The organism is Kumtagia sp. (genome assembly GCF_059502445.1).
The window spans coordinates 215,601-271,712 of sequence record NZ_JCACER010000083.1 but is presented as its reverse complement, the minus strand read 5'-3'; the positions used below and the strand labels follow the sequence as shown (position 1 = coordinate 271,712).

52 protein-coding genes (2 of these 52 running past the window's edge) are annotated in these 56,112 nt (G+C 65.7%); 26 read left to right on the top strand and 26 right to left on the bottom strand.

The window, feature by feature from the left end; genetic code table 11:
- Positions 1-253 carry the beginning of an S-(hydroxymethyl)glutathione dehydrogenase/class III alcohol dehydrogenase gene (locus AC5JDC_RS23225; RefSeq protein WP_495844982.1) on the bottom strand. It extends 875 nt beyond the left edge of the window, so 253 of the gene's 1,128 nt are visible here — the first part of the coding sequence; the start codon lies at positions 251-253; its stop codon lies beyond the left edge, outside the window.
- Positions 254-747: 494 nt separating this feature from the next.
- Between AC5JDC_RS23225 and AC5JDC_RS23220 the strand changes: the two genes are divergently transcribed.
- The 10 genes from AC5JDC_RS23220 to AC5JDC_RS23175 all read left to right on the top strand — a co-directional run bounded on the left by AC5JDC_RS23220 (position 748) and on the right by AC5JDC_RS23175 (position 12,022).
- Complete coding sequence (locus AC5JDC_RS23220; RefSeq protein ID WP_495844980.1) at positions 748-1,917, top strand: porin; 1,170 nt, start codon at positions 748-750, stop codon at positions 1,915-1,917.
- Positions 1,918-2,411: 494 nt separating this feature from the next.
- Positions 2,412-3,512 (top strand): porin, encoded by a 1,101-nt coding sequence (locus AC5JDC_RS23215; protein WP_495844978.1) that lies wholly within the window; start codon positions 2,412-2,414, stop codon positions 3,510-3,512.
- Positions 3,513-3,674: 162 nt separating this feature from the next.
- Positions 3,675-5,687, top strand: a complete 2,013-nt coding sequence (locus AC5JDC_RS23210; protein WP_495844976.1) for an acetyl-CoA carboxylase biotin carboxylase subunit — start codon at positions 3,675-3,677, stop codon at positions 5,685-5,687.
- Positions 5,688-5,820: 133 nt separating this feature from the next.
- The gene (locus tag AC5JDC_RS23205) at positions 5,821-7,194 is read left to right on the top strand and encodes a class II 3-deoxy-7-phosphoheptulonate synthase (RefSeq protein WP_495844974.1); all 1,374 of its coding nucleotides are present in this window, start codon (positions 5,821-5,823) and stop codon (positions 7,192-7,194) included.
- A 183-nt stretch (positions 7,195-7,377) separates the two neighbouring features.
- Complete coding sequence (locus AC5JDC_RS23200) at positions 7,378-8,226, top strand: protein-L-isoaspartate O-methyltransferase family protein (RefSeq protein WP_495844972.1); 849 nt, start codon at positions 7,378-7,380, stop codon at positions 8,224-8,226.
- A 10-nt stretch (positions 8,227-8,236) separates the two neighbouring features.
- A complete protein-coding gene (gene crcB / locus AC5JDC_RS23195; RefSeq protein ID WP_495844970.1) occupies positions 8,237-8,632 on the top strand; it encodes a fluoride efflux transporter CrcB in 396 nt (131 codons plus the stop codon).
- Positions 8,633-8,668: 36 nt separating this feature from the next.
- On the top strand, positions 8,669-9,655 hold the full coding sequence (locus AC5JDC_RS23190; protein WP_495844968.1) for an RluA family pseudouridine synthase: 987 nt from the start codon (positions 8,669-8,671) through the stop codon (positions 9,653-9,655).
- Positions 9,652-10,566 carry a DMT family transporter gene (locus tag AC5JDC_RS23185; RefSeq protein ID WP_495844966.1) on the top strand — a complete coding sequence of 305 codons (915 nt, stop codon included), beginning with the start codon at positions 9,652-9,654 and terminating at the stop codon, positions 10,564-10,566. Before AC5JDC_RS23190 ends, AC5JDC_RS23185 begins: the two co-directional genes overlap by 4 nt.
- Positions 10,563-11,216, top strand: a complete 654-nt coding sequence (locus AC5JDC_RS23180; RefSeq protein ID WP_495844964.1) for an HAD-IA family hydrolase — start codon at positions 10,563-10,565, stop codon at positions 11,214-11,216. The genes AC5JDC_RS23185 and AC5JDC_RS23180 overlap by 4 nt, the downstream gene beginning before the upstream one ends.
- A gap of 14 nt (positions 11,217-11,230) precedes the next feature.
- The gene (locus tag AC5JDC_RS23175; RefSeq protein ID WP_495844962.1) at positions 11,231-12,022 is read left to right on the top strand and encodes an ATP12 family chaperone protein; all 792 of its coding nucleotides are present in this window, start codon (positions 11,231-11,233) and stop codon (positions 12,020-12,022) included.
- Between the two features lie 120 nt (positions 12,023-12,142).
- On the opposite strand, the gene AC5JDC_RS23170 is transcribed toward AC5JDC_RS23175, so the two are convergent.
- The gene (locus AC5JDC_RS23170; protein WP_495844960.1) at positions 12,143-12,340 is read right to left on the bottom strand and encodes a DUF2735 domain-containing protein; all 198 of its coding nucleotides are present in this window, start codon (positions 12,338-12,340) and stop codon (positions 12,143-12,145) included.
- A gap of 301 nt (positions 12,341-12,641) precedes the next feature.
- Here AC5JDC_RS23170 and AC5JDC_RS23165 point away from each other — a divergent pair, with 301 nt between their 5' ends.
- A complete protein-coding gene (locus AC5JDC_RS23165; protein WP_106770380.1) occupies positions 12,642-13,682 on the top strand; it encodes a glutamine synthetase beta-grasp domain-containing protein in 1,041 nt (346 codons plus the stop codon).
- A gap of 109 nt (positions 13,683-13,791) precedes the next feature.
- On the opposite strand, the gene AC5JDC_RS23160 is transcribed toward AC5JDC_RS23165, so the two are convergent.
- From AC5JDC_RS23160 to AC5JDC_RS23145, 4 genes are all read right to left on the bottom strand, one after another.
- On the bottom strand, positions 13,792-14,505 hold the full coding sequence (locus AC5JDC_RS23160) for a DNA helicase (protein WP_495844958.1): 714 nt from the start codon (positions 14,503-14,505) through the stop codon (positions 13,792-13,794).
- Between the two features lie 201 nt (positions 14,506-14,706).
- Complete coding sequence (locus AC5JDC_RS23155; RefSeq protein ID WP_245428276.1) at positions 14,707-15,078, bottom strand: hypothetical protein; 372 nt, start codon at positions 15,076-15,078, stop codon at positions 14,707-14,709.
- A 110-nt stretch (positions 15,079-15,188) separates the two neighbouring features.
- Entirely contained in the window at positions 15,189-17,012 is a 1,824-nt protein-coding gene (locus AC5JDC_RS23150; RefSeq protein ID WP_495844956.1) for a sodium:solute symporter family protein, read from the bottom strand.
- A 10-nt stretch (positions 17,013-17,022) separates the two neighbouring features.
- Positions 17,023-17,283, bottom strand: a complete 261-nt coding sequence (locus AC5JDC_RS23145) for a DUF4212 domain-containing protein (RefSeq protein WP_106770377.1) — start codon at positions 17,281-17,283, stop codon at positions 17,023-17,025.
- A 158-nt stretch (positions 17,284-17,441) separates the two neighbouring features.
- Between AC5JDC_RS23145 and AC5JDC_RS23140 the strand changes: the two genes are divergently transcribed.
- Positions 17,442-18,125 carry a hypothetical protein gene (locus AC5JDC_RS23140; RefSeq protein ID WP_495844954.1) on the top strand — a complete coding sequence of 228 codons (684 nt, stop codon included), beginning with the start codon at positions 17,442-17,444 and terminating at the stop codon, positions 18,123-18,125.
- A 16-nt stretch (positions 18,126-18,141) separates the two neighbouring features.
- On the opposite strand, the gene AC5JDC_RS23135 is transcribed toward AC5JDC_RS23140, so the two are convergent.
- The 3 genes from AC5JDC_RS23135 to AC5JDC_RS23125 all read right to left on the bottom strand — a co-directional run bounded on the left by AC5JDC_RS23135 (position 18,142) and on the right by AC5JDC_RS23125 (position 21,179).
- Positions 18,142-19,269 carry a hypothetical protein gene (locus AC5JDC_RS23135; RefSeq protein WP_495844952.1) on the bottom strand — a complete coding sequence of 376 codons (1,128 nt, stop codon included), beginning with the start codon at positions 19,267-19,269 and terminating at the stop codon, positions 18,142-18,144.
- A 96-nt stretch (positions 19,270-19,365) separates the two neighbouring features.
- Complete coding sequence (gene glnA, locus AC5JDC_RS23130; protein WP_106770375.1) at positions 19,366-20,775, bottom strand: type I glutamate--ammonia ligase; 1,410 nt, start codon at positions 20,773-20,775, stop codon at positions 19,366-19,368.
- Positions 20,776-20,840: 65 nt separating this feature from the next.
- Entirely contained in the window at positions 20,841-21,179 is a 339-nt protein-coding gene (locus AC5JDC_RS23125; RefSeq protein ID WP_106770374.1) for a P-II family nitrogen regulator, read from the bottom strand.
- Positions 21,180-21,512: 333 nt separating this feature from the next.
- Between AC5JDC_RS23125 and AC5JDC_RS23120 the strand changes: the two genes are divergently transcribed.
- Complete coding sequence (locus AC5JDC_RS23120; RefSeq protein WP_495844949.1) at positions 21,513-23,000, top strand: NAD(P)H-hydrate dehydratase; 1,488 nt, start codon at positions 21,513-21,515, stop codon at positions 22,998-23,000.
- A gap of 14 nt (positions 23,001-23,014) precedes the next feature.
- On the opposite strand, the gene AC5JDC_RS23115 is transcribed toward AC5JDC_RS23120, so the two are convergent.
- From AC5JDC_RS23115 to AC5JDC_RS23105, 3 genes are all read right to left on the bottom strand, one after another.
- Positions 23,015-24,166, bottom strand: a complete 1,152-nt coding sequence (locus tag AC5JDC_RS23115) for a GGDEF domain-containing protein (protein ID WP_495844947.1) — start codon at positions 24,164-24,166, stop codon at positions 23,015-23,017.
- A 156-nt stretch (positions 24,167-24,322) separates the two neighbouring features.
- Positions 24,323-25,129, bottom strand: a complete 807-nt coding sequence (locus AC5JDC_RS23110) for a DUF72 domain-containing protein (RefSeq protein ID WP_495844944.1) — start codon at positions 25,127-25,129, stop codon at positions 24,323-24,325.
- A gap of 205 nt (positions 25,130-25,334) precedes the next feature.
- Positions 25,335-25,556, bottom strand: a complete 222-nt coding sequence (locus AC5JDC_RS23105; protein WP_495844943.1) for a hypothetical protein — start codon at positions 25,554-25,556, stop codon at positions 25,335-25,337.
- A gap of 128 nt (positions 25,557-25,684) precedes the next feature.
- On the opposite strand from AC5JDC_RS23105, the gene AC5JDC_RS23100 reads away from it, so the two are divergent.
- Positions 25,685-25,957, top strand: coding sequence for a type II toxin-antitoxin system VapC family toxin (locus AC5JDC_RS23100; protein WP_495844941.1), 273 nt, complete (start codon positions 25,685-25,687; stop codon positions 25,955-25,957).
- A gap of 25 nt (positions 25,958-25,982) precedes the next feature.
- Here the strand turns inward: AC5JDC_RS23100 and AC5JDC_RS23095 are convergent, their stop codons facing one another.
- The 6 genes from AC5JDC_RS23095 to uvrA form a co-directional block, all read right to left on the bottom strand.
- A complete protein-coding gene (locus tag AC5JDC_RS23095) occupies positions 25,983-26,921 on the bottom strand; it encodes a DUF930 domain-containing protein (protein ID WP_495844939.1) in 939 nt (312 codons plus the stop codon).
- A 260-nt stretch (positions 26,922-27,181) separates the two neighbouring features.
- Positions 27,182-28,456, bottom strand: a complete 1,275-nt coding sequence (locus AC5JDC_RS23090) for a hypothetical protein (protein WP_495844938.1) — start codon at positions 28,454-28,456, stop codon at positions 27,182-27,184.
- 17 nt (positions 28,457-28,473) lie between these two features.
- Positions 28,474-28,611, bottom strand: a complete 138-nt coding sequence (locus AC5JDC_RS23085; RefSeq protein WP_495844937.1) for a hypothetical protein — start codon at positions 28,609-28,611, stop codon at positions 28,474-28,476.
- On the bottom strand, positions 28,608-28,820 hold the full coding sequence (locus AC5JDC_RS23080; RefSeq protein ID WP_495844935.1) for a hypothetical protein: 213 nt from the start codon (positions 28,818-28,820) through the stop codon (positions 28,608-28,610). Before AC5JDC_RS23080 ends, AC5JDC_RS23085 begins: the two co-directional genes overlap by 4 nt.
- Positions 28,817-29,137 carry a DUF4258 domain-containing protein gene (locus AC5JDC_RS23075; RefSeq protein WP_495844934.1) on the bottom strand — a complete coding sequence of 107 codons (321 nt, stop codon included), beginning with the start codon at positions 29,135-29,137 and terminating at the stop codon, positions 28,817-28,819. The genes AC5JDC_RS23080 and AC5JDC_RS23075 overlap by 4 nt, the downstream gene beginning before the upstream one ends.
- A complete protein-coding gene (gene uvrA, locus AC5JDC_RS23070) occupies positions 29,134-32,058 on the bottom strand; it encodes an excinuclease ABC subunit UvrA (RefSeq protein WP_495844932.1) in 2,925 nt (974 codons plus the stop codon). Before uvrA ends, AC5JDC_RS23075 begins: the two co-directional genes overlap by 4 nt.
- Before the next feature lie 740 nt (positions 32,059-32,798).
- On the opposite strand from uvrA, the gene AC5JDC_RS23065 reads away from it, so the two are divergent.
- A complete protein-coding gene (locus tag AC5JDC_RS23065; RefSeq protein ID WP_495844930.1) occupies positions 32,799-33,926 on the top strand; it encodes a DUF7986 domain-containing protein in 1,128 nt (375 codons plus the stop codon).
- A gap of 9 nt (positions 33,927-33,935) precedes the next feature.
- Here AC5JDC_RS23065 and AC5JDC_RS23060 read toward each other — a convergent pair whose 3' ends face one another.
- The gene (locus AC5JDC_RS23060; RefSeq protein WP_495844928.1) at positions 33,936-34,202 is read right to left on the bottom strand and encodes a hypothetical protein; all 267 of its coding nucleotides are present in this window, start codon (positions 34,200-34,202) and stop codon (positions 33,936-33,938) included.
- Between the two features lie 213 nt (positions 34,203-34,415).
- Between AC5JDC_RS23060 and ssb the strand changes: the two genes are divergently transcribed.
- From ssb to AC5JDC_RS23045, 3 genes are all read left to right on the top strand, one after another.
- The gene (gene ssb / locus AC5JDC_RS23055) at positions 34,416-34,922 is read left to right on the top strand and encodes a single-stranded DNA-binding protein (RefSeq protein WP_106770364.1); all 507 of its coding nucleotides are present in this window, start codon (positions 34,416-34,418) and stop codon (positions 34,920-34,922) included.
- Positions 34,923-35,003: 81 nt separating this feature from the next.
- Positions 35,004-35,924, top strand: coding sequence for a 5'-methylthioadenosine/S-adenosylhomocysteine nucleosidase (locus AC5JDC_RS23050; RefSeq protein ID WP_495844926.1), 921 nt, complete (start codon positions 35,004-35,006; stop codon positions 35,922-35,924).
- A 226-nt stretch (positions 35,925-36,150) separates the two neighbouring features.
- Complete coding sequence (locus tag AC5JDC_RS23045) at positions 36,151-36,549, top strand: DUF2306 domain-containing protein (RefSeq protein ID WP_495844924.1); 399 nt, start codon at positions 36,151-36,153, stop codon at positions 36,547-36,549.
- 14 nt (positions 36,550-36,563) lie between these two features.
- On the opposite strand, the gene AC5JDC_RS23040 is transcribed toward AC5JDC_RS23045, so the two are convergent.
- The 3 genes from AC5JDC_RS23040 to AC5JDC_RS23030 form a co-directional block, all read right to left on the bottom strand.
- Positions 36,564-37,094 carry a GreA/GreB family elongation factor gene (locus AC5JDC_RS23040; RefSeq protein ID WP_495844922.1) on the bottom strand — a complete coding sequence of 177 codons (531 nt, stop codon included), beginning with the start codon at positions 37,092-37,094 and terminating at the stop codon, positions 36,564-36,566.
- 159 nt (positions 37,095-37,253) lie between these two features.
- Positions 37,254-37,691 (bottom strand): nucleoside diphosphate kinase regulator, encoded by a 438-nt coding sequence (rnk, locus tag AC5JDC_RS23035; RefSeq protein WP_495844920.1) that lies wholly within the window; start codon positions 37,689-37,691, stop codon positions 37,254-37,256.
- A 312-nt stretch (positions 37,692-38,003) separates the two neighbouring features.
- Positions 38,004-38,633, bottom strand: a complete 630-nt coding sequence (locus AC5JDC_RS23030) for a MarC family protein (RefSeq protein ID WP_106770359.1) — start codon at positions 38,631-38,633, stop codon at positions 38,004-38,006.
- 270 nt (positions 38,634-38,903) lie between these two features.
- Between AC5JDC_RS23030 and gyrA the strand changes: the two genes are divergently transcribed.
- The 8 genes from gyrA (at position 38,904) to AC5JDC_RS22990 (ending at position 51,440) form a co-directional block, all read left to right on the top strand.
- On the top strand, positions 38,904-41,687 hold the full coding sequence (gene gyrA / locus AC5JDC_RS23025) for a DNA gyrase subunit A (protein WP_495844918.1): 2,784 nt from the start codon (positions 38,904-38,906) through the stop codon (positions 41,685-41,687).
- A 379-nt stretch (positions 41,688-42,066) separates the two neighbouring features.
- Entirely contained in the window at positions 42,067-43,410 is a 1,344-nt protein-coding gene (locus AC5JDC_RS23020; protein WP_495844916.1) for a tetratricopeptide repeat protein, read from the top strand.
- 376 nt (positions 43,411-43,786) lie between these two features.
- Positions 43,787-44,275, top strand: a complete 489-nt coding sequence (locus AC5JDC_RS23015; RefSeq protein WP_495844914.1) for a DUF992 domain-containing protein — start codon at positions 43,787-43,789, stop codon at positions 44,273-44,275.
- A gap of 749 nt (positions 44,276-45,024) precedes the next feature.
- Positions 45,025-46,272, top strand: coding sequence for an ABC transporter substrate-binding protein (locus AC5JDC_RS23010; protein ID WP_106770354.1), 1,248 nt, complete (start codon positions 45,025-45,027; stop codon positions 46,270-46,272).
- Between the two features lie 102 nt (positions 46,273-46,374).
- Positions 46,375-47,250 carry a carbohydrate ABC transporter permease gene (locus AC5JDC_RS23005; protein WP_495844911.1) on the top strand — a complete coding sequence of 292 codons (876 nt, stop codon included), beginning with the start codon at positions 46,375-46,377 and terminating at the stop codon, positions 47,248-47,250.
- The gene (locus tag AC5JDC_RS23000; protein ID WP_495844908.1) at positions 47,247-48,167 is read left to right on the top strand and encodes a carbohydrate ABC transporter permease; all 921 of its coding nucleotides are present in this window, start codon (positions 47,247-47,249) and stop codon (positions 48,165-48,167) included. The genes AC5JDC_RS23005 and AC5JDC_RS23000 overlap by 4 nt, the downstream gene beginning before the upstream one ends.
- Position 48,168: 1 nt before the next feature.
- Positions 48,169-49,236, top strand: coding sequence for a LacI family DNA-binding transcriptional regulator (locus tag AC5JDC_RS22995; RefSeq protein WP_495844906.1), 1,068 nt, complete (start codon positions 48,169-48,171; stop codon positions 49,234-49,236).
- A gap of 299 nt (positions 49,237-49,535) precedes the next feature.
- The gene (locus AC5JDC_RS22990) at positions 49,536-51,440 is read left to right on the top strand and encodes a glycoside hydrolase family 127 protein (RefSeq protein WP_495844905.1); all 1,905 of its coding nucleotides are present in this window, start codon (positions 49,536-49,538) and stop codon (positions 51,438-51,440) included.
- 140 nt (positions 51,441-51,580) lie between these two features.
- Here the strand turns inward: AC5JDC_RS22990 and AC5JDC_RS22985 are convergent, their stop codons facing one another.
- The 4 genes from AC5JDC_RS22985 to AC5JDC_RS22970 all read right to left on the bottom strand — a co-directional run.
- Complete coding sequence (locus AC5JDC_RS22985; protein ID WP_495844903.1) at positions 51,581-52,012, bottom strand: DUF6841 family protein; 432 nt, start codon at positions 52,010-52,012, stop codon at positions 51,581-51,583.
- A 298-nt stretch (positions 52,013-52,310) separates the two neighbouring features.
- Positions 52,311-54,731, bottom strand: a complete 2,421-nt coding sequence (locus AC5JDC_RS22980) for a GcvT family protein (RefSeq protein WP_495844901.1) — start codon at positions 54,729-54,731, stop codon at positions 52,311-52,313.
- A 204-nt stretch (positions 54,732-54,935) separates the two neighbouring features.
- Positions 54,936-55,814, bottom strand: a complete 879-nt coding sequence (locus AC5JDC_RS22975; RefSeq protein WP_495844899.1) for a LysR substrate-binding domain-containing protein — start codon at positions 55,812-55,814, stop codon at positions 54,936-54,938.
- A gap of 31 nt (positions 55,815-55,845) precedes the next feature.
- A protein-coding gene (locus AC5JDC_RS22970) for a lysylphosphatidylglycerol synthase domain-containing protein (RefSeq protein WP_245428282.1) crosses the window boundary here: on the bottom strand, positions 55,846-56,112 show its final stretch. It continues 633 nt past the right edge of the window; 267 of the gene's 900 nt are visible here — the last part of the coding sequence; the start codon falls outside the window, past its right edge — the gene reads right to left on this strand; the stop codon is at positions 55,846-55,848.

Below are 56,112 nucleotides of genomic sequence, written 5' to 3'. Positions count from 1 at the left end.
TGACGTGATCGCCCTTCCTGAGGCTGGTCACGCCCTTGCCGACGTCGACCACGACGCCGGCGCCTTCATGGCCGAGAATCGCCGGGAAGATGCCTTCCGGATCGGCGCCCGACAGCGTGAACTCGTCGGTGTGACAGATGCCGGTCGCCTTCACCTCGACCAGCACCTCGCCCTCGCGCGGCCCTTCGAGGTCCACCTCCATGATCTCCAGGGGCTTTCCGGCGGCAACGGCGACGGCGGCGCGGGTTTTCATGGCGGAACCTCCGATTTCGATTTCGGCCCTTGGTGTCAGGATTTCTCGGACTGTTCAAGCGCCGACGGCGGTCCATGTCGCGCAGCAGCGCGAATCCGGGGTCCCGACCGCTCGCCGACAGCCCCATTGCGGGATGGGCCTCGCTCGATCGACACGATCCGTCCGGGCCGCGAACGCCGTACAGCGGCTTGGTCAGGCGCTTGGCACGATTTGCAGGAGTTCCGGCCAAGACGTTGGCATATCCGCCTTTTTTTTACCCGGCAAACGGCCGCCTAACGGAGTGTTGCAATCCTGCCGCACGGGCTCGTCGGCTGTGCGGCTGCGGTCGGATTTCAGCAATCTGTCACATCGGCGCAGTCGGTCGCGGCTAGCGTCGCCGGCGAAAAGGGGTGGGGTCTACCGCATCATTTTTCAGTCACGGGACCGGCAGGGGGCGCCATCCCGCGGGCTTCACGTCCGGCCCTTTCATTAACGATATCCACTGGAGAAACGAAATGAACATCAAGAGCCTGCTTATCGGCTCTGTCGCGGCGCTTGCCGTGACCTCGGGCGCGCGCGCCGCCGACGCGGTCGTCGTCGCCGAGCCCGAGCCCATGGAATATGTGCGCATCTGCGACGTGTACGGCTCCGGCTTCTTCTACATGCCCGGCACCGAGACCTGCCTGAAGATCAGCGGTTATCTCCGCGTCGATATTCGCGGCGGCGACTATTTTGCCCGCGTCAGCAATGCCGGCGAGGAAACCTACCGCAATCGCGTCCGCTTCCAGCTGCGTACCGATGCCCGCACCGAGACCGAGCTCGGCACCCTGCGCTCCTATGCGGCGATCAACTTCCAGTACCAGGCCAGCGGTTCGGCCAGGTTCGATGGTGACGGCCGTCGGCTCTCGGATTACGACAACGAAGACTACCTCGACATCGAGCACGCCTATATCGAGCTGGGCGGCTTCCGCATCGGCAAGACGGACTCCTACTTCTCGACGTTCACCGACTATTCGTCGGGCGTGATGAACGACGGCATCGTGCCCTACGGTCCCTTCGATACGTTGCAGATGGCTTACACCTACACCGGCGCGAACGGGTTCTCCGCCGGTATCGCTCTCGAGCAGGGGGACGAGGACGAGGCCGTCAACTACACGCTGCCTGGCTTTCCGGCAGCGCCGGGCGTCGGCGCCGGCATCACCGAAGACTACGCGCCGTATGTGGTCGGCGGCGTCTCGCTGAAGCAGGGCTGGGGCAAGATCGGCGTGGTCGCCGGCTATGACAGCTGGGAAGACGAAGTTGCCGTCAAGGGCCGCCTGGATGTCAACATCACCGAGACCGCATCGGTCTTCGTGATGGGCGCATGGGATTCCGCTGGCGACGAGATATCCGTCAACGGCGCTGGCGTCATCGTTGACAATGGAAGCAACTTCTACGCTCCTTGGGGTGGCGACTGGGCCATCTGGGGCGGCACGCAGGTCAAGTTCAACGAAAAGACGACCTTCAACGCCGAAGTCGGCTATGACGACTTCGAGAACTTCTCGGTCGCGGCCAACGTCCGCTACGAACTGGTGCCGGGTTTCCAGATCACGCCGGAAATCGTCTACGTGGACAATTTCCGTGACGACGCTCCTGACGATTCCGACAAATGGGGCGTGAACGTCCGCTTCCAGCGCACGTTCTGATCCATCCACGACTTCTTGAGGTTGTATGAGGGAGCCCGGCGGGTGATCGCCGGGCTCCCTTTTTTGCGTTGGCTGCCTCGGGACGGGCCTCGCCATCTCGCGACGGTGCCGGCGTCGCCTTGCTGGGGTCCCCCCTTGCGGGGGCTTATCACCGCACCCCGGCTGGTCTTCTTCATCGACAATCATGCTGCTCCGCGCGGCTTGGCGCTCGAACGGGAGCGGGCGCATGCTGGGGGCGGGGCACATTATTGACCTGCCCATATAACCTATGTAGATGAAGGTAAGCTTTATTATTTTTAGCTTACTTAAGAATCGGGCATGGCGAGGAGAGGGCCATAGCACTGTCCGATATTTGATGCCGCGACAGAGGTGGCCTCAGGGAGGAGGCGGAGGGGGAAATCATTCCGGCTTGAACGGCGGAACGGCGCGGGGCGGCGCTGTGCCGCGTCGATATTGCTCGCCCTGATTTTACTTGTTTTTCAATGGAGATGGGAATGAATGCTAAGAGTCTACTCTTGGGCTCGGCCGCGGCCCTTGTCGCGGTCTCCGGTGCCCGCGCGGCCGATGCCGTGGTCGTCGCCGAGCCGGAGCCGATGGAATATGTGCGCGTCTGCGACGTGTACGGCACCGGCTTCTTCTACATGCCCGGCACCGAGACCTGCCTGAAGGTCAGCGGCTATATTCGTGTCGACATCCGCGGCGGCGACGCGTTCGAGTTCATCTCGAATGCCGGCGAGGAGACCTACAACAACCGCGCCCGCTTCCAGCTGCGCGTCGATGCCCGGACGGAAACCGAGCTCGGCACGCTGCGGTCCTACGCGCAGATCAACTTCAACTATCAGGCGCTTTATACGACCACGGTCGTCGGTTTCGATCCCGACACCGGCGAGGCGATCACCAGCACCTCCTACGACAACAACGACTTCTTTGCCATCGAGCATGCCTATATCGAGCTCGGCGGCTTCCGCGTCGGCAAGACGGACTCCTACTTCTCGACGTTCACGGACTACGCGTCGGGCGTGCTGAACGACGGCCTGGTCCCCTATGGTCCGTTGCAGACGTTGCAGATCGCCTACACCTACACGGGTGCCAATGGCTTCTCGGCCGGCATCGCCCTCGAGCAGGGCGACGAAGGCGGAGTCGGCGGCGGCATCACGGAAGACTACGCACCCTATGTCGTCGGCGGCGTGTCGCTGAAGCAGGGCTGGGGCAAGATCGGCGTCGTCGCCGGCTACGACAGCTGGGAGGACGCGGTGGCGGTCAAGGGTCGCCTCGACCTCACCATCACCGAGACCGCCTCGGTCTTCGTGATGGGCGCCTGGGACTCGGCCGACGAGGGCGGCCGCAATTTCTACGCCCCCTGGGGCGGCAAATGGGCCATCTGGGGCGGCACGGCGGTCAAGTTCACCGACAAGGCGACCTTCAACGCCGAAGTCGGCTATGACGACTTCGAGAACCTCTCGGTGGCGGCGAACGTCCGCTACGAACTGGTCCCCGGTTTGGCCGTGACGCCCGAGATCATCTACAGGGACAATTTCGACCTGGACGACGCCGACGCGTGGGGCGCGCACCTGCGCTTCCAGCGCAACTTCTGATCTCCCGGCGGCGGCTGCACGAAACGACCCGGCGAGAAATCGCCGGGTCACTGTCGCCTGGTGTGTGCCGGACCGCGGGCAAGAGGGCGCAAAAACAAGGCGCTTGAGCCGGTTGCGCCATACCCATAAGAAGGATGGAAAGCCGCCGGGGAGAAGCCGCCTTTGTTCAAGAAGATCCTGATCGCCAACCGCGGCGAGATCGCCTGCCGGGTCATCAGGACGGCGAAAAGGATGGGCATCGCCACGGTCGCCGTCTATTCGGATGCCGATCGCGACGCGCTGCATGTCGAGATGGCCGACGAGGCCGTGCACATCGGCCCGGCGCCGGCGGCGCAGAGCTATCTGCTCGCGGGCAATATCGTTGAAGCGTGCAAGGCCACGGGGGCAGAGGCCGTGCATCCCGGCTACGGCTTCTTGTCGGAACGCGCCTCCTTCTGCGCCGCGCTCGAGACGCAGGGCATCGTCTTCATAGGTCCGAAGCCAAAAGCCATCGAGGCGATGGGCGACAAGATCGAATCGAAGAAATTCGCCAACGCGGCGAAGGTCTCCACGGTCCCCGGATTCCTCGGCATCATCGAGGATGCAGACCACGCCGAAAAGATCGCCGGCGAGATCGGCTATCCCGTGATGATCAAGGCGTCGGCCGGCGGCGGCGGCAAGGGCATGCGCATTGCCTGGTCGAAGGACGAGGTGCGCGACGGTTTCGAGCGCGCCCGCTCTGAGGCGAAGAGCTCCTTCGGCGACGACCGGGTCTTCATCGAGAAATTCGTCGTCGAGCCCCGTCACGTCGAGATCCAGGTACTGGCAGACGGCCACGGCAACGCCATCTATCTCGGCGAGCGCGAATGCTCGATCCAGCGGCGCAACCAGAAGGTCGTGGAGGAGGCGCCGTCGCCCTTCCTCGACGAGAAGACGCGCAAGGCGATGGGCGAGCAGGCGGTGGCGCTGGCGAAGGCCGTCGAATACCAGAGCGCCGGCACGGTCGAGTTCATCGTCGACCGCGACAAGAATTTCTTCTTCCTCGAGATGAACACGCGCCTGCAGGTCGAGCATCCGGTGACCGAACTCGTCACCGGCATCGACCTGGTCGAGCAGATGATCCGCGTCGCCGCCGGAGAGAAGCTTTCGATCCGCCAGCAGGACGTGAAGCTGAGGGGCTGGGCGGTGGAGAGCAGGCTCTATGCCGAGGACCCCTATCGCAATTTTCTTCCCTCGATCGGTCGGCTTACGCGCTACCGGCCGCCGGCGGAAGGCCGGACCGGCGACATCGTCGTGCGCAACGACACCGGGGTCACGGAAGGCTCCGAGATCTCGATGTTCTACGATCCGATGATCGCAAAACTGTGCACCTGGGCGCCGGATCGCTTGGCCGCGATCGATGCCATGTCGGCGGCGCTGGACGAGTTCGTCGTCGACGGCATCGAGCACAACATCCCGTTCCTGGCCGCGCTGATGCGCCATCTGCGCTGGCGGGAAGGGCGGCTGTCCACCGGCTTCATCGCGGAGGAATATCCGGACGGCTTTGCTCCGGTGTCGCCGAGCGCGGAGGAGAAGGCGGTGCTCGCAGCGATCGCGACCGCAGTGGAACTGCTGCGCCGCGACCGCCTAGACAGGCTTGGCGGCCGGCTCGCGCCGCATTCCGGTGCGCTGAAGCCGGACTGGGTGGTGAAGCTGGGCGCCGACTATCTGCCGGTGCATCTGGGCGAAGGCATGGTGTCCGTGCCGATGGAGCTCGACGTGGCGGTCGCGGAGGGCAAGCCGATGACGGTGGCGTCGGACTGGCGGCCCGGCGAGCCGGTCTGGCGCGGCACTGTCGGCGGCCGCGCGGTTGCCGCGCAGCTCCGCCCGGTCGACAACGGCGTGCGCATCGCCTGGCAGGGCATGTCGGTCGCCGCAAGGGTGATGCTGCCGCGCACGGCCGAGCTCGAGCGGCTGATGCCGGTGAAACTGCCGCCGGACACCTCGAAATTCCTGCTCTGCCCGATGCCCGGGCTGGTCGTGTCGCTCGCCGTCGGCGAGGGCCAGGAGGTCAAGGCCGGCGAGACGCTGGCCGTGGTCGAGGCGATGAAGATGGAGAACGTGCTGCGCGCCGAGCGCGATGTTACCGTCTCGAAGATCAACGCCAGGCCGGGCGACAGCCTTGCCGTCGACGCGGTGATCATGGAGTTCGCGTGAGCGGCATCGGCAGGCTCGCGCCGCGGCCAACTGCGGTCTAGAATAGCCGGCATCATTCCTGTATAGAGCCGCCTTCCCGACAAGGCGGGAGCGCCGGGCATTCCCGCCCTGTGCGCGACGATTGGGTGCGACGATGACGAAATGGTCCCCGAACTCCTGGCGCGGCAAGCCCATCAGCCAGGTGCCGGCCTTTCCGGACGCCGCGGCGCTCGCCGAGACCGAGGCCCGTCTCGCCACCTTTCCGCCGCTGGTTTTTGCAGGCGAGGCGCGCAAGCTGAAGAAGCAGCTTGCGACCGTCGCTGCCGGTGACGCATTCCTCCTCCAGGGCGGCGACTGCGCCGAAAGCTTCGCCGAGCATGGCGCGGACAACATCCGCGACTTCTTCCGCGTGTTCCTGCAGATGGCGGTGGTGCTCACCTTCGCCGGCGCCCAGCCGGTGGTGAAGATCGGCCGCATCGCCGGCCAGTTCGCCAAGCCGCGCTCCTCCGACAACGAGACGATCGGCGGGATCACGCTGCCCAGCTACCGCGGCGACATCATCAACGGCACCGGCTTCGACGAGAAGTCGCGCCTGCCCGATCCGGCGCGCCAGGAGATGGCCTACCGCCAGTCGGCGGCGACGCTGAACCTGCTGCGCGCCTTCGCCCAGGGCGGCTATGCCAGCCTGGAGAACGTGCACCGCTGGATGCTCGGCTTCGTCTCCGACAGTCCGCAGGGCGAGCGCTACGAGGCGCTGGCCAACCGCATCACCGAGACCATGGATTTCATGCGGGCGGTCGGCATCACCTCGGAGACGAATTTCGCGCTGCGCGAGACCGACTTCTACACCAGCCACGAGGCGCTGCTGCTCGGCTACGAGGAGGCGCTGACGCGCGTCGATTCGACCTCGGGCGACTGGTACGCCACCTCCGGCCACATGATCTGGATCGGCGACCGCACCCGCCAGCCGGACCATGCCCATATCGAGTACTGCCGCGGCGTGAAGAACCCGCTCGGGCTGAAATGCGGGCCGTCTTTGACCCCGGACGGGCTGCTGCAACTCATCGACCTGCTCAACCCGGAGAACGAGCCGGGCCGGCTGACACTGATCGCCCGCTTCGGCGCCGACAAGGTGGGCGAGCACCTGCCGAAGCTGCTGCGCGCCGTGAAGCGGGAAGGGCGCAGTGTGGTGTGGTCGTCCGACCCCATGCACGGCAACACCATCACCGCCGCCGGCTACAAGACCCGGCCGTTCGACCGCATCCTCAAGGAGGTGCAGACCTTCTTCGACGTGCACCGCGCCGAGGGCACGCATCCCGGCGGCATCCATGTCGAGATGACCGGCAAGAACGTCACCGAATGCACCGGCGGCGCCCGCGCCATCACGGCCGAGGACCTGCAGGACCGCTACCACACGCATTGCGATCCGCGCCTCAACGCCGACCAGGCGATCGAGCTGGCCTTCCTCGTCTCCGAACTGCTCAAGAAGAGCGCCGGCGAGACCGAGCGCAAGGTCGTCAACGGCTGACGCCAGGAACGGGCGGCACGCCGCCCGGTCCAATCTCTCCACGTCTTCGGCATGGAACCGATCGTCGGCTTGTTCTACAAGAGCGGGAGACGATTGACGGCGGTTCGCGCCGCGATTGGCCGGCAGCGGCCGTTCGTTGCGTTGCCGGCATGCCGGCGCGGACGAAGTCGCCGGCCCTGGAGCGTGGAACGGGTGAGAGGCACCGGAAAATCGCTGGAGGAAGCACGCGGCTTCTACGCCAAGCAGATGGCGGCCGCCAGCCGTTCCGCCGATCCGCGGCTGGAGCGCGTGTTCGCCATGGTGCCGCGCGAGGCCTTCCTGCCGCCGCCGCCCTGGCACGTCCTGATCAACGACCACATCGTCGAGACCCCCGGCTCCGATCCGTCCTATCTCTACCAGAATTCGCTGATCGTGCTCGACGCCCGAAAAGGCATCAACAATGGCGAGCCGTTCCTGCACGCCGGATGGATCGGCGCGGTGGCGCCGCAGCCGGGCGAGCACGTCGTTCATATCGGCACCGGCATGGGATATTACACCGCGATCCTGTCGATGCTGGTCCTCGATGGCGGCTCCGTTACGGCTTATGAGATCGATGTGTGGCTGGCCGCTGCCGCGGCCCGCAATCTCGAGCCTTTCGACAATGTGACGGTGGTGAATGCCGACGCGGTCGCGGCCAGGCTACCGGCAGCCGACGTCATCTATGTGAATGCCGGCGTGGTGGCGCCGCCGGCCTCCTGGCTGCAGGCGCTGAAACCCGGTGGACGGCTCGTCTTTCCCTGGCGCCCCGCCCGCGACATCGGCATCGCCATGCTGGTTACCCGCCTGGCGGCGGGTTTTTCCGCGCAGCCGCTGTCGCGCGCCTGGTTCATTCCCTGCGTCGGCGCCTCGGAGGATGCCCGCACCATCCGCCGGCCCGGCTACAGGTCGGCCTGGAAGACGCGGGCGATCGTGCTGGATGGGGAGCGCGAGCCGGACGACAGCGCCGTCGCCGTCTATCACGGCCTATGGTTTTCCTCGCAGCCTCCCGCCTGATCGCAGCGCCATGACCCCGAGCCTTGTTCCCCTGGACATTCTCCTTGTCGCGATCGGCGGCTCCATCGGCGCCTCGGCGCGGCATGTCGTCAACATCGTTTCCGCAAAGCTGTTCGGCATCGGCTTTCCTTGGGGCACGCTTGCGGTCAATGTGGTCGGCTGCTTCGCCATGGGCGTGCTCATCGAGGTGCTGGCGCGCCGCTTCAACGCCTCTAACGAACTGCGCCTGTTCATCGCCACCGGCATCCTCGGCGGCTTCACCACCTTCTCCGCCTTCTCGCTGGATTTCGCCGTGCTGTGGGAGCGCGGTGCGGCCGCGGCCGCGGTCGGCTACGTGCTGGCGAGCGTCATCGGGTCGCTGGCCAGCGTGTTTCTCGGCCTGTGGCTCGCAAGAAGCATCGCATGATGCTATGGCGCCCGTTCGCAAGGAACGGTGGCCGGCATGGCAGGCGTGGAACAGATCAAGGTCGAGGCGGGCGAGGCGGGCATGCGGCTCGACCGCTGGTTCAAGGCGCATTTTCCCGGGCTCGGTTTCGGCCACCTGCAGAAACTGCTGCGCTCGGGCCAGGTGCGCGTCGACGGGGCCCGCGCCAAGTCTGACACCCGCGTCGAGCCCGGCCAGACGGTGCGCGTGCCGCCGCTCGCCGTCGACCGCAAGGGCGGCGCGCCGCTGACGCAGCGCGGCCTGCGCGGCATCGACGACGCCGAGGCGCTCGCCCGCATGACCCTCTACGAGGACGAGAAAGTGTTCGTCTTCGACAAGCCGTCCGGGCTTGCCGTGCAGGGCGGCTCGGGCGTCACCCGCAGCGTCGATTCCATGCTCGAGGCCTTGCGCAACAAGAAGGGCGAGAAGCCGCGGCTGGTGCACAGGCTCGACCGCGACACGTCCGGCGCGCTGGTCGTCGCCCGCACCAGGCTGGCGGCCATGAAGCTGGCGGAAGCGTTTCGCGGCCGCGACGCCCAGAAGACCTACTGGGCGCTGGTGAAGGGCGTGCCGAAGAATCGCGAGGACAAGATCTCGACCTGGATCGTCAGGGAGCAGACGCCGGACGGCGACCGCATGCGCGTGGCCCGGCACGGCGAGGACGGCGCCGACCACGCCGTCTCCTACTACCGCGTCGTCGAGCAGGCCGGCCAGACCCTGGCCTGGCTGGAGATGGAGCCGCATACCGGGCGCACGCACCAGCTGCGCGTGCACGCCGCCCATATCGGCCATCCGATCATCGGCGATCCCAAATATTTCGAGGCCGACACCAACTGGGACTTTCCGGGCGGCATCCAGAACCGCCTGCACCTGCACGCCCGCCGCATCGTCATCCCGCATCCGGGCGGCGGAAAGATCGACGTGACCGCGCCGCTGCCGCCGCACATGCGGCAGAGCTGGGGCCTGCTCGGCTTTGACGAGGCGAGCGCGGGGGAGGAGGCGTGACCGTGGCCGCTCCGGCGCTGGAGCGTCGCGACGCCATCGACACGGCGGCCGTGGTCATCATGATCGGCCTGACCTTTTCCTGGGGGCTGAACAGCGTCGCCGCGAAACTGGCCAATGTCGGCTACAACCCCGTGCTGGTCACGGTGCTGCGCTCGGCGATCGCCGGCGTGCTGGTGTTCGGCTGGTGCCGCTGGCGCGGCATTGCGCTCTTCCAGCGCGACGGCACGCTGCTGCCGGGCATCGTTGCCGGCATGCTGTTCGGCGGCGAATTCCTGCTGATCTTCCACAGCCTGGATTTCACCAGCGTCGCGCGCAACACGCTGATGGTCAACACCATGCCGTTCTGGGTGCTGCTCGGCGCGCATTTCCTGCTCGGCGAGCACATGTCGGTGCGGAAATGGCTCGGCCTGCTGCTGGCCTTTGCCGGCGTCGTGCTGGTGTTTTCCGACAAGCTCAGCCTGACCGGGCCGCACGCGCTGTGGGGCGACGTCATGGGCTTGGGCGCCGGGATCCTGTGGGCCGCCACGACCCTCGTCATCAAGTCGACCAGGCTCGCGCATGCCGGCGCCGAAAAGCTGCTGCTCTACCAGCTGGCCGTTTCGGCCGTGCTCATCGCGCCCCTGCTGGTCTTGGCCGGGCCATTCACGCGCGACCTTTCCGCGCTCGCCACCGGCGCGCTGCTGTTCCAGGCGATCTTCGTCGTCGCCTTCACCTATGTCGTCTGGTTCTGGGTGATGCGGCGCTATCCGGCCGCCGGCCTTTCCAGCTTCGCCTTCCTGACGCCGGTATTCGCCGTGCTGCTTGGCGGCCTGCTTCTGGGCGAGCCGCTGTCGGTCCGCATCTTCCTGGCACTCGGGCTGATCGCCGCCGGCCTCGTCATCGTCAACCGGCCGGCGCGGGGGCGGCAATGACCAGGCTCGTGCTCTTCGATTGCGACGGCACGCTCGTCGACAGTGCGGCAATCATCCATGGCTGCATGGAGCGCACCTTTGTCGAAGCCGGCCTTGCGCTGCCCGAGCTCGCCTCGACCAAGAGCGTGATCGGCCTCAGCCTGCATCTGGCGATCGCCCGCATGATCGGCCGCGAACCCGATCCGGCGACCGACGTGCTCGTCGAGCGCTACAAACATCATTTTTCCGCCATGCGCGGCGAGGCCGGATTCCACGAGCCGCTCTATCCCGGCGTCGCGGCGCTGCTTGCCGACCTCGCCGGCCGCGACGACTTGCTGGTCGGCATGGTGACCGGCAAGTCGCGGCGCGGCGTGCAGGCGGTATTCGCCACCCACGGCTTCGCCGAAACCTTCCTGGTGGTGCGCACCGCCGACGACTGCCCGTCAAAACCGCATCCGGCGATGGTGCTGGAGTGCTGCGCCTTCGCCGGCGTCGATCCGGACTCGACCTTCGTGGTCGGCGACGCCATCTATGACATGCAGATGGCCCGCGCGGCGGGCGCCCGCGCGATCGGCGTGGCCTGGGGCTACCATGACGCGCCGGCGCTTTTCGCGGCCGGCGCCGAATGCGTGCTGGCAAGCCCGGCCGAGCTGATGCCGCTGCTTGCCTGAACAGGATTTGGCTCATGCGCGATCTTCTCAACGACCTCGATGCCGGCCGGCATCTCTCCGATCCCGACCCCGTCCGCCGGGCGCAGATCCAGATGAGGACGCCGCTGCCGAAGCGCTTCTACAAGGCGGTTTCCGTGGAACCCGGCGAGAGGGGGCATGTGGTCAAGCTCGACGGCAAGCCGGCGCGCACGCCGGCCCGCACCCTGCTCGAACTGCCGAGCGAACGGGCCGCACGACTGGTCGCCGACGAGTTCGATGCCCAGGGCGAGACCATCGACCCGGTGACCATGCCGGTGATGCGGCTCGCCAATACGGCCATCGACGGCGTGGCGCACGAAGCCGATGCCGTACTTGAGGACATCCTGCGCTTCGCCTCCTCCGACCTGCTGTGCTACCGCGCCGATGCTCCGGAAGCATTGGCGACGCGGCAGAACGAGGCCTGGGACGGCGTGCTCGACTGGGCGCGCGATGCGCTCGGCGCGCGCCTGAACCTGGCGGAAGGGGTCATGCATGTCGAGCAGCCGCGCGAGGCGATTGCCGTGCTGGCGATCCATCTGAGGCAGCGGGCGGAGCCGTTCCGGCTGGCGGCCTTGCACCTGATGACCTCGCTCACCGGGTCGGCGCTGCTGGCGCTCGCCGTCGAGGCGGGCGAGCGCGATGTCGAGACGGCCTGGACGGCCGCCCATGTCGATGAGGACTGGCAGGCGGAGCACTGGGGCCAGGACGCGGAGGCCATGGCCCGGCGGGCGCACCGCAAGCGCGACATGCTGGCGGCGGCGACGCTGATCGCGGCGCTGGACGGCTGATCAAAGCCTGAGCATCCGGAACATAAATTTCGAGAAGTCGCAGACTTTTCGGATGGAGATCTTGCTTCAAGCAGGGAGATAGAGCGGAATTTCGATCGCATTCCGCTCTGGAGCCGGAGCTCAGTGCCTGCGGTCGCGGGCGGTTTCGTCTATGGCCGCCTCGTGATACCAGGCGGTTTCGCCGGCGACGTCGAGCGTGCGCAGGGAGGCAAGCTCTGCCGCAAATTTGTCCTTGTTGCTCAAAATTGCAGCAGATGCGCGTCCACGCATCGGAAACGGCAAGATCTTGGCTGTCTGTCGTTCAGGGCTCGCATTCATGACCGGGGTTCCCTTTCCTGTGGACCGGTAAGGAGTCGCCTGTCCAGCAATGTAGGTTCTGCGAGTCGTTTAGGCAATATGCCTAAATCATTATCAGAATTGACTATTTTTTAGGCTTTCTGCGGCCTTTGCTCGATCGTCCGGCATTGCTGTGCTGCGGCAATTCGGCCTTGCCCGGGTTTGCAAAGCGATCACGCCGGACGTGGCACGCGCCTTGCTTTCTGTCTTCCGGCAGATCGGCCGCTGGTGGTCGAGAACGCATCGGGAGCGCCTTGCGTTCCGCTGAACTAGAGAGGTTAGAATGACGAAGTACAAGCTCGAGTACATCTGGCTGGACGGCTACACCCCTGTTCCCAATCTGCGTGGCAAGACCCAGATCAAGGAGTTCGCGGAGTTCCCGACGCTCGAGCAGCTGCCGCTGTGGGGCTTCGACGGCTCCTCGACCATGCAGGCGGAAGGCCACAGCTCCGACTGCGTGCTGAAGCCTGTCGCGCTTTATCCCGATCCGGCCCGCACCAACGGCGTGCTGGTCATGTGCGAGGTCATGATGCCGGATGGCGTCACCCCGCACGCCTCCAACAGCCGGGCCACCATCCTCGACGACGAGGACGCATGGTTCGGCTTCGAGCAGGAGTACTTCTTCTACAAGGACGGCCGTCCGCTCGGCTTCCCCGAGCAGGGCTATCCCGCCCCGCAGGGCCCGTACTACACCGGCGTCGGCTACAAGAACGTCGGCGACGTCGCCCGCCAGCTCGTCGAGGAGCATCTCGACCTCTGCCTCGCCGCCGGCATCAACCACGAGGGCATCAACGCAGAGGTCGCCAAGGGCCAGTGGGAGTTCCAGATTTTCGGAAAGGGCTCGAAGAGGGCCGCCGACCAGATCTGGATGGCGCGCTACCTGCTGCTGCGCCTGTGCGAGAAGCACGGCATCGACATCGAGTTCCACTGCAAGCCGCTCGGCGACACCGACTGGAACGGCTCGGGCATGCACTGCAACTTCTCGACCGCCTATATGCGCGAAGTCGGCGGCAAGGCCTATTTCGAGGCGCTCATGGCAGCCTTCGACAAGAACCTGCTGGATCACATCGCCGTCTACGGCCCGGACAACGACAAGCGCCTGACCGGCAAGCACGAGACCGCACCGTGGAACAAGTTCTCCTACGGCGTGGCCGACCGCGGCGCCTCGATCCGCGTCCCGCACTCCTTCGTCAAGAACGACTACAAGGGTTACCTCGAGGATCGCCGCCCGAACTCGCAGGGCGACCCCTACCAGATCGCCAGCCAGGTGCTGAAGACGATCGCCGAGGTTCCGACCGACGCCGCCAAGAAGGCAGCGGCGTAAACCATCGTCCTTCAGGACACCCAAAAGCCCCGGCGGGAAACCGCCGGGGCTTTTTGCCGTCCGGTCGGCAATGTCCCGGCGCGTCGCGGCGATTTCGATGAGGAAAGCGTCAGTTCACCGCCTGAAAGCGGAATTCGCCATCGTTCAGGAAGCAGGCCTTGTCGAACAGTTTCAGGTCCAGCGGGTTCGGCAGCCGGACATCCCGAAGATCCGGCAACGGCCTGCTGGCCGGGTCGTACGACCGGTCGATCTGCGAGATGAAGACGATGATCAGTCCCTTGTCCCGGGCAAAGGCCTTGAGCGCGCGAACCTGAACGGCCAGGTCCGGGTTTTCGCGCCTCTGATCGAGCAGCTGCAGGTAGTCCACGACCGCCAGCGTGCCGCGCGGCGCCGTTCCGAGCCTTCCGATCATATGGTCCGCGCTGATGGCGTCGGAGCCGTCGAAAGTGAACAGGCCGTCGAACCGCGGCCATTCAACCCCGATCGCGCGGAAGCAGCCCTGGACGTCCTTCTCGGTGTATTCGAGGCTGAAGAACACGCTTCGATGGCCCGATCTCATGGCTTCCACAGCCAATTCCAGGCCCATCAGGGTCTTGCCGTGTCGCGGCCGCGCTGCGAGCAGCACGAGATCGCCCGGCGCCAGGCCGCCGAAAAGTTTCCCCGCCGGCGAAGCCGCGGCCATTTTCGCCACGAGCAGGCTCCAGGCGTCGAAACCTTCGGTTCTGGCGGTGCGGTCGAGAGCCTGGTGGAGCGGAATGTTTTCGTCGCGCGCCAGGCGCTTCGATTTTCGCTTGAGCTGGTAGACGGGACCGGAAAGCTTCATCGAAAAAGAACCTCCTATTGCGGGCAAATTTTCGCAATCCCTCCTTATGCGGCTGCCCGAACAGTCGGTTCGGCGACGGAAATGGCCCCGCATGAACTGTGCTTTCCCGGCGGAGGGGGGAGGCGTGGGCTGCGCCAGAATCGGATCATAGCGCGATTCGGCAGGCCGGACACGGCCGGTCCTCCGGGCGCCCCGTCCCGTTCAGGATCCGGCGCCGAAGGTCTGGTAGAGCCATATGGCGATGTCGCTTTCGAGTGGAAAGGACAGCATGCCCATGACCGAATAGCCGAGCAGCCATGGCATGAGGTAGAAGCGTATCATGAAGAAGAACCAGGCCACGTAGAGCGGCACCAGCGGCTCGACCAGGAAGCTTGGCGTGATCGGCCGGAAGGCTGCCAGCAGCGGGTTGGTTGCCTGGACGAAGAAGCGCATGAAGAAGAAGCTGGAATTCTCCGGCAGGAACAGGCCCATCGCCGTGCGGCCGATCAGCGTCCACATGGCCAGGCCCAGCACGTAGTCGACGACGATCACCCACAGCGGGTGCATGAAGATGAGATGTTCCGAACCCTGCACGCCTTTGCCCCCCAAGGAAAAGGGGCAGGAGAGCATCCTGCCCCTTCGCCGTCCTTCTAGAACATGATCCCGGGAAGCGGAAAGCCCGCTTCCCGGTGATGCCTTTGCAATCAGTGCCCCGCGGCGAGAATGGTCCTTCCGCTCGGCACGCGGACCTCGTCCACCATCTCCTGGATCTCCTTGCTCGGCTCGCGCGTCGCCAGGCTGACGACGACCATGCAGATCAGGCTGACCGGCATGCCGATGATACCGAAGCGGATGTCGTCGATGCCCATCCAGGGATCGATGATCTTGTTGAAGACCAGGTAGAGATAGAGCGACCCGGCGACGAAGCCGCCGATCATGCCGGCGATCGCTCCAGGGGCATTCGCGCGCTTCCACCAGACGCCCAGCACCAGCGGGAAGAACAGGCCGGAACAGGCGAAGTCGAAGGCCCAGGCCACCGCCCCCAGGATTCCGGTCAGTTGCAGCGAGGCGATGAGTGCCGCCGCCACTCCGATGAAGAGCAGCAGGATACGGGCGACGGTGAGGCGCCGCCGCGTGTCGGCCTGCGGGTCTATCATCTTGTAGTAGAGGTCATGGCTGAGCGCGTTGGCGATGGCCAGCAGCAGGCCGTCCGCCGTCGACATGGCGGCCGCCAGGCCGCCGGCGGCGACGAGACCGGAGATGACGTAGGGCAGGCCGGCGATTTCCGGCGTAGCCAGCACGACGATGTCCGGCCGCATGAAGAACTCGTTCAGCTGGACGATGCCGTCGCCGTTCTGGTCCTGCACGGCCAGCATGCCGACCGAACTCCAATGCTTCACCCATTCCAGGTTCGACACGTCGGCGAACGCCTTGCCGATGACCGAGGTCGCCAGAGTGGGATCGAGCAGTTGCAGCTTCGTCAGCGTGGCAAGCGCCGGCGCCGAGAAGTAGAGCAGGAAGATGAAGAACAGCGACCATCCGACGGAACGGCGCGCCGAACGGACAGATGGGGTGGTGAAGTACCGCATCAGGATATGCGGAAGCGAAGCCGTGCCGGCCATCATGCAGATGGCGAGCGAGACCATGGCCCAGCCCTTGCCTTCCGGCGCGTTCATCGGCGTCGTCAGCACCGATACGCCGGGAATGGCCTGCGCCGCCGGGGTGAGCCCGTACTGCACTTCCAGTTCGGCGATGCGGCTGAGGGCTTCCCCGTAGGAGAAATGCGGGATGATGCCGAAGCCCTGGCGGTTCGACATCCAGATGATCGGCACCAGATAGGCGATGATAAGCACGATGTACTGCGCCACCTGGGTCCAGGTGACGCCCCGCATGCCCCCCAGCATCGAGCAGATGAAGATGCCGATGAGTCCGAGCCAGACGCCGACCTCGAAGGGCACGCCGAGCGTCTGGGCGGCGATCGTTCCGGTGGCGTTGATCTGCGCCGTCACGTAGGTGAAGGACGCCACCACCAAAATGATCACGGCGCAGAGCCGGGCGGTGTTGCCGCCGTAGCGGGTGCCGACGAAGTCCGGCACGGTGTAGCAGCCGAACTTGCGGAGGTAGGGCGCCAGCAGCGAATTGACGAGCACATAGCCGCCCGTCCAGCCGATGATGTAGCCCAGATAGGGATAGCCGCCGAAATAGACGCCGCCGGCCATCGCCACGAAGGACGCGCCGGACATCCAGTCCGCTGCCGTCGCCATGCCGTTGTAGAGCGCCGGAACCTCGCGGCCGGCAACGTAATAGGCGTCGACCTCCGCCGTTCGCGACAGCCAGCCGATCACCGCGTAGATGGCGATGGTGAAGAGCAGAAAGCCGATGCCGATCACCTGGGCGCTGGCGCCCATGCTCTCGAGAAGAGCCATGAGGAAGAAGAAAACGACAAAGCCCAGCGTATAGAGCGCGTAGACCTTGCCCAGATTGTCGAGGAAGCGCCCTCTGCGCCCCTCCTGAGTTGTCGTCGTCATTGTCTCCCCCCTAGTCGCCGAGGCCAAATTCGTCGTCGATCTGATCCTGCCTCCAGTTCTGGCCCCAGATCAGCACGAGAAACGCAATGAGAGACCCTTGGACGCACATGTAGAAGCCCAGCGGAAAGCCCAGGAATGTGAACGCGTTGAGTGCACTTGCGAAATACGGGATGATGATCGCGAAAATCGCCCACAGGATCAGAACGATCGTGTTGAGATTGCGCGTCTTCTCCCAATGCCGTTGCCTGGCATCGGAGTCGTTGCTGGCCATTTCTTCCTCCCCTCGTCTCGTCGACGGACGGATTCGTCCGTCGGCAACGAGCGCTCCAAGACGGAATCGCCCACTTGCATGATTGCAGACCGGCGCCTATCGCGAAATAATCCGATCGTAGTATGCCCGGAGGCGGCGGTGCGGGGCGGCGGGAAGTGATGAAACGCGTTATCGAGCGGTTCTCGGAAGCATCGGGCTGGCTGGTCGAGACGGCATCAAGGCTGTCGGTCCGGCGTGATTCGGCACCTGTCGACAGTGTCGAGCGCCTGTTCGACTTCGTTGCCACCCGTTCGGCCCTGATCACCCAGAAGAAGCTCTACGGCTATCTCAAGGAGCGCATCGGTATCCGCTACCCCGAGATGTTCGAGGACGAAGTCTTCGCGCGATCGATCGACATCGCGCGGATGCAGGTGTTCGCCGCTTCGCTGGCGGACCTGACCGTCCACGCCGTCGCGCAGGTCGCGGCAGGTGGGCGACTGCCGGCCGACAGTCGCGGTGAACTGGCGATCGCGTGCTATGACCATGGGGTGGCGGTCAACGAGGGTCAGGCACCCGACCCGGAAGCGCCCGAGGCGTGGCGTGCGGCCTTCGCCGAGCGGCTGTCGCGGACCGCCTGGGAAAACATCGCAGCAGGTGCCAGCGCATTCACCGAAAGCCCGAAGGCGTTGATCCGCTGGGCGCCGATCGCCGACGAGCACAAGCGCTTCGACCGCGAGGTCGTCGAGAATTCCATCCGCTTCGCCTGGAACGAGGTGATCCAGGATTTTCGCAACCGGCTGGATGCGGCAGGTGTCGCGGCTTCGTGGCGGGAGGGGCGGGCGAGGAATCTGTCGGCCAATTGAAATTCCTCGGTGTAAGCTAGTTTTTATTAGCCTCTTCCATAAGACGCCCGCGAACATCGACTGCGATTTTGGTGAAATCTTCCCAGACTGGGTCCGCCAACAATGCTTCCAATCCTAACGACGGCCACCCATTAAGCTTATCGCTGGCCCTAGCCGACGGGATTGCTCGTAGCCGGTTAAGCAAGTTCTGCCTTTCAGTCGAATCGCGATACGCCGAGGTAGAGGCGAGATAGGCCAGAGACGTTTCCAATCGACCAGAACTGCGCCGCAGAAAAAAGGGCCAGGCGATCTTGCCGTTCGGTTGTTTGAGATTTGCATACACGGAGTCCTGACTTTCCGTTATGCCGATGCTGAAGCCATTGGACCGAAGCCATTCGATTGCCTTCGTGGTACCACGTCCGGCGTCGACGCCGTGTTTCTCTTCGAGAGCCCTCAGCCACTCGCTTTCGGACAACTGCTCCTTAACCTCAGTCACAGCCTTCGCTGACTGAGCCCGTTCTGTTTGCCCTACCAATCGCGGGACAAGCGTCCGCATACCGTTGGCACTAGTGAACTGCTCGACCTCAATGGCCAGAACTTCCGCGGGCCGCATCTGCTCGTTTAGAAACTCAACGATTCGAGCAAGCTCCTTCGGGATCCGATCCGCGACAAACAACATTCGTATGCGCCCTGATCTGAGATTGGCCTCGACCGCCCGCCAGAACGATTCAATATCGCCGTCGTCCAGGAAGGCTGAAAGCTCTGCATCTGGATCTTTGGCCGCCTTGTTGGCGGTTTCCCGGTAGACTTGAACAATGCGTTCGATAGGCCAGTATGCGACCGCATTGGCAGCGTAGTCGAGCATCTGCGCGACAACCTCACGTCGTGCTCGAGTGTCTGCGGCTTGTTTGACCTCGACCAACACGGGTACGCCTTGTCTGTCCAAAAACAGATGATCCAGGGACCAACGATCCGCACCATTGGCGGAATCGGGAACCGGATGCTCACGGCGAATAAGCAGCAGTTTGCCTTCAACTCCGCCGGCAAGCCGTAGCATAGCGGGATGATCGCCTAAGAGGCGCTGAAACAGGTCCTCCGAATCGTAGCTTGTCCGGTTCAGTTCTGTGAGTTGGTTGTCCAGCCCTACGAGAAAAATGCTGCTCATGTCGCTCCCCCCAGATAGTGGCCGAGTATTTGATACAATAAAAACCCCGGCGTCACCGCCGGGGTTTTTCGTCCAAGCCCATCGCCCCGAAAGGGCTCAGACCGAATAATACATGTCGAACTCGACCGGGTGCGGGGTCATCTCGAAGCGCATGACCTCGGCCATCTTCAATTCGATGTAGGCGTCGATCTGGTCGTCGTCGAAGACGCCGCCGGCCTTGAGGAAGCCGCGGTCCTTGTCGAGGTTCTGCAGCGCCTCGCGCAGGCTGCCGCAGACTGTCGGGATCTTCTTCAGCTCCTTCGGCGGCAGGTCGTAGAGATCCTTGTCCATCGGCTGGCCGGGATGGATCTTGTTCTTGATGCCGTCGATGCCGGCCATCAGCAGCGCGGCGAAGCCGAGATAGGGGTTGGCGCCCGGATCGGGGAAGCGGATCTCGACGCGCTTCGCCTTCGGCGACGAGCCGAACGGAATGCGGCAGGAGGCCGAGCGGTTGCGCGCCGAATAGGCGAGCAGCACCGGCGCCTCATAACCCGGCACCAGCCGCTTGTAGGAGTTGGTCAGCGGGTTGGTGAAGGCGTTGATGGCCTTGGCGTGCTTGATGATGCCGCCGATATAGTAGAGGCAGGTTTCGGACAAGCCCGCATATTCGTTGCCGGCGAAGGTCGGCTTGCCTTCCTTCCAGATCGACATGTGGACGTGCATGCCCGAGCCGTTGTCGCCGAATACCGGCTTCGGCATGAAGGTCGCCGTCTTGCCATAGGCGTTGGCGACCTGGTGCACGACGTATTTGTAGAGCAGCATCTTGTCGGCGTTGCGCACCAGCGCGTCGAACTTGACGCCGAGTTCGTGCTGGGCGGCGGCGACCTCATGGTGGTGCTTCTCGACGCGCACGCCCATCTGGGCGAGCACCGTCAGCATCTCGGAGCGCATGTCCTGGCAGCTGTCGATCGGCGGCACCGGGAAATAGCCGCCCTTGACGCGCGGCCGGTGGCCTAGGTTGCCGGTCTCGTAGTCGGTGTCGTCATTCGACGGCAGCTCGGAGGAGTCCAGCTTGAAGCCGGTGTTGTACGGGTCGGCCTTGTACTTGACGTCGTCGAAGACGAAGAACTCGGCCTCGGGACCGACATAGATGGTGTCGCCGATGCCTTCGGCCTTCATGTAGGCCTCCGCCTTCTTGGCGGTGCCGCGCGGGTCGCGGTTGTAGGCCTCGCCGGAGACCGGATCGAGGATGTCGCACAGCACAACCATCGTCGACTGGGCGAAGAACGGGTCCATGTGCACCGTGTCGGTGTCGGGCATCAGCACCATGTCGGACTCGTTGATCGCCTTCCAGCCGGCGATCGAGGAGCCGTCGAACATCACGCCGTCGGCGAACATGTCCTCGTCGACCTCCGCGACATCCATGGTCACGTGCTGAAGCTTGCCCTTCGGATCGGTGAAGCGCAGGTCGACGAATTTCACGTCGTTGTCCTTGATCTGCTTCATGATGTCTTTGGCTGTCGTCATGTGGCGTTTTCCCTGATTGACGTTTTTGTAAAGAGATTCGATTTCGAAAAAGTCCGCCGGCCTGCTCAGATCGCGTCCAGGCCGGTCTCGCCGGTGCGGATGCGTACCACTTCCTCGATGTTGGAGACGAAAATCTTGCCGTCGCCGATGCGCCCGGTCTGCGCCGCCTTGCGGATCGCCTCGATGGCGCCCTCGACCGATTCGTCGCCCAGCACCACCTCGATCTTCACCTTGGGCAGGAAGTCGACGACATATTCGGCGCCACGATAGAGCTCGGTATGGCCCTTCTGCCGGCCGAAGCCTTTTGCCTCCGTCACCGTGATGCCCTGCAGCCCCGCCTCCTGCAGCGCCTCCTTCACCTCGTCGAGCTTGAACGGCTTGATGATCGCTTCGATCTTCTTCATTTCCGGCACGGCCTCCAATCAAAGGACGGCGGGCTCGCCGGCCCGCCTTGTTGTGCCTGAACCAAAGCATGATCCGTGCCAGTTGTCAGCCACAACCCGGCCCGGTCGCAAGTCCCGTCCGTTCCCGGCCGTCGACGGTGCAACCGTGGGCCGCGACGCCTGCCGGCAGGTGGCGTGCCGGCAGGCGGGCAGAGGGTCGGGGCTGTCTATTTTTTCATCAGCCTATTTTGTGGGCGTTTTGACGAAATAATAGGCAACATGTGGTTCGTTTCGTGCGGTTCCCTGCCGTGCTATGCCAGACGAACGCTCAACCTTTCGACAGGTTCTGGCCGTATGCCGTTCGAACTGCTTCTGCCAGACGAAATGGTCGCCTGTGACCGGCGCGCCATCGCGGCCGGCCCCTTCGACGGCTACCAGCTCATGCAGCGGGCCGGTGCCGCGGTCGCCGCCATCGTGCTCGAGCGCTTTCCGGCGGCCTCCAGGGTCGACGTGCTGTGCGGGCCGGGCAACAATGGCGGCGACGGTTATGTCGTGGCCGAACTGCTGCGACGGTCGGGCGTGGACGTGGCGGTCTACGCAGAGGGCCCGCCGCGCGATGGCAGCGACGCCGCGCTGGCGGCCGCCGATTGCAAGGTGTGGCCGCAGCCGCTCGCCGCCTTCGCGCCTTCGGCCGGTGGCCTGGTGGTCGACGCCGTCTATGGCGCCGGGCTGGCGCGCGCCGTCGGCGGCGCCGCGCGCCGTGCCATGGAAAGCGTCAGGACGGCCGGCGTTCCGGTGGTCGCCGTCGATCTTCCCTCCGGTGTTTCGGGTGCGACGGGCGAAATTCTCGGCGAAACCTTTCAGGCGGCCGTCACCGTCACCTTCGTGCGCAAGAAACCCGGACACCTTCTCCAGCCCGGCCGCACCGCCTGCGGCGAGGTCGTCGTCGCCGATATCGGCATCGGCGACGACATCGTGGCGGCTGCCGGCGCCACCTGCTTCGAGGACGGCCCGGAGCTCTGGAAACCCAGGTTTCCCCGACCGGCGGTCGACGCCCACAAATATTCGCGCGGCCATGTCGCCGTATTTTCAGGCGCGGCGAGCGCCACCGGCGCGGCGCGTCTGTCGGCGCTGGCGGCGGCGCGCGCCGGGGCAGGGGCGGTGACGCTGCTGTCGCCGTCGGAGGCGCTCGCCGCCAATGCCGCGCATCTCACGTCGATCATGCTGCGCAAGGCCGACACGCTGGAGGAGGCGCTGGCCTTCTTCGCGGACCGGCGGCCGGCGGCCTTCGTCTACGGGCCGGGACTGGACGCCTCGGCCGAGACCGGGCGCCTGCTGTTCGAGCTGATCGACCGCCTGCCGCGCCCGCTGCCGGCGGTGGTCGACGCCAGCGCGCTGACCTCGCTCGCCGCCGAGCCCGGCCTGCTCGCCGGACCTTTCGGCGGGCGCGCCGCCGACCTGGTGATCACGCCGCACGAGGGCGAGTTCGGCCGGCTCTTCCCCGACCTGCGAAAAATTCCGTCGAAGCTCGAGCGTGCGCGCCGGGCGGCCGACCGCGTCGAGGCGATCGTCGTCTACAAGGGGCCCGATACGGTGATCGCAGCACCCGACGGGCGCGCCGCCATCAACTCCAACGGCACGCCATGGCTGGCGACCGCCGGTTCCGGCGACGTGCTCTCCGGCTTCGTCGCCGGCTTTTTGGCCCAGGGCATGCCGGGTTTCGAGGCGGCCTGCGCCGGGGTCTGGATCCATGCCGAGGCGGCAAGGCGCTTCGGGCCGGGGCTGATCGCCGAGGACATTCCGGGCGAGTTGCCGGCGGTGCTGCGCGACCTGCTGGATTGAGGGGACGGGCCCGGTCAGCTAACCAGGCGCAGGGTGCGCGTGACGGTGCGGTTGCGGCCGCCGCGCTTGGCCGCGTAGAGCGCCTTGTCGGCCTGGCGCAGCACCGTCTCGAAGCCCGGCGCGTCCTCCGAGCCGAAGGCGATGCCGGCGCTGACCGTGCAGGTGAGGGAGGCGCCGTCGGTGTGGATGGCGCGGGCGGCGAAGGCGGCACGGATGCGCTCCGCGACCTGTTCGGCCTGCTCCGGCAGGCAGCGCGGCAGCACCAGGGCGAACTCCTCGCCGCCGAGGCGGGCCGCCGACATGCGCCGCTGCGTCGATGCCGCCAGCTCTTCGGCGAAGGCGCGGATCACCCGGTCGCCGGCCGCGTGGCCGTGGTCGTCGTTGATCGACTTGAAGCCGTCGAGGTCGAAGACGATGACGGCGGCGAACGGGCCGAACCGCATCGCGCCGTGACGGTCGAACAGGGCACGCCGGTTGAGCAGGCCGGTGAGCGCGTCGGTCATCGCCTCCTGGCGGTGCTTGCTGGCCATGCGCCAGTGGTTGAGCGCCAGCGACAGCGCGCCGATGCCGGTCATGCCGGCGATGCTGATCGCCAGCGACACGTCCTCCGCCCAGTTCTGCGGCGCCTGGCCGAGCACCAGGCGACCGTCGCCGATCAGCACGCAGGCGCAAAGCACGAAGCCGAAGGCGGTCACCGCATAGAGCACCGTCAGCCCGACGATCGGTCCCGGCGCCTCGGCGCGGCCGGTCCAGTATTCTCCGGCCGTGGCCGAAAGCAGCAGGGCGGCGGCGACGTTGAGCGCGATGAAGCCGAGCCCGTCGAAGCCGAGCAGCATGGCGGCGGCCGGGACGATCGGGGAAAGTGCGGCAGCCGACAGCGTCGGGCGCAGCGAGCTTTGGCCGGTGCGGAACTGCCGCGCCGCGCCGACAAGGGCCGAGAGCCCCACCAGCAGCAGCACGAAGGAGATCGCGCCGAGGAGCGGATCGGGATAGTCGACATAGAATCCGTAGAGGACGACGTAGACGACGATCAGCGCGACGCCGGCGGCCCAGGTCAGCAGGAAGGTCTGCGCGCGGGCGACCGACCAACTCATCAGGAGAGTGACGGCGAGACATCCGCCGGAGATGCCCAGCGCCGTCAACAGGGAGTTGTAGTCGAGCGTCATGACCCCCGCCATGCCCGAAGGCGTTCGCCAGCAGCCACCGACTACATGAAGGAGGTGTGCAGATGGTTACGACGGAGCGTCAAATGCCGACGGACGCCCGGTTTGCCGGGCGGGGCGGAGCGGATCGGGTCTATCGGCCGGCCCCCGAGCGCACGGTCAGCCTTCGCCGACGCGTTTCATCAGCGCCATGGCGCCGAAGGGCGCGCGCACCTTGCCCTCGGTGATGAAGTAGACGAACACGTCGCGCGGCTGCACCGGCGCCGTGGTTTTCGGATCGGCCTTGGGCAGATCGTCCGGCTCCTTGCCGGCCGCCCAGGTCTTTACCCGTTCTGCCCATTCATCGAGCCGTTTTGGCTCATAGCAATCCGGGTTGTCGTCGCTGCCGGTCTGCAGCCGGACATAGGCAAAATCGCCGGTGACGTCGGCGATCGCCGGATAGGTGGCGTGGTCGGCGTAGACGATCGCGACGTCGTGCCGGCGCGCCAGCGCCACGAATTCCGGCACGGCGAAGGAGGCGTTGCGCACCTCGACGGCGTGGCGCAGTTTTATCCCGCCCTGCTTTTCCGGCAGCAGTTTCAGGAAGGCGCCGAAATCGTCCTCGTCGAATTTCTTGGTCGGCGCGAACTGCCAGAGAATCGGCCCGAGCTTTTCGCCGAGCGCGGCGATGCCCTGGGTGACGAAACGCTCGACCGATTCGCCCGCCTCGGCGAGCACGCGGCGGTTGGTGACGAAGCGGTTGCCCTTCAGCGAGAACACGAAACCGTCCGGCGCCTCGCTCGCCCATTTGACGAAGGTCGGCTCCTTGAAGCCGGAATAATAGGTGCCGTTGACCTCGATGGTCGGCACCTGGCGTGAGGCGTATTGAAGCTGCTTCGCCTTGGCGAGCTTGTCGGGATAGAAGGAGGTGTCCCACGGCTCGAAGGTCCAGCCGCCCATGCCGGCGCGGATTTTTCCGGATTGCATCCTCGTCTCCGTTCCCTGCGGCCCGTCGATGTCCAGGCCGGAGCGGCCCTGGGTCGTGCGGCGAAAAATGCGTTCGTGTCGCCCGCTTGTCCACCCGGCGTTTTCAGGCTCCTGACAGCAGGCGCCGTTGCCACGCCCGGATATTGTCCCGTCTGGCTGTCAAAATGCTTCGCTTTTTCAGAACCGCGCGTCGCGAAGGCGCACGTCATGACGTGTCGGGATAGTCCAGGGCGTAGACGGCCAGCGCATGGGCATGCGCCAGGATATCGTCGACCTCGCGCACGTTGCGGGGACGGATGGCTGTGGGATCGAAGCGCGACAGCCGGCCGCCGGGCGGACGACCGGTCCGCAGCGGCGAGAAGCGGCGGAACCGGCCGGAGCCGGGTTTTGTCCGCGCATGCGCGGCGTCGCGATTCCCGCTTTGCACGCCCGCGGCGTCGCGGTTCCTGCTTTGCGCACCCGCGGCGTCGCGGGCAGCCTGCCAGCGAGCAAAGCGTCTCGCCTGGCCCGGCAGGTCGTCGAGCGCGGCGGCAAGTGCTGCGAGGCGCGAGCGCCGTGTCGGCCTACGAGATGTCCTACAAGCATCACCAGGGGCGCTGGCCGGAGGTGGGACCGCTGGTCGGCGCATTCGACGCGGTCGTGGCGGCGGAGGGATTCGATCTGCTTCCGCTGTCCGCCATGCATGCCGTGCGGGCAGGTGCCTACGGCCCCGAACATCGCGATCCGTTCGACCGGATGCTCGCGGCCCAGGCGGTGGTCGAGGGATTGACGCTGATGTCGAAGGACAGGTGGCTGAAGGAGTTGGGCGCGGGGACGATGTGGGAGTAGCTGCGTGTGCGGCGGCGGCCGGTCGTCATTGCAACGGTAGGCCGAGCCGCGCCGCCTCCGCGCGCGGGATCGGATCGCCGACGCGGAAGGCGAACGACACCACGCCGGTCGCGTCCGCGTCGACCTGGCATTCGAAGCTCAGATCGTGCCAGACGCCGCCGGCGCGGCGGTAGGCCGAGCGCTGGATCGCCAGAACCGTGCCCTCTTCCAGCCTGTAGGACGGCAGCAGGTCGGGAAAGTGGCCGCCGTTGAGCAGTTGCAGACCCAGCTCCGTCTCGCAGAGCCGGCCGATGCGGACGCCGCGCGGGATGTTCGCCATCGCCGTTGTCGCCGCCGGGCCGCCGGTCGCGGAGCGCGAGAACAAGGTCCGCGCCTCGTGCAGTTTTGGCTCCGACGCGGCCTTCGCCTGCCCGGGCGGCGGCCCTGCCGGCACCGGTGCCTTGTCGGGAGTCGCCGCCGTGGTCGTCAGCTGCTGCTCCGCGGCGCTGCCGGTGTTGTCGTCGGCCTTGCCGGGCTCCTTGCCTTCGTCTTTTTCAGCGGCCGGCTGCTTTTCGTCCTGCTCCGGATTTTCGGCGCTGGCTGCGTCCGCGGCTTTCCGTTCGTTCGCGACGGGAGGCCGGGGCGCCGGATTGTCCTCGGCGCCCGCGCCGGCGAGCGATCGGCGCGGGCCGGCATCCTTCTCGCCGAATTTCACGACGGGATTGAGCGGCGGGATCGGGGCGGCGGCGGCCTGTTCCGGCGCCGGCTCTGGCGGCTTGGCCGGCTCGGGCGGCGGCGGCTCGGCCTTGGCCGGTTCGGGCGGTTTCGGCGGCGGTTCGAGCGTGACCGATACGACCTCTTCTTCCTGCGGCTGCGACAGGGTTTCGGGGAGCCCGAAAATGACCAGCGCGGCGACCAGCGCATGCACGGCGACGGAGGCGGGCAGGCCCCAGCCCCGACGCTCGATGTTCGCCTCGCCAGTCATGGGTAGATAATTGGGATATCGGGGGTGTGGGCGCAAGGCGGGTGGGGTGATCGTTGAGGAATCCGCAGCGCCAAAATAGCGTCGCATCACGACAAGGGGAGGGATTTTTCGCGGCGCCGCGACCGATGAGATATCTGCTCGATACTCAAGCCTTGTTCGCGTGGCCGCATACGAATCCGAATATCGCGATCTGTTTGAGCAAATGCTAGCGGCGCAAGTTCGGCCTTAGGAGGTGGCAAGGAATTCAAGGCCGGTGAGACCTAGAATACGTCTATCCGTTCATTGTCGAGCCAATCGGGTATCTCAACGTGCTGCGCCAGCGGATGTTTGGCGAAAGTCGCGCGAATATTGGACAGGCTGTTAAACACATCCCACAAGAGGCGCTCGCGACTTTTGTAGTATTCTGTCGAAAAGTTGTCGGTCGTAAAAGTGTGAGCGGGCGTCTGACGCAATCGCCGAACGTCGCGTAGCGGCTTAATCACTACTTCGCGGAAAGCACCGGGATCATCCCAGACGATTTCGGTGAGAAGCCATTCCTCCAAGAGGGCGAGGGTACCTTTCCGCGTGACCACGATCTTACCGTCAGCGCGTGTCTCTTCGGTTTCCAAAGAACATTTGCCCTGAAAGAACGACGAATCTATGCTTTCAGATAGTAATTTGTCCAATGCCATGACGAACCGGTTGAAGTTCTCGGCGGTGGGGCGCAGGAACGAGGTAAGTCCGATCGGCACGTCGCCTTCGACCGGAGTGCGAAAGAGGCTTTGACCCCAAATGGCTTCGGAAAGCGCGCGGACTAGGCGCATTTCCTCGGTGATGGCATAGCGAATAGAGCGGTTCTTCCAGAATTCGCCTTCGATGCTGGAACGGTAATACGGTTCGCTCATTCGCACATCGCCTGACGCCAGGTAGCTGTTCCAGTATTGCTGGTGCTCAGCGGACAAGCGCGCGAGATATCGCAGAAAGACGATTGTGTAAGGTATGCGCTTGGCGTCAAATCCAAGGCCGAAGGTCTGCAATGACACCTTGTCACGCTCGGGATGCTGCTCGCTTTTGAAAAAATCGTCGATGATAGACATGCGGCCCATGTAGTCGGCGAAATGAACGTCGTAGCGCGGATCGGAGACATATCGCTCCAGGGACCCCATATCGAAGGCCCGGAATGCCAGCTGCGGTTCTACCAGTAGCAAGGCTTTCGAGAACGGGCGGTCGTGCCATGCCGAGAGATCGACCCGCCGCCGCACCTCGATCTCCGTGGGGTAGACGCTAAAGGCGCTAAGTTCCTCAGAGTGAAGAAGTTCGAGCTGGCTCGGTACCGGCAAATCCGGAAAACGCTTGATGTGCATGTTCACAGAATTGCGAGCGAACACAGCCGTGATTTTGCGATCTATGATGAGTTCGGCGAAAGCGCGACGGAGGCGTTCTGGCTTCTCCTCGATACGCAATAGGGTCGAGGCTACGGCCCCATTGAAACCGTCGCGTTCCGCGCTCGCAATAAATGAGGAGGCAATTGCATTCACAAGGTGATTTTTGGACATCGCGGTGCCAAGCCCTTCTACTCCACCGCCTCACGCTTCCCCGCCTTCGGCCTCCTCTCCAGCAACTCCTTCAAAAACTGCCCGGTGTAGCTGCGCGGCTCGGCCACCACCTCCTCCCGCGCGCCCGATGCCACCAGCTCGCCGCCGCCGTTCACGCCACCTTTCTCAATTCGAAGATCTCGCCGTGGCGTGCCGCCTCCCCGACATCGCCTCGCCGCAACGCCTCGCGGACATCGTCCAGCTTGAGCATGTCCTCGTGCGAGATGTAGGGCGACCAGCCGGTTTCGTCGTGAATGAGCGTCACCGGCACCTTCGCGACGAGATTGCCCTGTTGCACCAGCTTAATCGAATTCTCGGTCTTCATCGCCTTGTCCTCAGGTCGCCATCCCATTCCGTCTTGTCCGGCCAGTAGGCGGTGACGAGCACAGCCAAATCCCGCGAATGGTTTGGCATGCCCCACACAGCGTGTGCGATGCGCCCGTCGGAGAATACATGACGGGCCAGAAAGCACGGGCCGTGCCGGTAGTCCGGGTATCGTTCCAGGACCTCGGCGTCCGCGAGCGAATTCACCAACTGCCGGTAGGATATGTCCTTTTCCTGCAGTCTGCCATAGGCGTGGTCTGACGTGCGAACGGCCCCGGACGCGACAAGGAGGCGGATTTCCTCAACGAATCCACTCACTCCGCCGCTTCCCGCTTCCCCTGCTTCGGCCTTCTCTCCAGCAGCTCCTTCAAGAACTGCCCGGTATAGCTCCTCGGCTCGGCCACCACCTCCTCCGGCGTGCCCTGCGCGACCAGCTCGCCGCCGCCGTCGCCGCCTTCGGGGCCGAGGTCGAGGATCCAGTCGGCGGTCTTGATCACCTCCAGATTGTGCTCGATGACCACCACCGTGTTGCCCTGGTCGACCAGTTCGTGCAGCACTTCCAAGAGTTTTGCCACGTCATGGAAATGCAGGCCGGTGGTCGGCTCGTCGAGGATGTAGAGGGTCTTGCCGGTCGCCTTGCGCGACAGTTCCTTGGCGAGCTTTATGCGCTGCGCCTCGCCGCCCGACAGCGTCGTCGCCTGCTGGCCGACATGGATGTAGCCGAGGCCGACCTTTGCCAGAGTCTGCAGCTTGTCGCGGACGCTCGGAACGGCGGCGAAGAACTCGGCGCCTTCCTCCACCGTCATGTCGAGCACGTCGGCGATCGACTTGCCCTTGAAGGTGACCTCCAGCGTCTCGCGGTTGTAGCGCTTGCCGTGGCAGACGTCGCAGGTGACGTAGACGTCGGGCAGGAAATGCATCTCGATCTTGATGACGCCGTCGCCCTGGCAGGCCTCGCAGCGGCCGCCCTTGACGTTGAAGGAGAAGCGGCCGGGCTGGTAGCCGCGCGCCTTGGCCTCCGGCAGGCCGGCGAACCAGTCGCGGATCGGCGTGAAGGCGCCGGTGTAGGTGGCGGGGTTCGAGCGCGGCGTGCGGCCGATGGGCGACTGGTCGATGTCGATGACCTTGTCCAAAAATTCGAGGCCCTCGATGCGGTCGTGCTCGGCCGGATGCTCGCGCGACCCCATGATGCGGCGCGAGGCTGCCTTGAACAGGGTCTCGATCAGGAAGGTGGATTTTCCGCCGCCGGACACACCGGTGACGGCGGTGAAGGTGCCGAGCGGGATTTCGGCGGTGACGTCCTTCAGGTTGTTGCCGCGCGCGCCGACCACCTTTATGCGCCGGCCCTTCTTCAGCCGGCGGCGCTCGTCGGGCAGGGCGATCTCCAACTCGCCGGTCAGATATTTGCCCGTGATCGAGGCGGGGTTGGCCATGATTTCGGCCGGCGAGCCCTGGGCGATGATGCGGCCGCCATGGATGCCGGCGGCCGGGCCGATGTCGACGACGTAGTCGGCGGTGAGGATGGCGTCCTCGTCGTGCTCGACCACGATCACCGTGTTGCCGAGGTCGCGCAGGTGCTTCAGCGTGTCGAGCAGGCGGGCGTTGTCGCGCTGGTGCAGGCCGATCGACGGCTCGTCGAGCACGTAGAGCACGCCGGTGAGGCCGGAGCCGATCTGGCTGGCGAGGCGGATGCGCTGGCTCTCGCCGCCCGACAGCGTACCGGAATTGCGCGCCATGGTGAGGTAGTCGAGGCCGACGTCGTTCAAGAAGCGCAGGCGCTCGCGGATTTCCTTCAGGATGCGGACCGCGATCTCGTTCTGCTTGGCGTTGAGCTTTGCGGGCAGCTCGGTGAACCAGGCATCGGCCTTGCGGATCGACATGTTGGACACCTCGCCGATATGCAGGCCGGCGATCTTCACCGCCAGCGATTCCGGCTTGAGGCGAAAGCCGTTGCAGGCGGGGCAGGGGGTGGCCGACATGAAGCGCTCGATCTCCTCGCGCATCCACGCCGATTCCGTCTCCTTCCAGCGCCGCTCCAGATTGGGGATGACACCCTCGAAGGTTTTGGTCGTCTTGTAGGAGCGCAGGCCGTCGTCGTAGTGGAAGGTGATCTCGCGTTCGCCGGTGCCGCGCAGGATGGCCTGCTTAGCCTCCTCCGACAGGCTGGAAAATTTGTCGCCGAGCTTGAAGCCGAAAGCCTTGCCGAGTGCGTCCAGCGTCTGCGCGTAGTAGGGCGAGGTCGACTTCGCCCACGGGCTGACGGCGCCGTCGCGCAGCGTGACGCTCTCGTCCGGCACGACGAGATTCTCGTCGATGGCGCGCTGGCTGCCAAGCCCGTCGCAGGCCGGGCAGGCGCCGAACGGGTTGTTGAAGGAGAACAGGCGCGGCTCGATCTCCGGAATGGTGAAGCCGGAGACCGGGCAGGCGAATTTTTCGGAGAACAGGATGCGCTCGTGGGTTTCGTTGGCCGACTTGTTGACCGCGTCGTCGCCGGTCTGGCTGGCGTCGAGCGGCCTGTCGGCGAATTCGGCGACGGCGAGCCCGTCCGCCAGCTTCAGCGCCGTCTCGATCGAATCCGCCAGCCGCGCCGAAAGATCGCCGCGCACCACGATGCGGTCGACCACCACGTCGATGTCGTGCTTGTATTTCTTGTCCAGCGCCGGCGCCTCGGCGATCTCGTAGAACTGGCCGTCGATCTTGACGCGCTGAAAGCCCTTCTTCTGCAGCTCAAGCAGCTCCTTCCTGTATTCGCCCTTGCGGCCCCTGACGATCGGCGCCAGCAGGTAGAGGCGGGTGCCTTCCTCCAGCGCCAGCACGCGGTCGACCATCTGCGAGACGGTCTGGCTCTCGATCGGCAGGCCGGTCGCCGGCGAATAGGGCACGCCGACGCGGGCGTAGAGCAGGCGCATGTAGTCGTGGATCTCGGTGACGGTGCCGACGGTCGAGCGCGGGTTGCGGCTGGTCGTCTTCTGCTCGATGGAGATGGCCGGCGACAGGCCGTCGATCTGGTCGACGTCCGGTTTCTGCATCATCTCCAGGAACTGGCGGGCGTAGGCCGACAGGCTCTCGACATAACGCCGCTGCCCCTCGGCATAGATGGTGTCGAAGGCGAGCGAGGATTTTCCCGAGCCCGACAGGCCGGTCATGACGACAAGGCTGTCGCGCGGCAGGTCGAGGTCGACATTCTTCAGATTGTGCTCGCGCGCGCCGCGCACCGAAATGTACTTGTGGTCGGCCATGCCGCTCCGCCGTCTCGTCAGAATGGATTTCAGGGCCGGTCCGCGTGGTGCCGGCACCGCCTATGTAGGCACGCGCGCCGCCTTTGCGAGCGGGCGCCGCCGCCGGCGGATTTAGGCCGGTTTGACGGGTTTGGGCAAGCGAAAAGAACAAAGGTCGAACGAGTCTCCTGACACAAGCCGCGCGGCCTGTTTGGCGGGCAAGGTCTGTGGCGGCGGCGATCACTTTTTTCGGCGGCCGGCCTTCTTCGGTTGACGGGGGCGGGCAGGCTTGGCACACTCCGACCGTCGCCACGGTGACCCCGACCGGAAAGGCCGGTCGGCAGGGCAGGGCGCCGGTCTGCGAGACGCCGCAGGCAGTCACTTGGCAGGCATTGGTCGAACGTACGCGGGAGTGAGGCATGACTCCACCGGACAGTCCCGAAAGGCTCCGCGCCTGACGCGGAGCGGCGGTGAGGATCGGCCGGGATGAAGTCCGGCGCGAGACCGCCGTTTTCCCCCGACAATCAGAGACCATAGTCGAGTCGTCGGCGTGAGGCCGCGAGGCACTCGAAGAAAAAGCCGGTAAAACGCTCCCGGCAATCGGGTAAAATCCGAAAAGAAGCCCTGCATGCCGATGAACCGGCGGCAGGGCTTCATCTTTGTGGAAATCCCGCTTTCTTGCGCCGTCCCGGTCGCGCTGCTACGTCCCGGACGTTAGATTGAGATGCTTCGCGTCGATCCGCGCCAGAAAGGCTTTGCCGATGCCGAAAGGCCATGAACTCTCCGGCCTTGTGAAATGGTCCGACCGGGACGACTGGCGGGATCTTCTCGACGAGGTGTTCGACCATCACTTCGGCCCGTCCTTCGACGCCTACGGGATCGACTTCGACAAGCTCGAGGAACTCATCGGCGAGACCGACATGAACAGCCTGTGGAGCTGTGCCTTCGAGGATTTCCTGACGCGCCCGCTGTCGGACGAGGACGAGCGCACCGTGATCGACGACTATCTGAAGCGCCGCGGCTGGAAGGAAACGCCGTCCACCCGGCGCTACATGGAAGCCCTGCGGGACTCCGTTTTCAGCCTCCACGAGGTGAGCGGGATCGTTGCGGGCCAGTCGATGCTGGCACGCGACCTGCTGCTCGGCGGCGATCCGGTAGAGGTGACCGAGCATGCGGCGACGCGGATCCTGAAGGACGGCGATCGCATCGGCGGCCGCATCGTCGAGGTGTCGGGCAGGCATCGCCTCGCCGGCGGTGTGGTCGTCTTCGGCCCGGCCGCTGCCGACGAGGTGCTCGGGACCATCGGCGCCGAGATGAAGCGGCTCGGCGACGAAATCTCCGGCCAGGCGGTTTCGTCCGGCGAGGATCTTGGCGGCATGGATCCGCGGCAGATCGGCGAGACGATCTATCTGATGGACGCGGCGCCCGAATTCACCGCCATCTGGCTCGATCACAGGCTGAAGGGCAGGCTGGAGAAGGTGCCGCCGCCGCGCTTCAACAGCGATGGCGAGGAGCTGCTTTTCCACACCATGTCGTATCCGCTCACCGCCGGGATTTCCGAGGATGCGATCCGCGGCCGCCTCGATGCGCTTCCCGACCTGCGCGGCGAAGACGAGTTCGTCTGGAACTGGATCGACGGGGAGGATGAGGGCAGGGACCTTGCGTCTGGCAAGCTGCCGCAGGTGCGCGACGGTCGCCTGCATATGGAGCTCGAGGACGGGACGCCGGTGCTGGCGTCGATCGAGCTGACGCCGGGCGTCCTGCTGCTTTCGGCCAATTCGAAGCTGAGGGCCGACCGCGCCAAGATCATGCTGAAATCGGCCCTGAAGGGCATGATCGGGCAGCCGCTCGTCCAGATCCATACCTACGAGGAACTGGTCCGCCCGTAGGCGGGCGCGTCAGCGCGGCAAGGGCTTGAGGGTGCCGGCGGTGATGTCGACGGCCACCGAGCCGGAGATGCGCACGTCCCAGTCGCCCATGCGCACGAAGCCGTCGGCGTTCGGGCGCGGCGGTTCGATCGGCTCTTCCAGCGGCTTGACGATCGGCTCCGGCCGGACCACGCCGGGAAGCGGCTGCCGCGCCTCGTCGGCCCGAACGGGCGCGGGCGCCATGAGCAGCAGGATTGGCAGCATGAAGTTGCCGAGACGGCGGACGACGGCGATCATTCCGCCAATGTAGGACGAGACCGGCCGATGCGAAACGCATGAACGCCAATTCCTGACATTTTTTGCTGGCGCATGCCGAACAAAACGGGTACAAAACACCTGTGGACAGGTGGATGGAAATTGCGCCGGTCGCCGCGCAGCCGGCGACGATCGGATAAGATGCCGCCAATGTCCAAGGACGGCTGAATTTAGGACAAGCGTGGAGAAAGCGTGATGGCGGGCAGTGTCAACAAGGTCATTCTGGTCGGCAATCTGGGTGCCGACCCCGAAATCCGCCGGTTGAACTCGGGCGACCCGGTCGTCAACCTGCGCATCGCCACCTCCGAGTCCTGGCGCGACAAGAATTCCGGCGACCGCAAGGAAAAGACCGAGTGGCACAATGTCGTGATCTTCAACGACAACCTCGCCAAGGTGGCCGAGCAGTACCTGAAGAAGGGCATGAAGGTCTATGTCGAGGGTCAGTTGCAGACCCGCAAATGGCAGGACCAGAGCGGCCAGGACCGCTACACGACCGAGGTGGTGCTGCAGAAATTCCGTGGTGAATTGCAGATGCTCGACGCACGCGGGCAGGGCGGCGACGCACAGGTCGGTTATTCCGGCGGATCGGCCCGCGCCGGCTCGGATTTCGGCTATTCGGGCGCCGGGGACGATCGCGGTCAGCGCGCCGGCGGCGCGCGCGGCGGCGGCGGCGGTTCGCTCGATGACGAAATTCCCTTCTGACCGAGGGGTCGATGCGTGCTTGCCGGTCCGGCGCGGCCGGCTCTGAGGTGAACCGTGCTGTTGGGGACGAGATCGATCACTATGGCTGCGCTCGAACGCGTTGTTGCGGTTCTTCTCCTTGCCCTGGTCGCGATTGCTCCCGCGGCCCAGGCGGCGGAACTGCTGGACGACAAGCCGCGGATCGCCGTGGTGTCGGCGTTCCAGCCCGAATGGCTGGCTCTCAGGGCTGAGCTTGCCGAGGGCAGGGAGCACACGATCAACGGGCGGACCTTCGTCACCGGCACGCTCGCCGGCAAGGACGTCGTACTGTTCCTGAGCGGCGTCAGCATGGTCAACGCGGCCATGACCACGCAATCGGCGCTCGACCGCTTCAGCGTGACCTCGGTCATCTTTTCCGGCATCGCCGGCGGCGTCGACCCGTCGCTCAACATCGGCGACGTCGTGGTGGCCGACCAGTGGGGGCAGTATCTGGAGGCGGTGTTCGCGCGCGAGACGGCGGACGGCTTCGCCATCCCGCCCTTCATGGAGGAGGGCGAGTTCGACGGCTTCGGCATGATCGTGCCGCGTCCGGTCGGCGTCGCCCGCGACGGGGCTTCGGGCGAGGAGGCGCGCTTCTGGTTCCCGAGCGATCCGGGCCTGCTGGAGATCGCCCGCAAGGTCGCCGGCGAACTCGACCTCGCCGCCTGCGCGGCGGAGAACAAATGCCTGAGCGAGAAGCCAAAAATCGTCGTCGGCGGCAATGGCGTGTCGGGCCAGGCCTTCGTCGACAACGCCGCGTTCCGCGAATACGTGCATGCGACGTTCGCGGCCAAGGTGCTGGACATGGAGAGCGCGGCGGTTGCGCATGTCGCCTATGCCAACGGTGTGCCGTTTGTCGCCGTGCGCAGCCTTTCCGATCTCGCCGGCGGCGGCGAGGGGGCCAACGAGATGGCGACCTTCATGGCGCTCGCCTCGACCAATTCCGCCAACGTGGTCAAGGCGCTGCTGGAGAAGATGCCATGACGGAATGGTCGTGCGGTGCCCTGCCGGCAAGGGGCGGGCAACCGGCAGGTCGGGACCGCAACGACCGTCCGGAATGTCCGTAGCCGGCGTTGGAGCATGATCCCGGAGAGTCGCGGATTTTCGCACAAAGATCATGCGACGAAACAAAGAGATGGAGCGGAATGCCGGTTCATCCTGATCGCATTCCGCTCTGATTCAGCGCAAAAGCGACGAGGGAGGATCGACCATGTCGCTGGAGCCTCTTCTCGCCGAGTCGGCGCCGATTCCCGGGCATGCACTGGCGGCGCTGGCGGCCCTGGTGCTCGGTGCCGCGCAATTCGCGCTGCCGAAGGGCACCTTGCGCCATCGCGCGGTGGGCTTCATTTGGGCCGGCCTCATGCTTTTCGTCGCGGCGAGCGGGTTCTGGATTCACGAGATCCGGCTCATCGGGCTGTGGAGCCCGATCCATCTTCTGTCTGTGCTCGTGCTGATGACCGTGCCGCTCGCCGTCTGGCATGCGCATCGGCACCGCGTCGACCGGCACCGGAAGGCGATGATCTCGCTTTATCTGCTTGCCCTCGTCGGCGCGGGACTTTTCACCCTGCTGCCAGGCAGGGTGATGCATCAGGTGGTGTTCGGCGGATAGGGATCGGCCGCGGCTCATGCGACGGCGGGGCCGGGATCGTCGGAATTGGTCGGGGGCCGCGCGGCCGTCCCCTGTAAAAGGGGTCCCGCGTCGTGGACAAGGCGCAGGCGTGGCGCTGCATAGGCGCCGGACAGCTTGCTCCGCGCATGGCGGGCCGCCTCCGGCTGATAGACGACCTCCAGCACCGTCATCGCCGTCGCCTGCCCGCTGTTCTGCATGACGGCGAAGGACTGGCCTTCGGCCAGGCCGAGCAGCGCCAGGCCGCGCGGCTGCCGGATCGGCAGGATCGAGCCGACCAGCCCATGCATCTCGTCATGGCTGATGACGCGGGTCTGCACAGGTCCGTCGCCGGCCCGGTAGCGGACGCGACTGTTCAGCGTGACCACACCGGCCGGAATATCCTCGTGAAGGACGACCCGGGCGGCGGCGAGTTTTGCCGCGATGATCGGGCGAAGCGGGTCGTCACGCCCCAGGCAGCGCCTGAGCATGACCTCGAGGATGGCCAAATCCTTGGTCGTGAGCAGGCAGGGCTGATCAGGGCGCATCGCCGGCCTCCCGCCGCGCCGCGGCGTCGTCGGCGGTCGGGAATTTACGACGGCGCGTCCTCCCGGGCAGCCGCCGGTCCGATCCGGCGGTGCAGGATGGCGATCCCGGCCGGAGTCCGCTGCTGGGTCCGGCCCCGTCTTCGCCTCGATGGATCGCGCTCATCGGGCGGCGGCGCTCCGATCCCCGGGCCGGGCAGTGTCTTCGCTCCCGACCCGAACAACCGTCAGATCGTGGCGACGGCCGTTGCGGTCCGTCCAGTCGATCGACTGGCCCGCGGAAAGACCAAGCAGAGCGGCACCGACCGGCGTGAGCACCGAGACCCTGCCGAGCGCGATGTCGGCTTCCGCCGGATAGACGAGGGTGACCGTCCTGGTCTCGTCGCCAGCCTGATACCGCACGGTCGATCCCATCCGCACCACCGATCCGGCGAGCCGGTGATCGTCGACGATGCGGGCACGCTCCAATTCGCCGAGCAGCGTCTCCGCCAGATCGGGGTCGCGGCTTTCGAGCGCGGTGGCGAAGGAGAGCAGGCGCTGGTGCTCCGATCTGGCGATGGTGATGGCGGGCTTGCGCCGGGCCTCGGGCAGGGTGGTCATGACATGGTTCCATGTGGCCGCATGGCGGCATTGCGCCCGCTGGGGCGATTGAACGGAAGTGAGGTGATTGCGCCGCGCCAGGCCGGGCCTGTCAGGCCCTCGGCTTATGCTTTACCACTGGCATGACCGCCCCACGGCTCGGGGCGCAGGGCCGAGCCGCGGGTTACCGTCCCGCGATGGGACAGACCCGGAAGGGAAAATCGCCTGCGATTTTCTGTGAGCCGAACATGCGCCGGATTGTTCCCGAGCCGTGTCGGGAAGTCAAGGCAAGGCGTTTGCCGGTTTTCGCCGGCGGGGCTGCAGCCGGCCGGGCTATGCCGCCATCAGCGCCCTGACGCCGTCGGCGACGAACTGCACCGCCAGCGCGGCGAGCAGCACGCCGAGCAGCCGCGTCAGGATCGAGCGGCCGGTCTGGCCGAGAAAGCGGTCGATGCGCTCGGCGAGCACGAAGACGAGATAGGTCAATGCCAGGCAGACCAGGATGATGCCGACCAGCGCACTCTTGGCGGCGATGCCTTGGAAGGTTCCGGACAGAAGCACGGTCGCCGAGATGGCGCCGGGACCGGCGATCAGCGGGATCGCCAGGGGGAAGGCGGCGATGTCCTGGATGTGGTCCTTGCTGACGGCGACGTCGGCGCTCTTTTCCTTGCGGTCCTGGCGGCGCTCGAACACCATCTCGAAGGCGATGTAGAACAGCAGCAGCCCGCCGGCGACGCGGAATGCCGGCAGCGTGATGCCGAGCACGCTCAGGATCACCGCGCCGGCGACGGCGAACAGCACCATGATCGCCGAGGCGATCAGGGTTGCCCGCACGGATACCTGGCGCCGCTCCTCGCGGTTCATGCCGCGCGTCAGCGCCAGGAACAGCGGCGCCAGCCCGGGCGGATCGATGGTGACCAGGATCGTCAGGAAGGCACTGAACAGGCTGTCGACGCTCGGCATGGCCGCTCCCCACGCAGCGAACGTAGCCGAAGGCGGGTGCCGCCGCCAGTCGCGGACGGCCCGACGCTTCCGAGGGCCGGGCGCGGCTGTCCGCGCTTGCGCCGCAATTCGGCCGCATGGTCGCCGGCATCCGCCTGCGACATTTCGCGACCCAACCTAAAGGTGTGTTTTATTTCAGGAAATTCCCGCGGGGAAAGCCCGGCGGGATTGGCCAATTCCCGCCGCTTCCTATATAAGACGACATCGATTCCCAATTCTTCGTGAAGCAATTTGACCGACCAAAACATTCCGCGCGGGCCCGACGGCCCATCCGATATCGAGCCGATCTCGATCATCGAGGAAATGCAGCGCTCCTACCTCGACTACGCCATGAGCGTGATCGTCAGCCGCGCGCTGCCCGACGTGCGCGACGGCCTGAAGCCGGTGCACCGGCGCATCCTCTATGCCTCGCATGAGAGCGGCTATCACTGGAACCGCAAATATGTGAAGTCGGCCCGCCCGGTCGCCGACGTGATGGGTAAATACCATCCGCATGGCGACGCCTCGATCTACGACGCGCTGGTCCGCATGGCGCAGGACTGGTCGATGCGCGTGCCGCTGATCGACGGGCAGGGCAATTTCGGCTCCATCGACGGCGATCCGCCGGCGGCGATGCGCTACACGGAATCGCGGCTGACCAAGGTCGCGCACGAACTGCTGGAGGATATCGACAAGGACACCGTCGACTTCCAGGAGACCTACGACGCCTCCGGCCGGGAGCCGCGCGTCCTGCCGGCGCGCTTCCCCAGCCTGCTGGTCAACGGCTCCGGCGGCATCGCCGTCGGCATGGCCACCAACATCCCGCCGCACAATCTGACGGAAGTCGTCAACGCCTGCATCGCGCTGATCGACAACCCGGCGATCGACCTGACGGATCTGATGGAGATCATCCCCGGCCCGGATTTCCCGACCGGCGGCATCATCCTCGGCCGCTCCGGCATCTACAGCGCCTATTCCACCGGCCGCGGCTCGATCATCATGCGCGGCCGCGTCCACACCGAGGAGATCCGCGGCGAGCGCGAGGCCATCATCATCACCGAGGTTCCCTATCAGGTGAACAAGGCGACGATGATCGAGAAGATGGCCGAGCTGGTGCGCGACAAGCGCATCGAAGGCATCTCCGACATCCGCGACGAGAGCGACCGCCAGGGCTACCGCGTCGTCATCGAACTGAAGCGCGACGCCAATTCCGAGGTGATCCTCAACCAGCTCTACCGCTTCACGCCGCTGCAGACCTCGTTCGGCGCCAATGTGGTGGCGCTGAACGGCGGCAAGCCGGAGGTGCTGACGCTGCTCGACGTGCTGCGCGCCTTCGTCTCCTTCCGCGAGGAGGTGATCAGCCGCCGCACGAAATACCTGCTGCGCAAGGCGCGCGACCGCGCCCACGTGCTGGTCGGCCTGGCGATCGCCGTCGCCAACATCGACGAGGTGATCAAGCTGATCCGCCATGCGCCCGATCCGCAGACGGCGCGCGAGCAGCTGATGACCCGGCGCTGGCCGTCGGCCGACGTCGAGGCGCTGATCCGCCTGATCGACGACCCGCGCCACCGCATCAACGACGACGGCACCTACAATTTGTCGGAAGAGCAGGCGCGTGCCATCCTCGCGTTGCAACTGTCGCGCCTGACCGGGCTCGGCCGCGACGAGATCGCCGACGAGCTGAACGAGATCGGCGCCGAGATTTCGGAATTCCTCGATATCCTGTCGTCGCGCGTGCGCATCCAGCAGATCGTCAAGGACGAGCTCGCGGCCGTGCGCGACGAGTTCGGCACGCCGCGCCGCACCGAGCTCGCCGACGGCGGCGCCGACATGGACGACGAGGACCTCATCCAGCGCGAGGACATGGTCGTCACGGTGACCCATGCGGGCTACATCAAGCGCGTGCCGCTGTCGATCTACCGGGCGCAGAACCGCGGCGGCAAGGGCCGCTCCGGCATGTCGACCAAGGACGAGGATTTCGTCACCCGGCTGTTCGTGGCCAACACCCACACGCCGGTGCTGTTCTTCTCCTCGCGCGGCATCGTCTACAAGGAGAAGGTCTGGCGCCTGCCGATCGGCAACCCGCAGTCGCGCGGCAAGGCGCTGATCAACCTTCTGCCGATCGAGAGCGGCGACCGCATCACCGCCATCCTGCCGCTGCCGGAGGACGAGGACAGCTGGGCCGATCTCGACGTGATGTTCGCCACCACGCGCGGCACCGTGCGGCGAAACAAGCTGTCGGACTTCGTGCAGGTCAACCGCAACGGCAAGATCGCCATGAAGCTCGAGGAGGAGGGCGACGAGATTCTCGGCGTCGAGACCTGCACCGAGCTTGACGACGTGCTGCTCACCGCCGGCTCGGGCCAGTGCATCCGCTTCGCCGTCGGCGACGTGCGCGTCTTCCAGAGCCGCAACTCCGTCGGCGTGCGCGGCATCTCGCTGGGCGACGGCGACCGGGTGATCTCGATGGCCATCCTCGAGCATGTCGACGCTTCGCCGGCCGAGCGCTCCGCCTATCTGAAGCGCTCCGTCGCCGAGCGCCGGCTGCTTTCCGGCGGCGGCGAAGAGGACGAGATCGCGCTGACCAACGAGGAGGTCGGCGAGGACGCGCAGCTTTCCGACGAGCTCTACGAAACCCTGAGGCAGCACGAGCAGTTCGTGCTGACGGTGACCGCCTACGGCTACGGCAAGCGCTCCTCCTCCTACGATTTCCGCGTCACCGGGCGCGGCGGCAAGGGCATCCGCGCCACCGACGTCTCCAAGGTCGGCGACCCCGCCAATCCGAAGGACGGCGACATCGGCCGCCTGGTCGCCGCCTTCCCGGTCGGGCATGACGACCAGATCATGCTGGTCTCCGACGGCGGCCAGGTGATCCGCGTGCCGGTCGAGGGCATCCGCTTCGCCAGCCGCGCCACCAAGGGCGTTACCATCTTCCGGACCGCCGAGGGCGAGAAGGTCGTGTCGGTCGAGCGCATCTCCGAGCCGCAGGGCGAGGGCGACGTGGCGCAGCCGGACGAGCCGCCGGCCGAAGGCTGAGGCGTCGCGGGCCCCACCCCTAACCCCTCCCCACAAGGGGGAGGGGACTTTGCGGCCGCTATGCAGCGCAAAACCGTCGACGATTAGTGCTCGGCCGAGATGCCAGCCGGTCCCCCTCCCCCCTTGAGGGGAGGGGTTAGGGGTGGGGGTAAACTCAAATGCGATAGGCCTTGCCCCTGGAGGGGTTAGCGTGGGGTACACCCATATGTGAGTGCCCTCGCATGACAGCGGCCGCGCGCCGCCGCTGCTTCACTGCCCGTTACGCAAGCCGCCCGGCACGCACTTTGCCTGTTACATTCGACCGCCACGCTGCGGCATTCCTCTTGGCGGCGCTGGGTCGTTTGCGCGCGCCGATTTCCGATGGACAGCGGAGCGGGCCATGCAGGACGTCAAGCCGCCCGAAATCGACGAGGACGGCAATGCGCTGCTCAGCGTCGACGAAGCGATCGCCATGGCGCGCGAGCTGGTGCGCAAGAAGCAGCTCAAGGCGGCGGCCGGGCTCCTTGAGAACGTCATCGAAATCGCCCCGGACAATGCCGATGCGCTGAGCTGCCTCGGGGTGGTGCGCTTTCATCTGCACGGTGCGGAAAGCAGCGTCGAGACGCTGAAGCGCGCGGCGGAGGTGGCGCCGCGCCATGCCGGCATCCGCAACAACCTCGGCAACGCCTATGTCGAGCTCGGCGATATCGACGCGGCCGTCGACGCTTACGACAAGGCGATCGAGCTCGACCCCGATCTCGCCGATCCCTACTGCAATCTCGCCTCGATCGTGAAACACGCCGGCAATGTCGGTTTTGCCGAAAAGCTGCTGCGCAAGGCGGTGGAGGTCAATCCGGAATTCGGCGTCGCCCACCAGAACCTCGCCGCCATCCTGCTCGACAGCGGCCGCGCCCGGGAGGCGATCGACCATTTCTGGAAGGCGATCGTGCATTGGCCCGACAAGGCCGTGCCGGCGCATTTCCTGGCGCTCGCCTACTGGTTCGCCGGGCTGAAGGACGTCGCCATCGACTTCGTGAAGAAGTGGGCCGATGCCAATCCCGACGACCCGCAGGCGCAGCACATGCGCGCCTCGATGACCGGCGAGAACGTGCCGGAACGGGCGCCCGACGTCTATGTCAGCAAGCTGTTCGACACGTTCGCGGGCTCGTTCGACGCCAAGCTGGAGAGCCTCGACTATCGTGCGCCGGAGATCGTCGGCGCCGCGGTGCGGGACGCGGTCGGCGCCGATGCGAGCGGACTTGCCGTGCTCGACGCCGGCTGCGGCACCGGCAAATGCGCCAAACATCTCAGGCCGCATGCCGGGCGACTGGACGGTGTGGACCTGTCGGAGGGCATGCTCGCCAAGGCCGCGAAGCTCGGTTTGTACGACCGGCTGGATCGCGCCGAGCTGACCGCCTGCCTGCAGGCCCGGCCGGACAGCTACGACGTGATCGCCTCCGCCGACACGCTCTGCTATTTCGGCCGCCTCGAGGAATTCGCTGAGGCGGCGGCGAAGGCGCTCAGGCCCGGCGGCGTGCTGGTGTTCACCGTCGAGGCGATGGACGAGGCGGACGGCTCGTTCCGGCTCGCCGTCAACGGCCGCTACACGCATTGCGAAGCCTATGTGCGGCGCTGCCTGGCGGCGGCGGGGTTTTCGGTGCGGCCGTGCAAGCGCGAGGCGCTGAGAAGCGAGAATGCCGAGCCGGTGATCGGGCTGGTCGTGACCGCGCGCAAGGCGGCGTGAGGTTTGGGATTCCGGCCGGGAAAACGCCTGTCGACCGCCACGCGGGCTCGTTTCGCCCGTTATCCCGTCGGGGATATCGGATTCTCATATCTCGGATCGGCCCGGTCGCATCGTCCAGGATCGTGTTCCGAGAGGTAGCGGAGCCGGCCGGCGGTTGCCGTCGGACCCGGCGTGCCGGGATGCCCTGCGTTTCCCCGCATGACCGCGGCCGGCGTCTTCTCGGCCCACGCGCCGCCGCTCCAGGACCGGCGTATCATGGACAAAGGTCGCCGGGAGTCCCTCAGGCGACCGCTCCGCCGCGGGCGATTGCTGAAAACGCCGGAGGCGTTTAATTCTGACAAGTCGGATCAGAATTTGACATGAGGGAGCCACCGAAATGAAAAATACATCGAAATTCTGTCGAATTGCATCGATCGCCGGCGCGGCTAGCGCGCTTTCACTGTCGTTCGGCGGCCCGGCCTGGTCCAACACGCAGATCGGCCTGCTCAAATGCGACACGTCGATCGGCATCGGCAAGATCCTCGTGCGCAAGCAGACGATGGCATGCACGTTCACACATACCAACGGCCAGGTCGAGAAGTACACCGGCACGATCCATCAGTACGGCATCGAACTCGGCGAGGTGGAGGAGGGGCATCTCGTCTGGGGCGTGTTCGCGGCCTCGCCCGCTCCGGGAAGCGGCCTGCTCGCCGGAAAATACGGCGGCGTCGCCGCTTCCGTCGCGGCTGGCATCGGGCTCGGCGTCGACGTTTTGGTCGGCGGCATCGGCAAGTCTTTCTCGCTGCAGCCGCTGGCGGTCGAGGGCGAGCCCGGCGTCGGCATCGCGGCCGGCGTCGAGGAGGTGGAGCTGGTCGCGGCGAAGTGATGGGCGGCGTGGCTGCGGGCGCCCGCATGGGCGGCAGTGTTATGCTCGGGAAGGCCGCCGAGGCCTCAAACGGATCAACACTTCGTTTCTTGACCAACTCGGCGGGGAGGAACACTCTCGCGAGGTGGAATCGGGGCGCGCGCCCCGATTCCGATACGCCTCTCGCGGGCGCTGCCGGATGGGGCCGGTTAACTCGGCTTTCTCCGGGGTAAGCTAAGGCGGTTCCATTGGAGCCTCCTGCGCTGCATCGGACGACGGCGAATCAACTGGCAAGTGCTCGCCGTCGTCCGTCGGCGATTGTAGCGATGTTCAGCCGATTCGTGTCCCTATAGTTCCTTCACATTGCGGCGAGAACCGTGCAGACGAGCCGTGGTCGATTGCGGTTCATAGATCGTATGTTTGCCCTTATATTTCATCAGCTTGTATGGAGCGGCTCGAAAGTTGACGTGGTCTGGGCAGTTGAGAAGCAGATGAACGACCGTTGCACCTCCACGGCATAGATTGAGGAGCGCGCTTCGACCGTCGTCCGCACCGTCGGAATGTACGGAGCGGCTGATCGGCCCGGCATCCCCAGGACGTCGCCAACAGTTCCCTCTTCATGCCATTGCACCCCTCCCCAAAATATGCGTTTATGACTTGAGAAAAGCTTTTCCCAACGAGCTGGCGTCCATCAAGCGGGCTTGTTGCGGGAGGATTGAGAAAAGCTTTTCCCAAGAAGAACGATGCGAGCTGGCCAAAGGGAGGAACCTATGAGCTTGCGTTTATGGAAGGCCGCGCTGGCGGGCCTGCTGGCGGCGGTCGCGCTGCCGGCGCTGGCCGAGGACCTGCAGATGTGGGAGCGCAGCGGCGGCAATGCCGGCATGGTCGACGCGCTGGTCGCGGCCTGGAACGAGAAGAACCCCGACCGCAAGATCAACCTGACCTACATCCCGCATACCGACATGGTGCCGAAGATCGCCCAGGCGATCGCCTCGGGCGAGGTGCCCGACCTGATGGGCATGGACCTGATCTACGGGCCGCAGTTCGAGGCGGCGGGGCAGCTCGTCGACATCACCGACAAGGTCAAGGACTGGCCCGAGTTGAAAACCGCCGTTCAAGGCCACATGGCGGTGTCGACCTATGAGGGCCGGATCTACGGCGTGCCGCTCTATGCCGACGTGTCGGCGCTGTTCTACAACAAGGACCTGTTCAGGAAGGCCGGGCTCGACCCGGAGAAGCCGCCGACGAATCTGGCCGAGATCCGCGAGTATGCCGACAAGATCACCGCGCTCGGCGGCGACGTGAAGGGCTATTTCCTGGCCGGCTCCTGCGCCGGCTGCAACATCTTCACCGTCGCGCCGCTGATGTGGGCGGCCGGCGCCACCGTCGAGCCGGAAGCTGCCAATGGCGAGCCGCTCGACGGCGACGGCGTCAAGGAAGTGCTGCAATGGGCCCGCGACATGGTCAAGGCGGGCAACGTGCACGAGGACGCGCGCGCCGAGACGGGCGAGACGTTCCACCTGCGCTTCGGCTCCGGCAAGATCGGCATGATGGGCACCGGCAACTTCAACATCACGCTGGCCAAGGAGCAGAATCCGTCGATGGATTTCGGCATCGCGCTGCTGCCGGGCGTGACCAGCGGCCAGGTCTCGTCCTTTGCCGGCGGCGATATCGTCACCATCCCCAAGGGCAGCAAGCGCGTCGACGACGCGGTCGACTTCATGAAGTTCCTGCTGTCAGACGAGACCCAGGTCGAGGTCTACGCAAAAATGCTGAACATGACGACGCGCGGCGACATGACCGAGAACAAGTATTTCGCCGCCGAGCCGAAGGTGCAGCAGGTCGCCAAGGCGATCGCGGTCGCCAAGACCCCCTACACGCTGAAGTTCTTCGAGCTGATCAACTCGCCGCAGGGACCGTGGCTGCAGATGCTGCAGCGCGCCTATTACGAGGACACCGACCTCGACACGATCATTGCCGATGCCAAGGCGCAGATGAAGGCGATCGCCGCCGAATAAAGGCGTGCTTCGCCGAGGGCCGCGGCGGCGCCTGGGGCCGGCGCCGCGGCCCGTTTCGAGCAATCCTGTCCGGCTCGCCGGACGCGCAGCCGAGCAGGGTCCATGCAGAGCGGTAAAAGCAGATATGTCGGGCTTCTCTACGTCGCGCCGGCGCTCGCCTTCGTGCTGGTCTTCACCGTCTATCCGCTCGCCCAGATGGCGTGGATGTCGCTGCACAACTGGTCGCTGATCGCCGACAAGAAGTTCATCGGCTTCGGCAATTTCGTCCGGGCATGGAACGACCCGCAGTTCTGGATGTCGCTCGGCTTCACGCTGAAATACACGCTGCTGATCACGCCGATCCTGATGATCGCCGGCTACCTCATCGCGCTGCTGACGGCCGAGAACCGGCCGCTGAGGCAATTCACCCGCAGCGTCGTGTTCGCGCCGGTGGTGATCGGGCTCGGCGCCTCCAGCCTGCTCTGGTACTGGCTGTTCAGCTATGATTTCGGGCTGATCAACCGGGCGCTGATCGATCTCGGCGTGATCGCCAGGCCCGTCGTCTGGTTCGGCGCCGACGCTGACATCTCCATGTGGGCGGTGATCGCCTCGATCGTCTGGAAGGTGGTCGGCTTCGGCACCATCCTGTTCGTCGCCGCCATCCACGCCATCCCGCAGGACATCGGCGAGGCGGCCATGGTCGACGGCGCCAGCTACTGGCAGCGCGTGCGCATGATCGTCCTGCCGCTCACCGCCCGAACCATCCTGCTGGTCACGCTGGTCAGCGTCATCGGCTCGCTGCTCGCCTTCGACCAGTTCTACATCATGACGGCCGGCCAGCCGCGCAACCTGACGGCGACGTCGGTGTTCCTGATCTACCTGAACTCCTTCCCCTATCTGAAGCTCGGCTACGGCGCGGCGCTGTCGCTGATCCTGGCCGGCATCATCCTGGTCTGCACGGTTTTGCAGATGCTGCTCAGCCGCCGGAGCCACGCATGAGCGCCTTCGACGACGCCGCGATGCGCGACCTGGCGCGGTCCCCAGCCCACCGCGGGGCAAGGGCGGGGCTGGTGGCCGGCTTCGTCGAGGGCAGGCAGAAATACCTCGTCGCCGCGCTCTGCGTGGCGCTGTGCACGGTCATGCTGCTGCCGCTGGTCGCCTCGGTGCTCGCCTCGCTGAAGTCGACGCAGGAGGCGGCCGCGGTGCCGCCGACCTATTTTCCGCATGCCCTCAGCCTCGACAGCTATGAGCGGCTGTGGAACTACCAGGCCGGCCTGCCGACCTATTTCGCCAACAGCCTGGGTGCGGCGCTGCTCACCATCGTCTTCTGCCTGGCGCTGACTGTGCCCGCCGGCTACGGGCTGGCGAAATTCCGCATTCCCGGCAAGGAGGCGCTGTTCGTCATCCTCCTGGTCGGCCTGATCGTGCCCTACCAGGCGCTGCTGACGCCGCTGTTCTTCCTGTTCGTCGAGCTAAAACTGCACAATTCGCTGGTCGGGCTCGCCATCGTCCACACCGCCATCCAGCTGCCGTTCAGCATCTACGTCATGCGCAACGCCTTCGAGGCGGTGCCGCGCGAGCTGGAGGAAGCCGCCATCATGGACGGCTGCAACAGTTTTCAGGTGCTGACGCGCATCTGCCTGCCGGCGGTGGTGCCGGCGATGATCACGGTGTCGCTGTTCGCCTTCATCACCTCGTGGAACGAGTTGTTGGCGGCGCTGGTGATCATGAACAAGGATTCCTCCTTCACCCTGCCGCTGATCCTCGCCGCGGCCCGGCAGCAGACCAGCATCGGCGGCACCGACTGGGGCATGCTGCAGGCCGGCATCACCGTCTCGATCATCCCCTGCATGGCCTTCTACCTGCTCTTGCAGAAATACTACATGGCCGGCTTCCTCAACGGCGCGGTCAAGTAGCATGCAGGATTCCGACCCGCCGGTTGTGGAAACGCGTGTGCCGGGCGCCGCCTTCGGCGGGGCGCCGACCATCCGCGATGTCGCGCGCATCGCCAACGTGTCGATCGGCACGGCGTCGAAGGCGCTGAACGCCGGCGGGCGGCTCAGCCAGGAGACGCGCGAAAAGGTGCTGCGCGTCGCCCGCGAGATCGGCTACCGGCCGAACGACCTGGCGCAGAGCCTGCACCGGGCGAAGTCGCGCACCATCGGCATCATCTCCAACGACAGTTTCGGCCGCTTCACCTTCCCGATCGTCGAGGCACTGGAGAACCGGCTGGCCGAGGAGGGGATCGCGGTGTTCATGTGCAACGCCACCGACGATCCGGCGCGCGAGCGCCAGCATCTCGACCAGTTGCTGGGCAAGCGCATCGACGGGCTGGTGGTGACGGCGCGGCGTGCCGACAAGCGGCCGCCGATCGGGCCGCTGGCGCACGGGCTGCCCGTCGTCTACGTGTTCTCGCAGGCCGACGATCCCGGCGCGCTGTCGCTGCTTCCCGACGACGTGGGCGGGGCGGTGCTGGCGGTCGGCCATCTCGCCGCGCTCGGGCGAAAACGCATCGCCCACATCACCGGGCCGGAGCATTTCGAGGCGGTGCGGCTGCGGCGACAAGGCTATCGCTCCGCCCTGTCCCGGGCGGGACTTGCCGAGATCGACGGCTTCTACCGCCCGGGCGTCTGGTCGGAAGCCTGGGGCAGGGAGGTGGCCGCGGAGCTTTTCGCGCGGCGGGAAAAGCCCGACGCCATCTTCTGCGGCAACGACCAGATCGCCCGCGGCACCGCCGACGCCTTGCGCGAGATGGGGGTCGCGGTGCCCGGCGACGTCGCCATCGTCGGCTTCGACAATTGGGACGTGATGGCGCTGGCGGCGCGGCCGCCGCTCACCAGCATCGACATGAACCTCAAGGCGCTGGGCCGCGAGGCCGGCGACAGCCTGCTCGAGATGATCGCCGGCCGAAAACTGAGCGGCGTCGAGCGCCGGCCGTGCTCGCTGGTCGTGCGCGAGTCGTCTGTCGGGGGAGGCGGGGGGTGAGCCGAGCGCGTCTTTCAGCCCCACTCCTAACTCCTCCCTATAAGGCAGGGCAATCGCATGTGGCAAACGGCGAGGAATGCGGTGGTGGCTTACCCCCACCCCTAACCCCTCCCCACAAGGGCGAGGGGACTTTGCTGCCGGAATGCCATGCGAAACCGTTGACGATTGTCGCCTGGCGGAGAGGCCAGCCAGTCCCCCTCCCCCTTGTGGGGAGGGGTTAGGGGTGGGGGTGAGCTCATACGCGATTGCCCTGCCCACAAGGACGAGGGGCTAGAGGTGGCTTCGAAAGGAGAGACATGATGGGCACGTTCAGGCCGGTTCGTTTCGTCGACGTGGCGCTGGAGGGGCAGTTCTGGCGCGAGCGGCTGGAGACGGTGCTGACGAAGACCATCCCGAGCCAGCACGTCCAGCTCGGCAGGCACGGCATCCTGGAAGCGCTGACCTTGCCGAACCCGCCGCCGCCGCTGCGCTTTCCCCGCAACGAGCACAATTTCACCGTCCAGGTGTTCTGGGACTCCGACGTCGGCAAATGGATCGAGGCGGCGTCCTATGCGCTGTCGCACCGACGCGACGCCGACATCGAGGCGAAGATCGAGGCGATCACCGACGATCTGGAAAGAGCACAGGCGCCGGACGGCTATCTCAACTGCTGGTATCTTCAGCGCGAGCCCGACAGGCGCTGGACCAATCTGCGCGACAATCACGAGCTCTACAATCTCGGCCATTTGCTGGAGGGCGGCATCGCCTATTTCCTGGCTACCGGCCGGCGCCGGCTGCTCGACATTCTTGAGCGCTATGTCGAGCATGTGCGGAAAACCTTCGGGCCGGAGCCGGGCCAGAAGCGCGGCTATGACGGCCACCAGGAGATCGAGCTGGCGCTGGTCAAGCTCTACCGCATCACCGGCGAGCGCAGACATCTCGATCTTGCCGCCTATTTTATCGACGAACGCGGCCGAAAACCGCATTATTTCGACCAGGAAGCGGTCGATCGCGGCGAAAAACCGACGGACTTCTGGGCAAAAAGCTACGAGTACAACCAATCGCACAAGCCGGTGCGCGAGCAGACCAAGGTGGTCGGCCACGCGGTCCGGGCGATGTACATGTTTTCCGCCATGGCCGATCTCGCCGCCGAACTGAAGGACGACAGCCTCAAGCGCGCCTGCGAGGTGCTGTGGGCCGACGTCATGGCCTCCAAGATCTATATCACCTCCGGCCTCGGCCCGGCCGCCGCGAACGAGGGTTTCACCGAGGACTACGATTTGCCCAACGACACGGCCTATGCCGAGACCTGCGCATCGGTGGCGCTGATCTTCTGGGCGCAGCGCATGCTGCATCTCGACCTCGACGGAAAATATGCCGACATGCTGGAGCAGGCCCTGTTCAACAATGCGCTGGGCGGCCTGTCGCGCGACGGCGAGCATTATTTCTACTCCAACCCGCTGGACAGCGACGGCCGCCACAGCCGTTGGGCCTGGCACACTTGCCCGTGCTGCACGATGAACGCCTCGCGCCTGATCGCCTCGGTCGGCGGCTATTTCGTCTCGGCGAGCGACGATGCCGTCGCCTTCCATCTCTATGGCGGCATTTCGACGGAGGTCGACCTGGCCGGTGGCAAGGTTCTCCTGCGCGAGACCAGCGCCTATCCGTGGTCAGGCTCGATCCGCATCGAGGTGACCCCGCAGGCGCCTTTTGACTTCACGGTGAAGCTGCGCATCCCCGGCTGGGCCGGTGGCGCCGAGGTTTCGGTCAATGGCGAACCGGTCGAGGTCGCCGCCTCGGTGGAGAACGGCTACCTGTCGGTCTCGCGCCTCTGGCAAGCCGGCGACAGGATCGCGCTGGAGCTGCCGATGCCCGCCGAGCGCATCTACGCCCATCCGCTGGTGAAGGAGAATGTCGGCCGGGTGGCGCTGAAGCGCGGGCCGCTCGTCTACTGCGTCGAGGAGACCGACAATCCCGGCGGGCGCGTCCAGCAACTGCAGCTGCCGCGGGACGCCAGTATCGATGTGGAGGAACGTCGCGACCTGTTCGACGGCGTCGTCGTTCTCGCGGCGGATGCCCGGCGACTGACGGACGCCGGCTGGGATCAGTCGCTCTACCGCACCCGGCCTCCCGAAGCGCAGCCAGCACGGCTGACGGCCGTGCCCTATTATCTGTGGAACAACCGGGAGAAGGGGTCGATGCAGGTCTGGATTTCGGAGGGTTGAAGCGGCGCTTCCGATCCGGGAGCCGTTCAGGCCTGCGAGCGCGTCATAGGTGAAATCGGCTGCGTCCGGACGGGCGGCAAACCACGGCTGAATTTGAGAGCAAGACGTCGAGCCTGCCTCAAACGGGCGGCGGGAGGCCGCTAGACGATGCCATGCTTTCTCAGAAGCGCCTGCTCGTCGCCCGACACCCAGCCGAAAACCTTCGGCCCTCCGTCCAGGCTCTGAACGAGGTAGTGGACGTCGAAATCGATCGCTGTGTCCGGCTGGTCCTTGCGGGCATAGGTTGCGGTCCAGGCGACATGCGCCACGCAATGAAGTTCGTCTATTTCGGAGAGGCGGATTTTGCGTATCCGCATCTCCTTGGTGCCTATCGCCCGATAATGCGAATAGCCTTGCGCCATGACCTGCTTGAGCCGGTCGTCGTTCTTTCCGGTCATGACCCCGGCGGGCGAGGCCGCGATGAAATCGGAGGCATACAGCGATGCGATCTCATCCGTGTCCATGTCGCCGCCGAGGGACCCATTGAAAAAACGCTCGTATCGCTCGAACAGCTTCCTTACGGCACTCTCCATCGGCCTGGTCTCCGATTGCGGTCTGGCAGTATGGCTGCAATGACCGCGGCCACCAATAGGGGCTCCTGCCGCAATGAGGGCATCGGAAATACCCCCACCCCTACCTCTCCCCTCAAGGGGGAGGGGCTGGCTGGCTTGTCCTCTTGACGCTAATCGTCGACGATTTTGCGCGGCAGGGCGTTCGCCAAGTACCCCTCCCCCTCAAGGGGGAGGGGTAGGGGTGGGCGTGTCGTGCGGCGGACGGTTCCCGAATTTTTCGTATGCGACTATCTTCACAGCGCAATGAGGGCAATCGCACTTACCCCCGCAGCCGCTTGCCTTCCGGATCGAAAAGCGGCCGCTCCAGCAGCACCGCGTCGTGCGGCCGGCCGAGGATGGCGACGTGCAGCGCGTCGCCGGGTTTCGCCGAGCCGGCCTTGATGTAGCCAAGCGCCAGCGATTTTCCGACGAAATAGCCATAGGCGCCCGACGTCACCTGGCCGACCGGCGTGCCGTCGGGCAAAAAGATCGGCTCGCCGCCGGTGGCGTCCGCATCCCTCGCCTCGATGGCGATCGTGACCAGCGTGTCGCGGGCGGGGCGATCGGCCAGCGCGGCATAGGCGTCGCGGTTGAGGAAGTCGCCCTTGTCCAGCTTGATCAGGCGGTCGAAGCCGGTCTCCTGTGGCCAGTATTCCGGCGAATATTCTCGGCCCCAGCTGCCATACCCCTTCTCCACCCGCAGCGACATCAGCGCCCGCGAGCCGACCGGCCCGGCGCCGAGCTCGCGCCCGGCTTCGAGCAGCGCGCCATAGAGCGCGACCTGGTCGTCGGCCGCGCAATGCAGCTCCCAGCCGAGGTCACCGGTGAAGGAGACGCGCAGCGCCACCGCGTCGATGCCGGCGACCGTGATGCGGCGCGAGCGCATGAACGGGAAGGCGACGCTGGACAGATCGTCGTTGGTGAGGCGCGAAAGCAGCTCGCGCGATTTCGGGCCGGCGACGTTGAAGCCGCACAGCGCCTCGGTGCGCGAGCGGAATGTTGTGCCTTCGGGCAGCGGCACCGCCTGGAAAAAGCGCTGATGATAGCGCTCGGCCATGCCGGAGCCGATCACCATGAATTCGTCGGCACCGAGCCGCGTCACCGTGAAATCGCCGGCGATGCCGCCGCGCCTGCCGATCAGCGGCGTCAGGCAGGAGCGGCCGATCCCGGTCGGCATGCGGTTGGCGAACAGCGCGTTCAGCCAGGCCTCGGCGCCGGGGCCGCGAACCTCGTATTTGGCGAAGTTGGAGATATCGATGATGCCGGCGTTCTCGCGCAGCATGCGCGCCTCGCGCCCGACCGGCTCCCACCAGTTCTGCCTGGAAAAACCGACCGTCTCCTCGCGCGGTTCGCCGTCGGCCGAGAACCACAGCGGATGCTCCCAGCCGAAATTCAGGCCGAAGACCGCGCCCATGTCCTTCTGCATCGCATAGGCGGGCCGCGTGCGCACCGGCCGGCCGGCGGCGCGCTCCTCGTTGGGGAAGTGGATCTTGAAGCGGTGGCTGTACTGGTCCTGCACCCGCGCCCTGGTAAAGGCCTTGCCGGCCCAGCCGCCGAAGCGGGCGAGATCCCAGCCGAACATGTCGAGCGACGGCTCGCCCTCGATCATCCACTCGGCGGCGAGCCGTCCCAGCCCGCCCGATTGCGAGAAGCCGGGGATGATACCGTTGCAGCAGAAATAGTTGGAGAGTTCCGGGACCGGGCCGAACAGGGCAGCGCTGTCGGGCGACCAGATCATCGGGCCGTTGATCACCCGCTTCACCCCCGCCGTGCCGGCCGCCGGCACGCGCGCGATGGCGCGCATCATGTTCTCCTCGATACGCTCGAGGTCGTCGGGGAAGAGTTCGTGGCCGAAGTCTTGCGGCGTGCCGTTCTCGGCCCAGAATTTCATGTTGCGCTCATAGGCGCCGATCAGCAGGCCAAGCCCTTCCTGACGCAGGTAATATTCGCCGTCGCGATCCGCGACCGAGGGCAGCCGTCGGCCGAGGTCCGCGATCTCAGGAATTGTCTCGGTGACGAAATACTGGTGCTCGGTCGGAATCAGCGGCAGCTCGATCCCCGCCATCGCCGCCACCTCGCGCCCCCACAGGCCGGCGGCATTGACAACCCAGTCGGTGCGGATGTCGCCCTTCGGCGTGCGCACGATCCACGAGCCGTCCGGCTGGAACTCCGTGCCAATGACGGGGGTGAAGCGGTGGATTTCGGCGCCGCGCTGGCGGGCGCCGGCGGCATAGGCCATGGTCACGCCGGACGGGTCGACATTGCCGCCTTCCGGCTCGTACATGATGCAGCGGACGCCGTCGAAATCGACCAGCGGGTGCAGCCGCTCGGCCTCGTCGCGGCCGATCCCGAAAAAGTTCATCCCGTAGCGGCGCGCCTTGGCTTCCTGCAGGCGCAGCTGATGCTCGCGCGCCTCGGTCTGGGCGAGGTAGAGCGAGCCCGGCTGGAAGATGCCGCAGCCCTGGCCGGTCTCCGCCTCCAGCTCCTTGTAGAGCGCCATGGTGTAGTGCTGCAGCCGGCTGATGTTGGTGGAATCGTGCAGCCCGTGGATGTTGGCGGCGGCATGCCAGGTGGAGCCGGACGTCAGCTCGTCGCGCTCGAGAAGCACGACGTCGCTCCAGCCGAGCTTGGCGAGGTGGTAGAGGATGGAGCAGCCGACCAGCCCGCCGCCGATGACGACTGCCTGTGCATGAGTGCGCATTCCCGAATCCTCCTGCGCCGCCGTCGCGGCGGGGCGCGGGCGGACAAGGAAGGGTGGGCGCCCGCCTGGCCGATGCCCCTGAATTGCTGATGGTTGCTATGTAGAGAACGCAGCGAAGTGCTGTAAAGTCGAGCTGTTGGCAGGATCGCTTGGGAATGGCCAATAAAAACGGGGTCATAGAGCCTCGGAAAATGGCCCGTGACGTTACTCGTTCTCCGCCTGCGCCCGCGCCAGGATCCACTCCTTCACCGTCTTCACGACATTGCCTTTCGACAGCCGGCTTTCCGATAGGTAATACGCCCACGGGCTGGGCGGCCGCACCGGGAACGGTTCGACGAGCAGGCCGCGCTCGAGATAGCGCCGGGCGAGCGACAGCTGCGTGGCGACGCAGCCGGCGCCGTTCGCCGCGAGCTCCAGCGCGATGTTGGAGGAGTTGGTGGCAAATCCCTTGTCGCGCTCCGAAATGTCGATGCCCAGCGCCTCGCCCATGCACTGCCAGTATTCCTGCCGGCCGTGGACGGAGATCCGGTCGAGCTTCAGGATGTCGGGAGGCGCCTGCAGGATACCGGCAAAGGTGGGCGCGCACAGCAGCACCAGCCGGTCGTCCCACAGGACGACGCTGTCGGGCGGGCGGTCGTCGAAGCGCCGCGTCGAGACGACGAGATCGGCCAGCGGCTCGGTGAGGTCGTCCCAGATCGTCCCGTGCAGCACCACCTCGATGGCCGGATGCTCGCGGCGGAAGGCGGCCATGCAGCCCGCCAGCCAGTTTTCCGCAAGGCTCGTCGGGCAGGAGACGACGACGGTCCTCTTGCGCGCCGAAGCGACCACCGCCTCGGTCGCCTGGTCGATCTGGTCGAGCGCTTGCCGCAAGGTGGGCAGGAAGGCTTCGCCCATCTCGGTGAGCTTCAGGCTGCGCGGATAGCGGATGAAGAGCTGCCGGCCGATATGCTGCTCGAGCGAGCGGATATGGGCGCTGATCGCCGCCTGCGTGTAGCCAAGCTCCTTCGCTGCCGTGGTGAAGCTCAGATGCCTGGCTGCGCATTCGAACGAGCGGATGTAGGTGAGCGGGGGCGGCGGCTTCATAGCGAACCTGACGGGCTGGCCGGACGTGCGGTCAACTTCGCCCGAACTGCGCGCGCTCGAAGAAGAGCACGATCACCAGGGCGAAGGCCAGCGGGACGATGAGATAGAAGAGGCGGAAGACCAATAGCGCCGCCAGCACCGCGACCGGGTCCATCTGCGACAGACCGGCCAGGAAAACGATCTCCAGCACGCCCAGTCCGCCCGGTGCGTGCGAGATCAGCGCCGCCGAGAAGGAGACGACGAAGACGCCGAGCACTACCAGGAAGCCCGGATTTCCGACTTCCGGCAGCGCGAAATA

Bases quoted from the DNA above. Each gene is read 5' to 3' on its own strand.
- AC5JDC_RS23220 (WP_495844980.1), top strand. From the start codon at position 748: ATGAACATCAAGAGCCTGCTTATCGGCTCTGTCGCGGCGCTTGCCGTG.
- AC5JDC_RS23215 (WP_495844978.1), top strand. From the start codon at position 2,412: ATGAATGCTAAGAGTCTACTCTTGGGCTCGGCCGCGGCCCTTGTCGCG.
- AC5JDC_RS23205 (WP_495844974.1), top strand. From the start codon at position 5,821: ATGACGAAATGGTCCCCGAACTCCTGGCGCGGCAAGCCCATCAGCCAG.
- crcB (WP_495844970.1), top strand. From the start codon at position 8,237: ATGACCCCGAGCCTTGTTCCCCTGGACATTCTCCTTGTCGCGATCGGC.
- AC5JDC_RS23190 (WP_495844968.1), top strand. From the start codon at position 8,669: ATGGCAGGCGTGGAACAGATCAAGGTCGAGGCGGGCGAGGCGGGCATG.
- AC5JDC_RS23180 (WP_495844964.1), top strand. From the start codon at position 10,563: ATGACCAGGCTCGTGCTCTTCGATTGCGACGGCACGCTCGTCGACAGT.
- AC5JDC_RS23175 (WP_495844962.1), top strand. From the start codon at position 11,231: ATGCGCGATCTTCTCAACGACCTCGATGCCGGCCGGCATCTCTCCGAT.
- AC5JDC_RS23170 (WP_495844960.1), bottom strand. From the start codon at position 12,340: ATGAATGCGAGCCCTGAACGACAGACAGCCAAGATCTTGCCGTTTCCG.
- AC5JDC_RS23165 (WP_106770380.1), top strand. From the start codon at position 12,642: ATGACGAAGTACAAGCTCGAGTACATCTGGCTGGACGGCTACACCCCT.
- AC5JDC_RS23160 (WP_495844958.1), bottom strand. From the start codon at position 14,505: ATGAAGCTTTCCGGTCCCGTCTACCAGCTCAAGCGAAAATCGAAGCGC.
- AC5JDC_RS23150 (WP_495844956.1), bottom strand. From the start codon at position 17,012: ATGACGACGACAACTCAGGAGGGGCGCAGAGGGCGCTTCCTCGACAAT.
- AC5JDC_RS23145 (WP_106770377.1), bottom strand. From the start codon at position 17,283: ATGGCCAGCAACGACTCCGATGCCAGGCAACGGCATTGGGAGAAGACG.
- AC5JDC_RS23140 (WP_495844954.1), top strand. From the start codon at position 17,442: ATGAAACGCGTTATCGAGCGGTTCTCGGAAGCATCGGGCTGGCTGGTC.
- AC5JDC_RS23135 (WP_495844952.1), bottom strand. From the start codon at position 19,269: ATGAGCAGCATTTTTCTCGTAGGGCTGGACAACCAACTCACAGAACTG.
- glnA (WP_106770375.1), bottom strand. From the start codon at position 20,775: ATGACGACAGCCAAAGACATCATGAAGCAGATCAAGGACAACGACGTG.
- AC5JDC_RS23125 (WP_106770374.1), bottom strand. From the start codon at position 21,179: ATGAAGAAGATCGAAGCGATCATCAAGCCGTTCAAGCTCGACGAGGTG.
- AC5JDC_RS23120 (WP_495844949.1), top strand. From the start codon at position 21,513: ATGCCGTTCGAACTGCTTCTGCCAGACGAAATGGTCGCCTGTGACCGG.
- AC5JDC_RS23115 (WP_495844947.1), bottom strand. From the start codon at position 24,166: ATGACGCTCGACTACAACTCCCTGTTGACGGCGCTGGGCATCTCCGGC.
- AC5JDC_RS23110 (WP_495844944.1), bottom strand. From the start codon at position 25,129: ATGCAATCCGGAAAAATCCGCGCCGGCATGGGCGGCTGGACCTTCGAG.
- AC5JDC_RS23095 (WP_495844939.1), bottom strand. From the start codon at position 26,921: ATGACTGGCGAGGCGAACATCGAGCGTCGGGGCTGGGGCCTGCCCGCC.
- AC5JDC_RS23090 (WP_495844938.1), bottom strand. From the start codon at position 28,456: ATGTCCAAAAATCACCTTGTGAATGCAATTGCCTCCTCATTTATTGCG.
- AC5JDC_RS23080 (WP_495844935.1), bottom strand. From the start codon at position 28,820: ATGAAGACCGAGAATTCGATTAAGCTGGTGCAACAGGGCAATCTCGTC.
- uvrA (WP_495844932.1), bottom strand. From the start codon at position 32,058: ATGGCCGACCACAAGTACATTTCGGTGCGCGGCGCGCGCGAGCACAAT.
- AC5JDC_RS23065 (WP_495844930.1), top strand. From the start codon at position 32,799: ATGCCGAAAGGCCATGAACTCTCCGGCCTTGTGAAATGGTCCGACCGG.
- AC5JDC_RS23060 (WP_495844928.1), bottom strand. From the start codon at position 34,202: ATGATCGCCGTCGTCCGCCGTCTCGGCAACTTCATGCTGCCAATCCTG.
- ssb (WP_106770364.1), top strand. From the start codon at position 34,416: ATGGCGGGCAGTGTCAACAAGGTCATTCTGGTCGGCAATCTGGGTGCC.
- AC5JDC_RS23050 (WP_495844926.1), top strand. From the start codon at position 35,004: ATGGCTGCGCTCGAACGCGTTGTTGCGGTTCTTCTCCTTGCCCTGGTC.
- AC5JDC_RS23045 (WP_495844924.1), top strand. From the start codon at position 36,151: ATGTCGCTGGAGCCTCTTCTCGCCGAGTCGGCGCCGATTCCCGGGCAT.
- AC5JDC_RS23040 (WP_495844922.1), bottom strand. From the start codon at position 37,094: ATGCGCCCTGATCAGCCCTGCCTGCTCACGACCAAGGATTTGGCCATC.
- rnk (WP_495844920.1), bottom strand. From the start codon at position 37,691: ATGACCACCCTGCCCGAGGCCCGGCGCAAGCCCGCCATCACCATCGCC.
- AC5JDC_RS23030 (WP_106770359.1), bottom strand. From the start codon at position 38,633: ATGCCGAGCGTCGACAGCCTGTTCAGTGCCTTCCTGACGATCCTGGTC.
- AC5JDC_RS23020 (WP_495844916.1), top strand. From the start codon at position 42,067: ATGCAGGACGTCAAGCCGCCCGAAATCGACGAGGACGGCAATGCGCTG.
- AC5JDC_RS23015 (WP_495844914.1), top strand. From the start codon at position 43,787: ATGAAAAATACATCGAAATTCTGTCGAATTGCATCGATCGCCGGCGCG.
- AC5JDC_RS23010 (WP_106770354.1), top strand. From the start codon at position 45,025: ATGAGCTTGCGTTTATGGAAGGCCGCGCTGGCGGGCCTGCTGGCGGCG.
- AC5JDC_RS23005 (WP_495844911.1), top strand. From the start codon at position 46,375: ATGCAGAGCGGTAAAAGCAGATATGTCGGGCTTCTCTACGTCGCGCCG.
- AC5JDC_RS23000 (WP_495844908.1), top strand. From the start codon at position 47,247: ATGAGCGCCTTCGACGACGCCGCGATGCGCGACCTGGCGCGGTCCCCA.
- AC5JDC_RS22995 (WP_495844906.1), top strand. From the start codon at position 48,169: ATGCAGGATTCCGACCCGCCGGTTGTGGAAACGCGTGTGCCGGGCGCC.
- AC5JDC_RS22990 (WP_495844905.1), top strand. From the start codon at position 49,536: ATGGGCACGTTCAGGCCGGTTCGTTTCGTCGACGTGGCGCTGGAGGGG.
- AC5JDC_RS22985 (WP_495844903.1), bottom strand. From the start codon at position 52,012: ATGGAGAGTGCCGTAAGGAAGCTGTTCGAGCGATACGAGCGTTTTTTC.
- AC5JDC_RS22980 (WP_495844901.1), bottom strand. From the start codon at position 54,731: ATGCGCACTCATGCACAGGCAGTCGTCATCGGCGGCGGGCTGGTCGGC.
- AC5JDC_RS22975 (WP_495844899.1), bottom strand. From the start codon at position 55,814: ATGAAGCCGCCGCCCCCGCTCACCTACATCCGCTCGTTCGAATGCGCA.